This is a genomic window from Streptomyces sp. NPDC048415, from assembly GCF_040651675.1.
Lineage (GTDB): Bacteria > Actinomycetota > Actinomycetes > Streptomycetales > Streptomycetaceae > Streptomyces.
The window spans coordinates 57502-115172 of the sequence record NZ_JBEZKJ010000009.1 but is presented as its reverse complement, the minus strand read 5'-3'; the positions used below and the strand labels follow the sequence as shown (position 1 = coordinate 115172).

The window sequence follows — 57671 nt, the reverse complement described above, 5'->3', positions numbered from 1 at the left end:
CGGAGGGCACCGCCCCGCGCTGGGAGATCACCGTCGCGCACACCGACGGCCGTCTGTGGCGCGTCGTCGTCGCGCGGGGCGCCTCGCTGCCGCCCCGCCAGGAGAGCTGCGGCTCGGCCTTGGGTTCGCCGGCCAGGATGGACGTGGTGGCCGTACGGGAGCTGGAGCGGACGGCAGCCGCCGTGAGCTGCTGACGACGGACACCGCCCTCAAGGCCCCATATTCGTATCCGTCCCCCACTCCTCGCACACCGACGGTCAAGAGATCCACACCACACTCCCTTCGGCGGGGCCCGCCCGTCGCCGTACCGTCATAGCCATGAGCCCCACTCCCCCCGCACGACGACGGCGCCTCGGTCTGCCGCGGCGGGTGTTCTCGCAGGTGCTGCTGATGCAGGTGGCGATCGCGGCGGGAGTCGCCGTTCTCGCCACCGGGCTGTTCCTCGCTCCCCTGAGTGCGCAACTGGACGACCAGGCGATGCGCCGCGCGCTCGCGATCGCGCAGACCACGGCGGTTCAGCCGCAGATCGCCGAGGACCTCCGCACGACGCGGCCGTCCGTGGACGGGCCCGTGCAGACGGAGGCCGAGCGGATCCGGAAGGCCAGCGGGGCCGAGTACGTGGTGGTGATGGACCTGAACTGGGTGCGGTGGTCGCACAGGGACCCGACGCAGATCGGCAAGAAGGTCTCGACCGACCCCCGCCAGGCCCTGGCCGGCGAGGATGTCATGCAGATCGACACCGGCACCCTGGGCCGTTCGGCCCGCGGCAAGGTGCCTCTGCGCGACGCCGACGGCGACATCATCGGCGCGGTCTCGGTCGGCATCAAGTACGACAGCGTGCGGGCCCGGTTGATCGATGCGATCCCGGGGCTCCTGGCGTACGCGGGCGGGGCCATGGCCGTCGGCGCGCTGGCCGCGTATGTCATCTCGCGAAGGGTCCAACGGCAAACCCGTGACCTGGCCTTCTCCGACATCTCGGGGCTGCTCGCGGAGCGCGAGGCGATGCTGCACGGCATCAGAGAGGGCGTCGTCGCGCTGGACCGCAGCGGCCGCGTACGCCTCCTGAACGACGAGGCGCAGCGTCTGCTGGGCGTCGACGCCGAAGCCATCGGACAATCGCTCGACGACGCGCTCGGCCCGGGACGTACGACCGACGTGCTCGCGGGCCGCGTCACCGGCACCGACCTGCTCACTGTCCGCGGCCAGCGCGTCCTCGTCGCCAACCGCATGCCCACCGACGACGGCGGCGCCGTCGCCACGCTGCGCGACCGCACCGAGCTGGAGCAGCTCGGCCGCGAGCTCGACTCCACCCGCGGACTGATCGACGCCCTGCGCGCCCAGGACCATGAGCACGCCAACCGCATGCACACGCTCCTGGGGCTCCTTGAACTGGAGATGTACGACGACGCCGTGGAATTCGTCGGAGAGGTGGTCGGCGACCACAGGGTCACGGCGGAACAGGTCACCGAGAAGGTCCACGACGCGCTGCTCGCCGCGCTGCTGGTCGGCAAGGCGACCGTCGCCGCCGAGCGGGGCGTCGCCCTGTGGATCTCGGACGGGACTCTGTTGCCGGATCGGTTGATCGACCCGAGGGGGCTGGTCACCGTCGTCGGGAACCTCGTCGACAACGCGCTCGACGCCGTCGCGGGCACGCCGCACGCACGCGTGGAGGTCGAATTGCGCGCCGAGGGGCGTACCGCGGTGCTTCGGGTACGGGACACCGGGCCCGGAATCCCGGAGGAGCGCCGGGAGTTGATCTTCACTGACGGGTGGACCACCAAGAAGCCCCCGGCGCACGGCAAACGCGGAATCGGCCTCTCCTTGGTGCGCAGGCACGCCGAGCGACAGGGTGGCAGCGCGGAGGTGGCCGAGGCGGACGGTGGGGGCGCCGAGTTCACCGTCGTGCTGCCGGAGGCGCTGACGGAACCGCAGGCCCGGCTCGTACCGGAGCCGCCCTCGTCCCCGGAGAACGCCGCCCTCACCGCCGCCACGGACGCCAAGGAGGAGTCGCGATGATCGAGGTCCTGGTCGTGGACGACGACACCCGGGTCGCGCGGGTCAACGCCGCCTACGTGGAGAAGGTTCCCGGCTTCCACGTCGCCGGCGAGGCACACAGCGCGGCCGAGGCGCTGCGCCGGATGGAGGCGCTGCCGCACCTGGACCTGGTCCTCCTGGACCACTATCTGCCGGACGAGACGGGCCTCGCGGTCGTCCAGGAGATGCGCCGGCGCGGCCACCAGACCGACGTGATCATGGTGACCGCGGCCCGTGACATCTCGACCGTGCAGGCGGCGATGCGACAGGGCGCACTCCAGTACCTGGTCAAGCCGTTCGCGTTCGCGGGCCTGCGCGCCAAGCTGGAGGCGTACGCGGATCTGCGCCGCACCCTCGACAGCGGCGGCGAGGCCGAACAGTCCGAGGTGGACCGGATCTTCGGAGCCCTGTCGGCGAGCGCTGAGCCGGATCTGCCCAAGGGCCACTCCCCGCCGACCGCGGAGCTGGTGCGGCGCGCCCTGGTGAACGCCGAGGGCCCGCTGTCGGCCCAGGAGGTCGCCGAGGAGACCGGACTGAGCCGGCAGACCGCACAGCGCTATCTGAAGCTCCTGGAGCGCACGGGGAGGGCCAGGCTGACCCTCAAATATGGCGACGCGGGCCGCCCGGAGCATCGCTACGTCTGGGCGACCCGCGTTTGAGGGCACGGCCGAGGAGGCGGTGCCCTCGTACGGCTGTCAGGGGAGTACAGCCGTACGAGGTTGCCGGCTCAGCCGGTGGCGGCCTTCTTCACGAACTCCGTGGTGTACGTCTTGCTCAGATCCACATCGGCGTTCTTGATGTTGGGGTTGAACGCCTTGAGGACCTTCTCGACGGTCTCGGGACCGTCCTGGGGCATCACGCCGTCCTTGGTGAACATCGGCAGCGTGCTGCGGACGGCCGCGGCGTAGAGCGTCTTGTTGCCCTGGGAGTAGTCGGCGGGCATCTTGGCGGCGATGTCGGACGCGGTGTGCGTGGACATCCACTTGAGGGTCTTCACGAAGGCGTTGGCCAGCTTCTGGACCGTCTCCTTGTGGCTGTTCACCCAGTCCGTCTGCATGTAGAGGCTGGAGGAGGGATACGGTCCGCCGAGCGCCTCCTGCGACCCCTTCGGCGTACGCATGTCGATGAGCACCTTGCCGAGGTTCTTCTCCATGACCGTGGCCACGGTGGGGTCCGTCGTCATGCCGCCGTCGATGGCCCCCTTCTGGAGGGCGGAAATGAACGTCGGTCCGGCGCCGACGGCGACCGGCGTGAACTCGCTGACCTTCACACCGTTCTTGACCGCGAGGTACTTCGTGAGGAAGTCGGTCGAGGAGCCGAGTCCGGTGATACCGAGCTTCTTGCCCTTGAAGTCCTTGGGTGAGGTGATGTCGTCCGCTCGCGTCTTGGCGACGATCTCCACCTCGCCGGGCGCCTGTGAGAACTGCACGACGGACTCCACGGACTTGCCCTTGGTCTGCAGGTCGAGCGTGTGGTCGTAGAAACCGACGGCTCCTTGCACCTGCCCGGAGACGAGGGCGGTCTCGGCCTGGACACCGGCCGGCTCGCTCAGGAGTTGGACATCCAAACCCTCCTCCTTGAAGTAGCCGAGCCGCTGGGTGAGCATCGCGGGGAGGTAGATGACCTTGTCCAGGCCACCGACCATGATCTTGACGTGTTCGCCCGCGCCGCCGCCCCCGTTACTGCCGGAGTCGGCCGTCGTGCCGGCCGCGTCATTGGCGCAGGCGGTGAGCGAGGTGAGGGCGAGCAGACCGGCGGCTGCCAGCGCGGAGTATCTGGCGGTCTTGCGCATGGTGGTTCACGTCCTTGTGAGTGAGGAAAGTGCGTGCGTACGGCGGGGTCAGCGGTCGGAGTCCGACGGCTTCCACCGGAAGATGCGGTGCTCGACGAAGGTCAGCAGTCCCTCGGCCAGCAGGGCGACGACCGCCAGGATGACCATCGCGGCGTACACACCGGCCGCGTTGAAGGTGCCCTGCGACTGCGCGACGAGCAGGCCGATGCCCTTGGTGGCGCCGATGTACTCGCCGACGATGGCGCCGATGAGTGCGAAGCCGAAGCTGACGTGGAGGCTGGTGAAGATCCACGAAGTGGCGGACGGGACGACGACCTGGAGGGTCACCCGCCGGTCGCTCGCGCCGAGAATGCGGGCGTTCGCCACCAGGTTGCGGTCGACCTCGCGGGCGCCCTGGAAGGCGTTGAAGAAGACCGGGAAGAAGACGAGGACCACGGCCGACGCGACCTTGGAGGCCGGTCCGAGTCCGAACCAGATCACGAAGATAGGTGCAAGGACAATCCTCGGTATGGAGTTGAGCACCTTGATGTATGGACCAAGGACATCGGCGAGAAAGGCGATCCGCCCCAGCGCGATGCCGAAGACCACTCCCGCGACCACCCCGATGACCCAGCCGAGCAGCGCCTCATGGAGCGTGTACCAGATCTGTTCGCCTAGGGAGCCGAGCGCGGTCCCATGGGTCACCCACGTGTAGATCTGGTCCCAGATCTTCGACGGCATCGAGAAGTTGAACGGATCGATGACCTTGGCCCGCGACAGCCCCTCCCACAGGCCGAGAACGGCGACCAGGAGCAGCGCGCGGGCGGCGGCCACCACGACCTTGCGTCTGCGCGCGGCACGAGCGCGGGAGTGCGCGCGGCCCGGGGCCTTGACCGTGTCGACGACCGGCGTGCTGAGAACCTCAGGCGACATTGGCCGCACCTCTCTCACGGGTGATGCGGACCTCTTCGCCGAGGGATTCCCAGATCTCGCGGTAGATCTCGATGAACCGCGGCTCGAGACGCACCGATTCGACCTTGCGCGGCCGCGGCAGATCGATGTCGAAGACCTGCTTCACGGTGGCGGGGCCCGCGGTCATCACGACGACCTTGTCGGCGAGCGCGATGGACTCCTCCAGGTCGTGGGTGACGAAGACGACCGAGGATCCCGTGCCTTCCCACAGTTCGAGCAGCTCGTCCGACATCAGGGCCCTGGTCTGCACGTCGAGCGCCGAGAAGGGCTCGTCCATCAGCAGGATCTCGGGGTCGTTGACGAAGGTCGCGGCGAGGGCGACGCGCTTGCGCTGGCCGCCGGAGAGCTGGTGCGGATAGCGGTCCTCGAAGGCCGCGAGCCCGACCCGGGCCAGCCATTCGCGGGCCCGCCGCTTCGCCTCCGCCTTCGGTACGCCTCGGAAGCGGGGCCCGGCCATCACATTGGACAGGACGGTACGCCAGGGGAACGTGGCGTCCTGCTGGAAGACGAAACCGACCTTGTCGCCGACGCCGGCGACGGGCTCACCGGCGACCAGGACCTCGCCCTCGGTGGGCTCCTCGAGACCGCTGACCAGCGTCAGCGTGGTCGACTTCCCGCACCCGGTCGGACCGACGACGGCCACGAACTCGCCGCGTCCGATGGTCAGGTCCAGCTCCCTGACCGCCGTGTGCAAACCCCCCGACGGTGTCTTGAAGATCTTGCTCGCGCCCCGCAGCTCGATGGCGGGGCTGGTGTCTGCGCTCATGGCCCGGACCGTAGATGTGGCGCGGGCCACAACATCAGTCTTCTGGGCGCAAGCCCTACTTCTGCTTGCAAGAGTCTGTTGTGCTCGTTTTGCTCGCGCTACAACAGCGGAGCCGAAACACGGGCTTAACGCTCGCCAGGCCTTGAGCGAAAGAGGCCCGATGATTGACGTCCTGGTCGTGGACGACGACTTCCGCGTCGCCGAGATCAACGCCAAGTACGTGGGAAAGGTTCCCGGTTTCCGGGTGGCCGCCCGCGCACACAGTGCTGCCCAGGCCCTGGCCGCCGTCGAGCGCGCGCCCATCGACCTGGTCCTGCTCGACCACTATCTGCCCGACCAGACGGGCCTCGAACTGGTCCACCGGATGCGCGAACACGGCCATGGCACCGACGTCATCATGATCACCGCGGCCAGCGATGTGGTCACCGTGCGGGCGGCGATGCGCCTGGGCGCCCTGCACTATCTGGTCAAGCCGTTCACCTTCACCGCCCTGCGCACCCGCCTCGACTCGTACGCAGCCCTGCGCCGCACCGTCGACCGGGTCGGCGGTCGCGGCGTGGCGGGCCAGGAGCAGGTCGACCGGATCTTCGGCGCCCTGCGCACCGCGCCCGCGCCCTCGTCACCGGGACTCCCCAGCGGTCACTCGGAGCCGACCACCGACCTCATCTGCGACGTACTGCACCGCGCGCACCACCCGCTGTCGGCCCACGAAGTGGCCGCCGAGACCGGCCTCAGCCGCTCCACCGCTCAGCGCTATCTGCGCCACCTCGAACAGGCCGGACGCCTGCGGCTCTCGCTCAAGTACGGAGACACGGGCCGACCGGAGCACCGCTACACGTGGGTGGCGCCCTAAGCGCCATGGCGCACGCCCGCGGCGTACGTCCGTGGCGTACGTCCATGACGGCTTCCCCGTTCGCCGTGTACGCCCCCGCGCGGGCCCTCAGACGGCCCCGGCTCCGGTGAGCGCGCGCACCTCGAGCTCGGCGTGCTTGGCCTCGTCCGGCGGCTCCGCCGAGGTGACCGTGCCGAGCCAGCCGGCGAGGAAGCCCAGGGGAATCGAGACGAGTCCAGGGTTCTGCAGCGGGAAGTACTGGAAGTCCACGCCCGGGAACAACGACTCGGGGCTCCCGGACACCACCGGCGACAGCAGCACGAGCACCAGCGCGGGCGCCAGGCCGCCGTATACGGCCCACACCGCGCCGCGTGTGGTGAAGGACCGCCAGAACAACGAGTACAGCAGCACCGGAAGGTTCGCGGACGCGGCGACCGCGAAGGCGAGACCCACCAGGAAGGCCACGTTGAGATCGCGGGCGAGCAGCCCAAGGGCGATCGCCACGACGCCGATTCCGACGGCCGCCGCCCGCGCCACGGCCACCTCGCTGTGCGGCTTGGCGTGCCGACGGCGCAACGACGCGTACAGGTCGTGCGCCACGGACGCGGAGGACGCGAGGGTGATTCCGGCGACGACGGCCAGGATGGTGGCGAAGGCGATGGCGGCGACGACCGCGAAGAGAACCGTTCCTCCCGTTGAATTCGCCCCGCCGCCCAGATCGAGCGCGAGGAGCGGAACCGCGGTGTTCCCCGCCGCGTTCGACCCGCGCACCGCCTCAGGGCCGACGATCGCGGCCGCCCCGAAACCCAGCACGATCGTCATCAGGTAGAAGCCGCCGATGAGCCCGATCGACCAGACCACCGAGCGCCGCGCGGCCCGGGCCGTCGGAACGGTGTAGAACCGCGACAGGATGTGCGGCAACCCCGCCGTGCCGAGCACCAGCGCGAGACCCAGGCTCATGAAGTCGAAGCGCGCCGTCCAGTCCCCGCCGTACTTGAGTCCGGGCGCGAGAAACGCCCTGCCGTGCCCGCTGCGCTGCGCCGCCGAACGCAGCAGCTCATTGATGTCCCCATGGAAGCGCACCAGGACGAGCGCGGTCAGAGTCATGGCCCCGCCGAGCAACAGGACCGCCTTGACGATCTGAATCCAGGTGGTGGCCCGCATCCCTCCCAGCGACACATAGATCACCATCAGCGCGCCGACGCCGATCACCGTCCAGTTCCGCGCCGCCTCGCTCGTGCCTCCCAGCAGCAGCGCGACCAGACTGCCCGCTCCCACCATCTGCGCCACCAGATACAGAACGGACACGGTCACCGAGGAAGTTCCCGCCGCGATCCGCACGGGCCGCTCACTCATCCGGGCCGCGACAACATCGGCGAGGGTGAACCGCCCGCAGTTGCGCACCAGTTCGGCGGCCAGGAACAGGACAACCAGCCAAGCGACGAGAAACCCCACGACGTACAACAACCCGTCGTATCCGTAGAGCGAGATGAGCCCCGTGACCCCAAGGAAGGACGCCGCCGACATGTAGTCGCCGGAGATGGCAAAACCATTCTCCAGCGGTGAGAACAGCCGCCCGCCGGCATAGAACTCCTCCGCCGAACCATGCCGGTTACGGCTCACCCACGTCGTGATCGCCAGCGTCACCGCCACGAACACGCTGAACAGCAGCAGCGCCAGCGTCTGATGGTTGCCGCTCATCGCTCACCACCTCTGACGTTCCGCGTCAGCTCCTGGGTGTCCCAGCGCAGATCCAGCGCGGCCCGGTCCCTGCGCAACCGCGCATGCCGCGCGTACGCCCAGGTGAACAGGAACGTCGTGAGGAACTGCCCGAGTCCCGCGAGCAGCGCCACGTTCACCTCACCGGCGACGGGCCGCGCCATGAAACCCGGCGCCGTCGTCGCGGTCACCACATAGCTCACGTACCAGGTGAAGAACATCGCGACACCCGGGATTACGAACCTCCGGTACCGGCTGCGCACCTCCTGGAAGGCAGCACTGCGCTGCACCTCCAGATAGACGTCGGCCGCCCCGCCTGTCCGTGCTTCGTGGTCCGGGCGTGCGGGCGGCACAGCGGGAGCGGGGGCACCCGTGCCGTCCACCTCACCCCAGCCGGAGGCGAGCGCGTCGTACCAGGGGTCGTCGAACCGGACCTTCCCGCTGTCGCCACCGTCGTGTTTCTCCACCGAACTCTCCTTGTCCGCGGCCCGTTTCGGCCGCGTGCCCAAGGATGGGCAGATCGGGAAGATCCCGGACTCTTCTCTCCGCGCTCTTCACCCCATCAGGTGACTCAGCCGGCCGGCGGCCGTACGAGACCCTTCCCATAGGCGTAACGCACTGCTTGAGCACGGTCCTTGAGCCCGGTCTTGGCGAAGAGGTTGTTGATGTGGGTCTTCACGGTGGCCGTGGAGACATGCAGTTTGCGGGCGATCTCCTGGTTGCTGAGGCCCTCGGCGATCAGCAGGAGCACCTCGGTCTCGCGCGCGGTGAGCCCGTCCGGTGCCTCCGCAGGCGGAGCCTGTTGCGGTGCCGGCTCCGACAGCCGCTCCAGCAGCCGTCGTTGGATGCTCGGCGAGAGCCCCACGTCCCCGGACAGCACACTCTCCACCGCCCGTACGATCTCGTCGCCTCCCGCGTCCTTGGTCAGATAACCGCGGGCCCCCGCTCTGAGCGCGGGAAACAACGACTCGTCGTCCGCGTACGTCGTCAGCACGACGACCTGTGTCCCGGGGTGCTCGGCGCGGATGCGCCGGGTCGCCTCGACACCGTCACAGCGGGGCATGCGCAGGTCCATCAGCACGACGTCCGGAGCGAGTTCGGCGACCAGCTCCACCGCCTCGTCCCCGTCCCCGGCCGCTCCGACGACCTCGATCCCGGGCAGCAGTCCCAGCAGCATCACAATGCCCTCGCGCACCACGGTCTGGTCGTCCGCCACCACAACCCGCGCCGGCTTCCTTGCCGCCTCCTCGCTCTGTGTCATACGGGCACCTTCAGCGTCACCACGAACCCCTCCTTGTCCGGTCCGGCCTCCAGCGAACCGCCCAGCAACTCGGCACGCTCCCGCATGCCCAGCAGACCGTACCCGGCTCCGGAGCCGCTGAGCTCGCCCGGTGGGCCGCCCGAGTCCCGTACGTCCAGCGTCACTTCGTGCTCGCCGTAGTCGAGCCGTACATGAACCTTGGCGCCCGGAGCGTGCTTGCGCACGTTCGTCAGAGCCTCCTGAGCGACTCTGCGCACCGCTTGCGAGGCTTCGGCGGGCAGCGCGTGCCGTTCGCCGGTCACGGTGACGTCGGCACCGTCGGCCGCGGCGACGAGTTCGCCGAGGAAGTCCTCCAGCGGGGTGATCTCGCCCCGCAGCGCGGAGAGCGCCTGCCGGGTCTCCGCCAGCCCCTCGCGGGCCATCCCCCGTGCCGCTACGACCCGTTCGAGGATGGTCTCGCGGTCCGCGCCCCGCTCAATGAGCAGCCGGGCCGCCTCCAGGTGCACGAGTTGCGCCGAGAGGCTGTGGGCCAGCACGTCGTGGATCTCCCGCGCGATCCTCGCCCGCTCCGCGAGCGCCGCCGATTCCGCTTCGGCCGTACGTGCCGCACGCTCCTGCGCCAGCAGTCGCTGTGCGCTCCCCCGCGCCTCCGCGTCCAGACGCAGCACATATCCGGCCAGCGCGAGCCCCGCTGTGGTGGCCGCGGTGGTCAGCCAGACATCGTTGTTGACGACGGCGTACGCGCTCAGTGCCACGGAGGTGGCCGGCAGAGCTGCCGCGAGAGGCAGCCGCTCGATGGCGCTGACTGCGCACCCGCACCACAGGACGAGCGCCGGCGTCCGGAAGCCCACGCCCTGCCCCACCGTGGCGATCGCGAGCAGCAGAGTGAGCAGCCCCAGGGACGGCAGCAGGCGGTGTTCGAGCGTGGTCCGCCAGAACGCCCAGGCGAGGAGCGCGCAGAGCACGATTCCCGCGAGGGCCGCCGCGACGCCCCAGCCGGGCAGGTCCCTGTTCGTGAAGGTCGTCGCGATGAGTGTGCCCAGGGCGAGGGCCCGCACGGTCCAGGCGAGTGCCCGCCGCGCCTTGGGCGATCCCTCTCGGGAGAGGGCCTCGCGGGAGGGCCAGTGCTTCCACGCGTTCTCCGTCACACGTGCTCCTTCCACGAGGCCTGAGAAACGCCGTCACCGTACGCCCGGCCCACTTCGTCCGCGGGGCGCAGCGATTGCGTCCGCCAGACCACGAGCCCGGAGCGGACCAGCAGCGTCGCCGCGAGCCCGAGCAGCAGAGCGGAAGAGTTCTGGTGCACGCCGAGCAGGGCACCGATGCCGAACAGACCCAGACGCAGCCCTACGCCCACGATCCAGACGGCCAGGCTGGCCTTGGTGCTCTTGCTCCACACCGAGCCGTCCGGCTCAGTCCATATCCGCGTCGTCCATGCCCAGCCGGCCCCCATGGCCAGGCCTATGAGCAGTTCCACACCGAGCAGAAGGATCGCCCCGGTTTGATGGTGCGGATCGATCACTCCGGGCTCTCGCAGAGCGAGGAAGGCCACAACGGAGGGCACGATCCACCAGCGCCGGTCCGTCGTGATCCTGCGGGTGCGGAACTGGCGCGCGATCACCAGGACAACGACGGCGCAGGTCAGCAAAGCGTGGACGAGCCCGGACATCATGGCCTCCGTTGGCGGGGAAGAGCGGGTATCGGCAGCGGGAGCTGTCGACGCCTTCGACGCTACGGAAATCGGCTGGTCAGCAGATCGGAGCCGGGGTGGATCGTGGGTGGATCCCCGACCACCTCGCATCTCCACCTACGGGTGGAGCTTCCCCGCTGGGCGCTGCTGCAGGGTGGCCGTGCTCTTGGATTCCGCCCCCTCCGCCCCTACCCGTCACGTACTCCGGGCTCCGCCCCCAGACCCCCCGTTCGGCTTGAACGGCCTCGTCCTCAAACGCCGGACGGGCTGGTTCATGCCCACCGGGCTGGATGATGCACCGGCCGAGGGGCCGTGCCGGTACATCCCCTGCCTACATCCCATGCCCGTCGCTTACGTTCGCGACCAGAGACGGCTCCCCACGGACCAACGTCTGATCCGTCGGCGCGACGGGCAGGGATGTACCGGCACGGCCCCGACCAACCGACCCTGCAGAAGGCGCCCCGCCCGCCTACGCGTCGATCCGTGAGCGATCCAACGTCGCCGCCGAGCTGGAGATGAACTCCTTGCGCGGAGCCACATCGTTCCCCATCAGCAGATCAAACACCTGCTCGGACGCCTCCAGATCGGAGATGTTGATCCGACGCAGCGTCCGGTGCCGCGGATCCATCGTCGTCTCGGCCAACTGGTCGGCGTCCATCTCGCCGAGTCCCTTGTAGCGCTGAATCGAGTCCTTGTACCGCACGTTCTTGCGCTGCAGCTCAAGCAGCGTCTCGCGCAGCTCCCGATCCGAGTACGTGTAGATGTACTTGTCCTGGCCCTTTTTGGGCTGACTGAGCTCGATGCGGTGCAGCGGCGGCACCGCGGCGAACACCCGCCCCGCCTCCACCATCGGCCGCATGTAGCGCTGGAACAGCGTCAGCAGCAGGATGCGGATGTGCGCGCCGTCGACATCGGCGTCGACGAGAAGAATGATCTTCCCGTAGCGCGCCGCGTCGATGTCGAAGGTCCGGCCGGACCCCGCTCCTATGACCTGGATGATCGCACCGCACTCGGCGTTCTTCAGCATGTCCGTGACGGACGCCTTCTGAACGTTGAGAATCTTGCCTCGAATCGGCAGCAGCGCCTGGAACTCGGAGTTCCGGGCCAGCTTGGCCGTACCGAGTGCCGAGTCACCCTCGACGATGAACAGCTCGCTGCGCTCCACGTCGTCACTGCGGCAGTCCGCGAGCTTGGCGGGCAGCGAAGAGGACTCCAGGGCCGTCTTCCGGCGCTGCGCGTCCTTGTGCTGGCGGGCGGCGATCCGCGTACGGGCGGCGGCGACTGCCTTCTCGAGAACGACCCGAGCCTGCGCGGCGGCGTCCCGCTTCGTGGAGGTCAGGAACGCCTTGAGCTCCTTGGAGACCACATTCGTCACGATGCGGCGGGCAGCCGACGTGCCGAGGACCTCCTTGGTCTGCCCCTCGAACTGTGGCTCGGCGAGGCGCACGGTGACGACGGCGGTCAGGCCCTCCAGCGCGTCGTCCTTGACGATGTCGTCCTCGGCGACACGCAGCAGCTTCTTGGCGCGCAGCACCTCGAGCATCGTCTTGGTGACAGCCTGCTCGAAGCCCGCGACGTGGGTACCGCCCTTGGGGGTGGCGATGATGTTCACGAACGACTTCAGGGTCGTGTCGTAACCGGTTCCCCAGCGCAGCGCGACGTCGACACCGAGTTCACGTGTGACCTCGGTCGGCGTCATCTGCCCATGGTCGTCGAGGACCGGGACCGTCTCCTTGAAGATGCCCTGACCGGAGAACCGGAGGATGTCACAGACGGGCTTGTCGGTGGCCAGGTACTCACAGAACTCGCTGATGCCGCCGTCGAAGCGGAAGGACTCCTCGCCCTTGCTGCCGCCCTCACCGAGTCCGTACTCGTCGCGGACGACGATGGTCAGGCCGGGCACCAGGAAGGCGGTCTGGCGGGCGCGCTGGTGCAGGTGCTCCAGGGAGAGCTTGGCGTCCTTGAGGAAGATCTGGCGGTCCGCCCAGTAACGCACGCGCGTGCCGGTTCGGGCCTTGGGGATCCGCTTGAGCTTGCGCAGGCCGCCCGTGGCGTCGAAGGCGGCGTCCGGACCGTCCGCCTTGAACGCTCCTGGCGTACCGCGACGGAAGCTCACCGCGTGGGTGTGGCCGCTCCGGTCGACCTCCACGTCCAGGCGGGCGGAGAGCGCGTTCACCACGGAGGCGCCCACGCCGTGCAGACCGCCGGAGGCCGCGTACGAGCCGCCGCCGAACTTGCCGCCGGCGTGCAGCTTGGTCATCACGACCTCGACACCGGACATGCCCGTCTTGGGCTCCACGTCGACCGGGATGCCGCGGCCGTTGTCCCGCACCTCCACCGAGGCGTCGTCGTGCAGGATCACCTCGATGTGGTCGCAGTAGCCCCCGAGAGCCTCGTCGACGGAGTTGTCGATGATCTCCCAGAGGCAGTGCATCAGGCCGCGACTGTCGGTCGACCCGATGTACATGCCCGGGCGCTTGCGTACGGCCTCGAGCCCCTCGAGGACGAGCAGGTGCCGCGCGGTGTAGTTGGAACCGTCCCGGTCTGCTCCGGTCAGCAGCGCTGTGGACGGCACGGACGTCTCGGCGGTCACGCGGTTCGCTCCTCGCTGAATTTCAGATGGGACCCTTTTGGGTAAGGGCCCGGCTTCGGTCGCCGCTCAGAGGGTACCGAGGCCTGGTAGAGCCGTTGTAACGCCACCCTCGCACGAATCCCAGACTAGTCCAGGGTCGTATAGGTGTTCGATCCCTCGATTGAGTGAAGTACATATCACGTTCCCTTCCAGGCATGAACCATTTAGGCTCCGGGCACGTCCTCATGAACAACCGGCAAGCCAGCCGGGAGGACAGACCCCCTGACCACCAGCGCGAACCCGTACAGACACGAAGACACGCAATACGGCTCATTCGCCGCCAACCGGCAGCAGACAGCCGGCCCGGAAGAAATTTTTCGAGGAAAAGCCGCGAGCGGGAACGTTTTCGGCCTGGTTGGATGTTGACCCTGGTACGACAGCTCGTCGAGCTAGAGAAGAGGCGACGTGACTACTGTTCTGACCCCCGCGAGCCCGCTGACGGCCGCTGACCGCTGCGACCGTTGCGGCGCCCAGGCTTATCTGCGCGTCGTCCTCCTGAGCGGCGGAGAACTGCTCTTCTGCGCCCACCACGGTCGCAAGTTCGAGCCGGAACTCAAGAAGATCGCCGCTGAGATACAGGACGAGACGGAGCGGCTGACGTCCGTTCCCGAAAGCGTCAACGACGAAGAACGCTGACACTTCGCATCAACGACGAGCGAGTGCCGGCAACAGGCCGGTGAGCGGGCGGCCACCCCCTGGACACAGGGAGTGGCCGCCCGTACTCATACCGCTTCGCCGGTCGCGCTCAGCGGCTCCCGCCGAGCGCCGAGGCGACGGCCGAGACCCGCGTGTAGACACCTGGGCTGCCAGCCCGTCCGCAGCCGACCCCCCATGACACAAGGCCGATGAGCCGCCCCTGGGCGACCAGCGGCCCCCCGCTGTCGCCCTGACAGGCGTCCCGCCCGCCCTCGGGTTCACCGGCGCACAGCATGGACGCTGCTCGGTATGTGCCGACAGCGCTCCCCGGATAGGCTTCTTTGCACGAGGCGTCCGGGAGCACGTGCACGGGCGCGGCCCGCAGCGTGCGCGCGTAGTCGCCACCGCCCGACGCGTCACCCCAGCCGTAGACCACGGCGGCCGTCCCCGGTTCGTACGCGGCGTCGCCGGAGGATGCCATGCGCATGACCGAACTCGCGGGAAGTGGCGTGGCGAGTGTGAGCACGCCGAAGTCCCCAGCGTTCGTGTGGCTGTCATAGGCCGGGTTGATCCGGATAGCGCTTACCGGGATCTCCTTGCCTTTGGCCGACAGCAGATCCCCGCGCTCCGCGATGACCTTCAGGTCCCGCACCTGCTGTGGCGGCGCCCCGAGTACGTCCGCGCCCAGACAGTGGGCCGCGGTCAGCACCGTGGACGGGCCGATTACCACTCCCCCGCAGAACTGCCCTGCGCGCGTACCCCCGAACCGGTCACGACTGGACAGCGCCACCGTCCACGGACTCTTGGAGATATCGACTGGATAGCCACCGATGACAACGCTGTCGCCCGCTGCCGGGGCGGGGGACGCAAGCGGTATCGCGGCTGCGGCGGCCGCGAGGGCCAGGACGGGTGCAAAGAGACGGCGCATGCGCGCTCCTCACTCTGGGATGGTCATGGAACACCCAGAGTGATCCAACAAGCGCGGGTACGCACTCCGCGCATACGCCGAGGGCCCGGCTCCCCGCGGGAGTCGGGCCCTCAGTGACGTACGGCCGAGGCCTAGTCGAGGTAGTCGCGCAGCACCTGGGAGCGCGACGGGTGACGCAGCTTCGACATCGTCTTGGACTCGATCTGGCGGATCCGCTCACGCGTCACGCCGTACACCTTGCCGATCTCGTCGAGGGTCTTCGGCTGACCGTCGGTGAGACCGAAGCGCATCGAGACGACACCCGCCTCGCGCTCGGAAAGGGTGTCGAGAACGGAGTGAAGCTGCTCCTGGAGGAGCGTGAAGCTGACCGCGTCGGCCGGAACGACGGCCTCGGAGTCCTCGATGAGGTCACCGAACTCGCTGTCACCGTCCTCACCCAACGGGGTGTGCAGCGAGATGGGCTCGCGACCGTATTTCTGGACCTCGATGACCTTCTCAGGGGTCATGTCGAGCTCCTTGGCCAGCTCCTCCGGGGTGGGCTCACGGCCCAGGTCCTGGAGCATCTGGCGCTGCACGCGCGCGAGCTTGTTGATGACCTCGACCATGTGCACCGGGATCCGGATGGTGCGTGCCTGGTCGGCCATGGCGCGGGTGATCGCCTGACGGATCCACCAGGTGGCGTACGTGGAGAACTTGTAGCCCTTGGTGTAGTCGAACTTCTCGACCGCGCGGATCAGACCGAGGTTGCCCTCCTGGATGAGGTCCAGGAAGAGCATGCCGCGGCCGGTGTAGCGCTTGGCCAGGGAGACCACCAGACGGAGGTTGGCCTCCAGGAGGTGGTTCTTGGCGCGGCGGCCGTCCTCGGCGATGATCTCCAGCTCACGCTTGAGCTTGGGGGCGAGCTTGTCGGCGTTGGCCAGCTTGTCCTCGGCGAACAGACCGGCCTCGATGCGCTTGGCGAGCTCCACCTCCTGCTCGGCGTTGAGCAGCGGGACCTTACCGATCTGCTTGAGGTAGTCCTTGACCGGGTCGGCGGTGGCGCCGGCGGCGGCGACCTGCTGCGCGGGCGCGTCGTCCTCGTCCTCGTCGGACAGCACGAAGCCCTGCGCGCCGTCCTCGGCGGGCTCTTCGGCGCCGGGCTTGCCCGGGGTCTCCTCGACTGCCTCGTCGTCGCCGAGCTCGGCGTCGTCCTTCTTGGCGGTCGTCTTCTTGGCCGCCGTCTTCTTGGCGACCGTCTTCTTCGCGACGGCCTTCTTGGCCGTCGTCTTCTTGGCGGGGGCCTGGTTGGCGGACGCGTCCTCAGCCGGGTCGTCGGCGGCGGGCACTGCCGAAGCGGCGGTGGCGGTGGCCTTCTTCGCGGTCACCGTCTTGGCCGCCACGGTCTTGGTGGCGGTGCGCTTGGCCGGACTCTTCGCTGCGACGCTCTTTCGGGTGCGCTTGGGCTCCGCGGCACTGACCATCAGCGTCACACCCTCTTCCTCGAGGATCTGGTTGAGGCTGCGCAGTACGTTCTTCCACTGAGTGGCCGGAATCTGGTCAGCTTCGAAGGCCCGACGCACGTCATCGCCGGCGATCTGCCCCTCAGCCTTTCCCCGCTCAATGAGCGCCATGACAGAGACGGACTCGGCGATCTCCGGCGGGAGCGTACGGGATGTGCTGGCCGACACGAACAACCTCTCGGAACGTTGGAAAACGGCTTCCGGCCCCATCCATTGTGGACGGGAGCCGACGACCGACGACTTGGGGATGGGTCGACGGCGCGGGCGTGGGCCGGGAAGATGGACAGCGCCGCAAACGGCGTCTGTATTCCCTCCTCGGCTGTCACCTCTTAGGTCATCGCGCTGCCCGGAAGAGCGTTACGCCCAATCTGCGTGGCCCGAGTCACACCCCGTAAGCGCTCAAAAGCGTCCAGATACGGTCAGAGGGGGTCAGCTCATGGCCATAACCCCCTCGCGCCGAACCCCGCCAGGTCCGAAAGGATCCGACGGGGTGCCGACACGAGATGGTTCGCCGGCCAAGCGATGCCATGAGAGGGCACACGCCCCCGACCACGCCGCCCTCGGTGCTCGATCAGTGCTCGCGCGGCGCGGGTACCACGCGCTCCACCTCGGGGTGGACGGTGAGAAGTTGACGCATGGCCGCCTCGGCCGCCGTACCGTCGGCCGCGGCGAGCGCGTCGACGATGCGCCCGTGGTGCGCCAGGGAGGCCTCATTGGGCCGGTCACAGCCGGTGACCGGGTTTCCGGAGACCTGGAGCGCGGCCGACACGATTCCGGAGAGATGCTCCAGCATCCGGTTGCCGGCGAGCTGGATGAGCAACGAGTGGAACTCGGCGTCGGCCCGCGAGAAGGTGAGCGAGTCACCCTGCGCCATGGCATGGCCCATGATCTCGACCATGTCGCCGAGCCGCTGCTGGACGTCCTCGCGCCCGTGGCCGGCGGCGAGACGCGCGGCGAGTGGCTCGATGGTCCAGCGCAGCTCACTCAGCTCGCGCCGCTGGTCGTCGCGCTGCGGTCCGAAGGCCCGCCATTCGATAATGTCCGGGTCGAGGAGGTTCCAGTCACTGACGGGCCGCACGCGCGTGCCGACGTTCGGACGGGCGCTGACCAGCCCCTTCGCCTCCAGGACGCGGAGGGATTCGCGGACGACGGTGCGGGAGACCTCGAACCGCTGGCCGATCTCCTCGGGAACGAGCGGGCGGTCCGCGCCCAGGTCGCCGGAGACGATCATCTGGCCCAGTTGCTGGACGAGTTGGCCGTGCAGGCCGCGTCCGCGGCTGCCCGCGGCCCGCCGGCCCACACGGCCCAGCTCGGTGTCCGCGCTCTCCCACGCGGGGGCTCCCATGCGGTCGGCACCAGGGGCCTCGGCATAGGGATAGCGGTCGAGGTCGCCCGGGCCGGTCAGGCCGGAGTCTGCGGAGCGGGCGGCGGTCATCATGGTCTGCGCAAGGGTACTCACGGATCCTTTGTCGGCGCTGGCTCCAACTCCCTTGAGGTCTTTGGTGAAAAGCACACGAAAGGGTGATCGCTCACCCCGTCGCAATTGACGCCTTATCGGAAAGAAATGGGCGCACTTCGGGGAGTTGTGCGCACACCGGGAGCGGAAGGGTGCGGACAGCCGTCATCGGACTCTGCTACGCAGGGTCGTGAGCAGATATGCGCAGAGCAGGGCGGTCAGCGACAACGTCAGCGCGCCGCCGACCGGTTGGGCGACCATGCGCGCCCCAGCAGCCAGATAGCGCTCGCCTCCGAACGGCCACTGCATCAGCACCACCTCCCTCAGTCGCACGGAAAATCCGGCCGCGGTCCGCACAGACGGCCCCTCCAAGGCCTTCTGTACGAGCGGTACGACGAGGATCGGCACGGCGAGCACCGCCGCGAGCCCCGCGCTCGTGGACCGGAAGATGCCCGCGGCCAGCACACCCGCCCAGGCGCAGCCCATCACGAGCCCGAGCCAACTCGTACTGAGCGACAACCAGTCCGCGGGAACTTCGGTGAGCTCCCGTCCGTAGACGACGTAAAGCACCTCGAGGTCGCATCCCACGGCGAGGAAGGCCAGCGTCAGCGCCGTGGCCGAGGCGACGAGGAGTTTGGCGGCGAGCAGTCCCAGGCGGCGGGGGACGGTGCCGCGATCCGCGGCCAGGGCGGGGTGGCGGAACTCATCACCGAAGGCGATGGCACCGAGCAGTCCGGCGCCGAGCGCTGTGGGCGGCAGGGGGAGTTCCCGCGGCCACGCGGCCAGGAGGCGGGGCTGGGGGGTATGACCGATTCGGGCCAGTAGAACGGACAGAAGGGCCGAGGTGACGAGAACGGCGGCCGTGGTGAGGTAGCCAGTGCCCACTCCGGTGGCGCGGCGCAGTTCGTAGCGCAGGGGACGCAGCGGGCTGGGGGCCTGGCGTACGGCGATGGGGGGCGGGAGGGGGGCCAGGTCATTCGCGGCCGGCGTCTCGGCCGCACGCGGCTCGTCGGCCTGCTGGGCGGCCCCTTCGGTGCACGGCGCGGGGACGGGACCCATGTCCCCGATCTCGTCGGCGAGTTGGTGTACGAGGATGCCGTGCCGGAAGGCGGTCTCGCCGACGTCGGCGCAGGTGCTGCCGTACACCGAGAGCCGGTTGCCGTCCTCACGTACGACCTCCAGGGAGCGCTGTGCGGTGCGGGCCTCCTTGGTCAGCAGGGCGCTGAGCCGGGCGGCGTGTGGGCTGCGCACGGCGACGCGCGGGCGGAGCCGGGTGCGGGCGAAGTCCGCGGCCTCCTGGTCGGCGACGAGTCGGCCCTCCTCCAGCGTGACGACCCGGTCGGCCGTTCGCGCGGCCTCCTTCGGGTCGTCCGTGGTGAACAGCACCGTGCCTCCCTGGACGGCGTGTGCGCGCAGAATGCCGTGCAGCCATCGGCCTTCACCGGCGGAGAGTCCGTCGGCCGGTTCGTCGAGGAGGAGGGTGTGCGGATCGGACAGGAGCGCGCACGCCAGGCCGAGGCGGCGGTCCATGCCGCGCGAGAGCGTGCCCAGGCGTTCGTCGCGCAGGCCGGCGAGCCCGACCACTTCGAGAACTTCGTCCGCGCGTCGCACGGGCACGCCGGCTGCGGCGCACAGCATGCGGAGTTGGCCGCGGACCGTGCGCGCCGGATGGCCGGGCACTTCCCCCAGGAGCACGCCGACTTCGCGCGACGGATGGGCGATCCGGTGGAGAGGGCGGCCTCTGAAGTAGGTGATACCGCGGCCCTGTTGGAGTTCGAGCATGAGCCTCAGCGCCGTCGTCTTGCCCGCGCCCGGCGCTCCGAGGACCGCCGTGACGCGGCCCGCGTGTGCCTCGAAGGACACGTCGTCGAGGGCGGGCGGAAGCTCCTTGTGGGGGTTGCTGGTCAGTCCGATGGCCTGGATCACTCGAAGCAAGATAGCGCGACATTTCCGGTTTTTCGGGCACCTCGAGGCTCGTCGCGGCAGGCTTCCCACTCACGCGATCGCAGCCGGGCACAGAACCCTGAACTGTTCCCTGCGCGCACCCCGAGCCCAGAAGCCGGACATTTCCCCCTGAGTGCCCTCCCCCCGGCCGGGAGTCCGGACCCGTTCTTCCGCGCCTCGTCAGACCTCGGGGCGCAGCATCGGAGGGTTGAGCAGTGTGGCGCCGCCGGCACGGAAGAGCTGGGCGGGCCGGCCGCCCTGGCGCGTGGTCGTCCCGCCCGTGGGCACCAGGAAGCCCGGCGTGCCGGTCACCTTGCGGTGGAAGTTGCGCGGGTCGAGCGCCACCCCCCACACGGCCTCGTACACGCGGCGCAGCTCGCCGACGGTGAACTCGGTCGGACAGAAGGCGGTCGCCAGCGACGAGTACTCGATCTTGGATCGGGCGCGCTCCACACCGTCCGAGAGGATCTGTGCGTGGTCGAAGGCGAGGGGCGCCGCCTGCTCTCCGTCGCGGCCGTAGCCGCCCTGCTGCAGGAGCTCCTCGACCGGTGCCCAGCGCGCGCTGTTGGCGTCGCCGCCGGCCCGGGGCGCGGGCAGATCGGGGGCCAGCGCTAGATGGGCCACGCTGACCACCCGCATGCGAGGGTCACGTTTGGGGTCTCCATATGTCGCGAGCTGCTCCAGGTGTGCGCCGTTGTCCTGCGCGGGCGTGAACGGGTCGTGGGCACACAGCCCGGTTTCCTCGACGAGTTCGCGCGCCGCGGCCTGGGCCAGATCCTCGTCGGGCCGTACGAAGCCGCCGGGGAGCGCCCACCGTCCCTGGAACGGCTGCTCGCCCCTCCGTACCGCCAAGGCGCACAGGGCATGGCGGCGCACTGTCAGCACGACCAGGTCCACGGTCACGGCGAAGGGCGGAAAGGCCGACGGGTCGTAGGGCATGCCGCGATCATAGTCGTCTGCCTGACGATAAACACCTCCTTCGTCAGCCGCGTCCGCGGTTGATCCACTTCCAACAGGTACGGCGGCCACGGGCGCCCTCGGTCTCCGTGAGCGGCTCTGTCCCGCGAGGTCACATCCCCAACTGCAGTCCGTCGGCCGCTTCCTCGACCATGGCGAGGCCGAGCCTGCTGACGCGTACGGAGAAGGGGGCACCCGAGATCCGCAGTCCCGTCAGCCCGATCTCCCCCAGCGGCGCGCCACGGAAGGGGCGCAGGGTCACCGTCCCGGCAGGTGCATCGGGGCGGATCCCGACCAGGCAGGCGAGCAGCAGCACCCCGGCGCCGGCGGCCGTGGCCGCCGGTCGGGAGGCCGCGGGATGTGGCAGCGGGGCGCGCCCCTCCGTGCGCTGCTCTCCCCCGTACATCTCGGGCAGCCGGTGGCCGAAGTGCTCTGCGGCCGCCAGCACGCCCCGCAGCAGCGAGCTCGCCTCCTTCTCGTAGCCGGCGGCGGCCAGTCCCGCAACGGCGACCGCCGTCTCCTGAACGCGCACCGCGCCCCCGCGATGGCCGAACGGGTTGTACGCCACCTCCTTCGCCCCCAGGCCGCGCAGGCCCCAGCCCGAGTCCATGGCCGGGCCGCCGAGCAGCCGAGCGAGTTGTTCGGTCTGCACCTTGTCGAGCAGACCGGGTGCCAGCTCTCCGCAGCCGAGCAGACCGGTGTCGAGGAGGTGGGCGGTGCTCGAACCGAGGTGTGGCACGAGGCGACCGTCCGGGGCGCGGGCCGCCGCCGGTCTGCCACCTCCTCGGTCCTCGACCCAGAATTCGTCGCGAAACGCCCGCCTCAGCTCTTGGGCCCACTCCCGCAGCGCGGGTCCACCTGACCGGCCGTATGCGTCGAGCAGGTCGGCGCCCAGCAGCGCCGCCCGATGGGCATGTGCCTGTGTCTCGCACCGGAGCGGTCCCCCGGGATGCGGATCGGGCAGGTAGATGCCGTCGCCGACGCTGGTCCGCAGCCATTCGAGGCATCGCTCGGCCGTGGGCAGCAGTTCCTCCACCTCCTGCTGCGCCAACCCCCAGCGCCGGGCCTCCGCAAGGAGCACGGGAAAGAGCAAGGTCGCCTCGGTCGCCGTGCAGCCCGGCGGCAGGTACGGCCCGCCGTCCCGGCGCGGTCCCGGAATCAGACCGGTCCGCGGCCCCGGGCCGGCGAGTTGAGTGCGGGCCAGAGTCCGCAGGGTGCCTGCGGCGAGGCGGGTGCCGAGTGGCAACGTCATCCGGGCCGCGACAAGCGCCTCGGCCGGTGCGAGGCCGCACCGCCAGGGCGCCCCCGCCGCGAGGTGTACGTCGGACGGATGCCCGGGGTCTCGCAGCAGCAGGGCCTGGAGATCCTCGACGCAGGTGCGCAGGAGTGCCCCGACTCTGGGGTCGTCGCCCGCCGCCCGGGCCGGGGCGAACGGGCTCGCCGCGCCATGTCCCACCGCCCTGATGGGCCCAACCCAGTCCGAGCGTACGCGCAGCTCCACGCTGCGGGTGCCGCCCGGCGGCAGTTCGAACTCCCAGCGCAGGAGTCCGGCTGAGGCCAGGGCGTCGGTGGGCGGCGGGTCGGCGGTGACGGCCGAGTGCCCCGTGGCGCAGGACCAGCGCAGGCCGGAGTCGTGGACGCTGGCGGGCAGTTCGGGGCCGGCTCGGCCCGAGGCCACCGAGCCCAGTTCCGCCAGATCCGTGCCGAGGGCGATCTCGACGGGCAGGCGCAGGGTACGAGGGGCCGCGCTCTGGAGGGTGATCCGCTCGGTGCCGTCCGCGTCCCGCGTCCGTTCGACGACCACGTCCGGATCCGGGCCGACGTCGGAGGATGCCCGGAGCGTCCCCACGAAGCGGGCTCGGTCGGCCGCGACCATCCGGGCCTGGACGGCGAGCGGCTCTCGGCCTGCGACCCGTACCTCACAGCGGGACAGCATGCGTCGTCCAGCTCGGTAGAACCCCTCCAGCCCCCGGCCGGTCAACTGCCCTTGCTCGGTGGAGATCACCAGTCCTGGCAGGGCGACACAGATCAGAGCGGTGTGGGCCGGGGGCAGGTCCGCGGTCCGGCGTGGGATGGACAACGACGTCTGGGCCGTCGTGGGACCGCCCGCAGCTCGGGAGGAGGGCAAGGTGCTGTCCGTTCCCGCGACCGGGGCCGACGGGCCGCCCCGACGCGTGACAGGATGCGCGGTCGTGCGCGTGGGCGGACGGCCGCCGTCGGGGGCCGAGGACGGGAGGGGCAAGGGCATGGCGCAGCTTCCTCCGCGCTCGGCGCGCCTTGAGCGCGCTCGGCGCCGGGTGGGGGGCTCCGTAGGATCGGGGCGTTGTGGCGGCGCGGTCCGGCCACGGGTTCCGCCACTCAGGTGAACGGAGCGGCCCTGCCTGGGGTCACGCCCTCGACCTGGGAAGCCGACCGAATGGCGGTGAGTCGGCGGGCAGGCCACGCTGTCGCCCGGCGGACGGGAGGCGCGCGCACGGGGGCTGACGGTGCGCGAAGGCACCGGCCCACCGTCGGCACCGGGGGTCGCGCTCAGCCTCAGCGAGGCCGGAGCAGGGTTCCACCCGGCGCCACGGGGGTGACACCGTGAAACGACGTTGTCCCTGGAGCGGCCCCTCATCCAGCGCGCCCGCCCACGCGCCCACGCGGCCACCAAGCCGCGTACCGGGTTGAGGCTCCCGTTCACCGAGCCCGATCCGTTCCGCCCCATGACGGTTCCGGTACTCATGTGTCCTCCCCCGCCGGATGCCGGCCGGCCTCGCGGTGCGCCCAGGGCCGACCACTCGCACCCTCGGTCGCGCGTCCCGGTCCGTCCCCGGCTGGCGAAGCGTCGTCGGCAGGGCGACGTCGGGAGGCGCGTGCGGTCCCAGGGGTGTGTCGGCTTGGACCAGCTCCTCCGTTCGCGGCCGGGCGTGTCCGGCGTCGACGCCGCGTGGTGGGCGCCGCCGGATGAGCCTCGGCGCCCGGCAGCCGGGGAGCCGTCGGTTGGGTTGATACCGGCGGCGCACCGAGATCGGTGGGTTGGTCTGCTTTCTCCGCGGCGCGGCCGGTGTGCTCCGCGCGCAGGCAGCGGCGGATCGACTCCGGGTCCAGGCCCTCGTTGCACGCCTGGTGCAGGAGGCGGGCGAAGAGGTAGTCGGGATCGGCGCCCAGCGCCATGGCGAAGGCCTCTCGGGCCTCCAGTTCGTCGCCGGTGGACCAGGCGACCCATCCGGCGAGCGTGAGGGGTGCCGCGGCGTGCTCGCGGTAGGGGCCGACGCAGCGGCGAGCCAGCGCGCGCCACAGGCGCAGGGCGGGGCGGGCCTCGGCGCCCTCCATCCACTCAGCGGCGCGGTCGCGGGTCCTGCGGTCCTGGATGCCGAGAATCACGGTGGCGGCCTCGTCGTGCCCCAGGAGTCCGTCGTCGCGCAGGTCAGCCGGACGAGTTCCGGGGACGGGCGGAGCGTCGGCGAGCCGGCTCATGATCCGCCGAGCCAGTTCGAGGGCTTCCTCGGCCACATCGGCGCGGCTCTCGCTGTCCAAAATCCTCGGAACGAGCGCCATGCTCGCCGTGTCGAGCGCAACCTCCTGTTCCAGCGCCGCCGTCGTCTCCCAGGGAAGGAGCCTCGCCGTGAGTTCCCTGAGCGATCCGCGGACTTGGAGGCCCGCATACGTCGCGGCAGCGGCGAGAACGGACGTCCCGGGCAGCCCCATCGACTGTCCCTCTGGCGGACAGCATCCCTGGCCCGGGCAGGTGTACGACCAGAAGCGGCCGTCGGAGATGCAGAGCGCCTCGACCACCGGGACGTCGAGGCGACCGCACGCCGTACGCAACAACTGCGCGAGCGGGCGCAGACGCTCCATGACCTGCCGTCCTGATTCGCCGCTCCCCGGTTCCTGGCAGAGGTAGGCGACCATGCTCTCGGGCCGCGCGCCTCTGCGCTCGCTTCCCTTCACCAGTCCCTGCGCCAGTTGCTCGGCCACGGACGGCCAGTCGTCCGCGTGGGCGGGGATGCCGAGACGGGCACGGCCGCCGAAACGGCCACGTCGCTCACGGTCGTGCAGAGCGACCAGCACGATGCTGTCCTCGGGGCGGTACCCGAGCAAGTAGGGCAGGGCGTCCGCCAGCTCCGCCGGGGTGCGCAAGGTCACCTGATGCTCGCTGCCGGGGACACCTGGGCCGCCGGGGAGATCGTGTTCCACGTGCTGCCCGGACCGGTCGTGGCCCGCGGGACCGCCGGAGCCGCTGATGTCCTCGGCGCCGGACCTGCCGGCCGCTTCGTCGTGATTCGTCATGCCGGGACCATCTCGCGGATCATGGGATTCCGCTTTGACCTGTGGATAACCATGGCCATGCCCACGACAGGAATTGTCCACAGCTCGACGGGCTCGTTCGCGCGATGTCCGACCCATCGGGTTGCATGGGGTCATGACCAACGAGGACCCGCGACCCACAGCCACCCATCACTCGCGACCGACAGCCACGCATGACTCGCGTGGCGCGGTCGGCCAAGACCTGCGCAGCGCGGCCGATGCGGTGCTGGCCCGCCTCGTCGGGGCCCAAGCGGGCGAGGCGCGGCTGCGCGAGGACCAGTGGCGCGCCATCGAAGCGCTGGTGGCCGACAAGCGCAGAGCCCTGGTCGTGCAACGCACCGGCTGGGGCAAGTCCGCGGTGTACTTCGTGGCGACCGCGCTGCTGCGCGAGCGGGGCGCCGGACCCACGGTCATCGTCTCGCCGCTCCTCGCGCTCATGCGCAACCAGGTGGAGGCGGCCGCCCGCGCCGGAATCCACGCGCGGACGATCAACTCCTCCAACACTGAGGAGTGGGAGACGATCCAGGCCGAGGTCGCGGCGAGCGAGGTCGACGTTCTCCTGGTCAGCCCGGAGCGACTCAACAATCCGGACTTCCGCGACCAGGTGCTGCCCAAGCTGGCCGCGGCCACCGGCCTCCTCGTGGTCGACGAGGCACACTGCATCTCCGACTGGGGCCACGACTTCCGGCCGGACTACCGCCGCCTGCGCACCATGCTCGCCGACCTTCCGCCCGGCGTCCCTGTCCTTGCCACCACCGCGACTGCCAACGCGCGCGTGACGGCCGACGTGGCCGAGCAACTGGGCACGGGAGCGAGCACCGACGCGCTCGTCCTGCGCGGGCCGCTGGACCGGGAGAGCCTGAGCCTCGGCGTGTTGCGGCTGCCCGACGCCGCCCACCGGATGGCATGGCTCGCCGAGCATCTGAACGACCTGCCGGGGTCGGGCATCATCTACACGCTCACGGTGGCCGCCGCCGAGGAGGTCACCGCCTTCCTGCGCCAGAGCGGGCACACGGTGGCGTCGTACACCGGCAAGACGGAGAACGCGGATCGCCAGCAGGCCGAGGAGGACCTGCTCGCCAACCGCGTCAAGGCCCTGGTCGCCACGTCCGCGCTGGGCATGGGCTTCGACAAGCCCGACCTGGGATTCGTCGTGCACCTGGGCTCGCCCTCCTCCCCCATCGCGTACTACCAGCAGGTGGGGCGCGCGGGCCGCGGGGTGAAGCACGCGGAGGTGCTGCTCCTGCCGGGCAAGGAGGACCAGGCGATCTGGGAGTACTTCGCGTCGATCGCCTTCCCACCGGAGGAGCAGGTGCGCCGCACGCTGGACGTCCTGGCGCGGGCCGAGCGGCCTCTCTCGCTGCCCGCCCTCGAGCCACTGGTGGAGCTGCGCAGGTCTCGTCTTGAGACCATGCTCAAGGTGCTCGACGTGGACGGGGCGGTCCGCCGGGTCCAGGGCGGCTGGATCTCCACGGGCACCCCGTGGACGTACGAGACCGAGCGCTACGCCTGGGTCGCCAAGCAGCGGGCGGCCGAGCAGCAGGCGATGCGCGACTACGTCACGACGACCGGCTGTCGGATGGAGTTCCTGCGTCGGCAGCTGGACGACGAGGGCGCGAAGCCGTGCGGGCGCTGCGACAACTGCGCCGGAGGCCGGTTCGAGGCCTCCGTGACCCCCTCGGCGCTGGACGCGGCCAATGGCGAGCTCGGCCGCGCGGGCGTCGAGGTCGAACCGCGGAAGATGTGGCCGACGGGTCTGCCCGCCGTCGGTGTCGAGCTGAAGGGACGTATCCCGGCCGGCGAACTGGCGGCCACGGGGCGCGCTCTGGGACGGCTCTCGGACATCGGCTGGGGCAACCGGCTGCGGCCGCTGCTCGCACCGCAGGCCCCCGACGGTCCCGTACCGGACGATGTCGCCAAGGCCGTGGTCGGCGTGCTGAGCGACTGGGCCAAGGGACCCGGCGGCTGGGCCTCGGGACAGCCCGATGCGCAGCCGCGCCCGGTCGGCGTGGTGACCGTGGCTTCGCGTAGCCGGCCGCGGTTGATCCAGTCCCTGGGCGCGCGGATCGCGGAGGTCGGCCGACTGCCGCTATTGGGATCAGTGGAAAACGTGGGTGAGGCGCCACGGATGTCCCGGAGCAACAGCGCCCAGCGACTCAAGGCGCTGAGCGGGGCACTGACCGTGCCGCCCGAGCTGGCCGCCGCCCTGAAGGAAGCGGGCGGTCCGGTCCTGCTCGTGGATGACGCCACGGAGACCGGCTGGACGCTCGCCGTGGCCGCACGCATGCTCCGCCGGGCCGGTGCCCACGGGGTGTTGCCGCTGGTCCTCGCCGTACAGGCGTGACCCACGCATCGCCAACCGGAACGGTGGGCAGGGATATAGGTGGCGCAACGCACGAAAACGGTCTGTGACCCCAATTGCTCGTTGCCGCAGCCCAGTTCGACAGGAAGAATTGAAGTCCGCTCCCCGCACGGCTCGCCCGTGGTCCGGTAGGGCTCTGCTGCGGCGTGCGCTCCCCCAAGTCCGACCCCGCCCGCAGTGTGGGCGCGTAGCCGAAGGGAGGACCGTGACCTTCGGATTCGCTCCGTCCTCGGCGGCATCCATGTCGAGTTCTGCCGACCCGTCCGCCGCTTCCGCCAACCCACTGGCCCGGATGCTCGAACCCGCCGAGTGGGCCTCCGCGGGGATTCCGCTGCTGCGCAATCCCCGGGAGGTCGTCAGCGGACTGCATGCCCGGCACCGACCCAGGCCCTCGACGGCGGTCGTGGCCGTCCTCGATCCGGACGAGCGGCTGAGAGCGAGCGCCTCGTTCATCCGGCGTCAGGCTCCGGCCGACGGCTGGATGCTCCGCAACGCGCTGCTCTCCCAGCTGCGCCGGGTCATCCCGCACGACCTGCGGCGCCGCACACCAGTGCGTACGGCGGTGCTGCTCTACTGCCGTGAGGGCGACGCGCGCTGGACGGAGGAGGACGGGGCGTGGATGTGGGGACTGCGGGACGCCTGCACGCTCCACGGGCTGCGCTGCGGGGCGTACATCACCTTGACGCGTGACGGCTGGCAGGTGCTCGGCGAGGGCCGCGGCGGTCGCCGCCCCCACGCGGACTCACCACCAGAGCCCTTCGCCACGACCGAGTCACTGCCGCCGCTTCCGCGCACCGGAGGCGTCGCGTCGGAGGTACTGCGCCGGGCGGCCGCTCGCTGAGACGCCGCCCCACCCCGGACGGGGTGCGGTCTGGCCGCCCCGCGCCGGGCAGCCGAGACGGACGAGCGTGAGACGACCGGAGGGTGCTCCGGCGACCGAACGCCGCTTCGCGACACCCGGCCGGGGCAGCACTCCGGAGCGGCCCGCTGCGGGGACGTACGGCAGACGTACGATCCAGAGGGGGCCGAACGGCACGACGGCAGGCGTACGGGCACAGCGTCAGGCATAGCGAAGGGCACCCCGACGCAAAGGCACCCCACACGGGCGCCCCGCACAAGGGACGCACCGTTGGCACAGGAACGCACGACGGGCACGCCGGAACGACCGCCGTACAGGTGCCGCCGAAGCGGCACCCTCAACGTCCCCCCGAACAAATCCCGGACGACGACGTCCGGAACTCGATCAGACGCCCGCGCCCAGCACCGAGTTGATCTGCTGCGGGTCACCGCAGACGATCAGCAGGGCGCCGGCCCGGCCGAGGGCCAACGGCAGGGCGGCGGCAGCGTCGGGGCCGCCGTTGACGGCGACCACGACCACGGGACGGGTCGCCGCCCGGCCCGCGCCGGAGGCATCGGTGTAGAAGACGTCGTCGCCCGCGTCGTGCTGTGCCCAGTACGCGGTCTCGCCGAAGGAGAGTTCGTGCGCGGCCCACGGGTGCGGTTCGCCGGTGGTGATCACCAGCACCTCACCAGGGGCGCGACCCGACTCCAGCAGCAGGTCGACGGCTTCCTCGGCGGCGTCCAGCGCACCCTCGGCCGAGGCCGGGATCAGCTGGATCTGCGGGGTCGCGGCAGCGGGTGCGGCCGCCTGGGCGGACGGCCCTGGGGTGACCGGGACCGGCTCGCGCGGGGTGCGTTGGGCCGGCATCGGCCGGACAGGACCCGGGCGGCCGGGACGCGGCGGAGCCACGGGACGGGGACCGGGTACGGGACGGGGGGTCGGCGCGGTACGGCCACTGGCCGGAGTGGCGCGGGGACCCTGGGCACTCTCGTGAATCTGAGGCTCCTCGGGAAGAGGCATGAGCTGATATTTATCAAACGCCGGTGCGACTCGCGTCGGCGGGTGGCACATGAGTGCGAGCGGAATTGTCAGAAATCGAAGCCGAGCTGACCCTCGATTTCCGGAACGTTTCCGTCCGCCCAACTGCGGACCTTCTTGAGATGCCGCCACTGCGGCAGCGCATCAAGATACGCCCACGTGAGCCGGTGGTACGGGGTGGGGCCCCGCTCCTCCAGCGCGGCCTTGTGGACCGGCGACGGGTACCCGGCGTTGGCCGCAAAACCGAAGTCTGCATGGTCGATGCCCAGTTCGGCCATCATTTTGTCGCGCTGAACCTTGGCGATCACCGAAGCCGCCGCGACGGCGACGCAGGACTGGTCGCCCTTGATCACCGTACGGACCAGCCAGGGAGCGCCGAGATAGTCGTGCTTCCCGTCGAGGATGATCGCGTCGGGGCGGACCGGGAGGGCCTCCAGGGCACGTACGGCCGCCAGACGCAGCGCGGCCGTCATCCCCAGGTCGTCGATCTCCTCCGGAGAGGCATGCCCCAGGGCATACGACGTCACCCATTTCTCCAACGCCACGGCGAGCACGGTGCGCCGCTTGACCGTCAGGAGTTTGGAGTCGGTGAGCCCCTCGGGCGGGCGGCGCAGTCCCGTGACGGCGGCGCAGACGGTGACAGGGCCTGCCCACGCACCACGCCCCACCTCGTCGACACCGGCAATGATCTTCGCTCCGGTCGTGGCGCGGAGGGAGCGCTCGACGGTGTGGGTGGGGGGTTCGTACGGCATGGCGCCCTTAGCCTACGCCGCCCGGAGCACCTCGCGACACCCAGGTTTCCCCGAGCAACCAGGGTGTCGCCGACGGAGTCGATCAGACGGCCCGCCGCCGCAGCAGCGGGACCATCAACTGGTCGATCATCTCCTCCAGGTCCCGCTCACTCCATTCGCTCGCGCACACCTTGGAGCGATACATCAGCATGGCCGGGATGGCATCGAAGACGTAAGAGTTGGCGGCGTCGGAACGCGCCTCTCCCCGCTCGATGCCGCGGTTGATGACCTCTCGCAGCAGGCGCATGGTCGGCTCGATGACCCCACCCAGGATGACGCGTTGAAAGCGTTCGGCCTGGGCTGCGTCGCATTCGTAAAGCACTGAGCGCAGTGCGAATCCCGGCTGCGAGAACATCGCCTCACGCACTCGCCGGCACAGCTCCAGCAGGTCCTCCCGGACGCTTCCCAGGTCGGGCGCCTCCGCCAGGCTGGGCAGTCCGGACTGCAGCGCGTCCGCGACGAGGTCTTCCTTGGACGGCCAGCGGCGATAGACCGCTGCCTTGCCGGTCTGGGCGCGCGCCGCGACGCCCTCCATCGTGAGGCCGTTCCAGCCGACCGTGCCGAGTTGTTCCAGCGCGGCTTCCAGGATCGCGCGTTCGAGTACGGCACCGCGTCGGCGCGAGGAGGCCGTCTGAGCGGGGGCGGCCGTCCAACGCGAAGTAACCATCTGAGTGTCTCCGTTGTGCGGGGGGAGCGGGTTTTCCGGGGAGGGTCGAGCGAACGAGTTGACGCCATGCGGCAGCGACTTCAGTGAACGCTTGCGTTCACTGTCGGGGACTCACTACCGTTGACGCGACAGTGAACGCGAGCGTTCACTAACGCACTTGTGGGGGACCCATAGTGACAACCTCTCAGTTGATTCAGGACACCAAGCCAGGAGCGGCCCGCCGGGAGGGGCACCCCGGCATCGCGCTCACCGTCATCGCGGCCTGCCAACTCATGGTCGTACTCGACGCGACGATTGTGAACATCGCGCTCCCGCACATTCAAGACGCGCTCAAGTTCAGTACGACCGACCTGACATGGGTGGTCAGCGCGTACACCCTCACCTTCGGCGGCCTGCTGCTTCTCGGCGCGCGGGCCGGTGACATCCTCGGCCGGCGCCGGGTCTTCATGACCGGCATCCTGCTGTTCACCTTCGCCTCGCTGCTCGGCGGACTCGCCCAGGAACCGTGGCAGTTGCTGGCCGCGCGTGCCCTGCAGGGCGTCGGTGGCGCGATCGCGTCGCCCACCTCGCTGGCGCTCATCACCACGACGTTCCCCGAAGGTCCGGAGCGGAACCGGGCGTTCGCCGTGTTCGCCACGGTATCGGCCGGCGGTGGCGCCATCGGCCTGCTCGCGGGCGGCATGCTCACCGAGTGGCTCGACTGGCGGTGGGTCCTCTTCGTCAACGTACCCATCGGTGTCCTGATCGCCGTGCTGACGCCGATGTACATCAACGAGTCCGAACGCCATCCCGGGCGCTTCGACATCGCGGGTGCGCTCACCTCGACGGCCGGTATGGCGTCCCTGGTGTACGGATTCATCCGCGCCGCGGAGGAGGGCTGGCGGGACAGCCTCACGATCGGGTCGTTCGGCGCGGCCGTGGTGCTGCTGCTTGCCTTCGCGGTCATCGAGACGCGGGCCAAGGAGCCCATTACTCCGCTGAGGATGTTCACCGACCGCAACCGCTCGGGCACGTACGTGATCATGCTGAGCCTGGCCGCGGCGATGTTCGGCATGTTCTTCTACATCGTGCTCTTCGTGCAGAACGTGCTGGGGTACAGCCCGATCTCGGCCGGTGTGGCCTTCCTCCCGGTGACGGTCGCGATCGCGGTCGGCGCGGGTCTGTCGCAACGGTTCCTGCCGGTCCTCGGCCCCAAGCCGTTCATGCTGGTCGGCTCGACGCTCGTCACGCTCGGGCTCGCCTGGCAGACGTTCATCAGCCCCGACAGCTCGTACGTCGGCGGAGTGCTCGGCCCGATGCTGCTGTTCGGCTTCGGCATGGGCCTGAACTTCGTGACGCTGACGGTCACGTCGGTCGCGGGTGTCGCTCCGCACGAGGCGGGCGCGGCTTCGGGTCTGCTCAATGTCACGCAGCAGGTGGGCGGTTCGCTGGGCCTTTCCATCCTCACCACGGTCTTCGGCTCGGCCAGCCGTGACGAGGCGGAGAAGCAGCTGCCAAAGTTCCTGACGGACGGCTCGGCGCAGCAGAAGGCCGAGTTCGCCAAGAGCCACCAGCTGCCCGCGCCCTGGGGTCACGAGGTGCTCGCCCATGGCATTTCGACCGCCTTCATACCGGCGGCCGCGATGGCCCTGCTGGCTCTGATCACGGCCGCGCTGGTGATCCGGGTTCGCAAGAGCGACCTGGACGCCCTCGCCGGCACGGCAGGACCCGCCGCGGGCTGACGAGGGAGCTGTGGAGGCCGGGCCGACTGTCCGGGGGATCGACGGCGAGGACGCCGGTCCGGCCATCCGCAGGACGACGGGAGAGCGACAGACCTCCTCGCTCCCGGCCGCACCGCAATCGGCCTCAGCGGTACACCGGCTCCTCGGCCGCGTCATTCCATAAGCCTCCACGTGCATGCCCCATACGTCGCACCGCCCATGCCACGACAACGAGCGCCAGTCCGCGAAGAGTTCCCAGCGCACAGCGCACCACGGTCCGATCGCGCGCGTCGTCGCGAGGTGCCCAGCGCAGCGCTCCGGTTCCACTGGACAGGCGCGGACGTGTGGCCCGCCGCCAGCGCTCCGAGCAGGCCGGGCGCCAGAAGCGCGAGGCGCCACGGGCGACCGGAGAGGGTGGCATCAGGCACGAGGTCCCCGAGCAGCTTCGCGAAGGCGGAGTCGGCCCCCACGAGCCGCGCCCCGAAGCCGTACAGCAGGACCGCGATCACGGCGAGCGCGCGCACACTCCGCGGCGAGCGCCGCCGCCTCTACGCGCCGCTCGCCGTGCGTCCGTACGCAGGGCCCGCTACCCAGTCCGGCAGCCCCTCCGTACGCTCCGTCCAGGCGCCCGGGGGTGCTCCCGCCTTCCCGGAGGCGACCACGCCGCCCACGATGGCGCAGGTCGTGTCCACGTCGCCGCCGGCCTGGGCGGTGACCCAGAAGGCCTCTTCGTAGTCGCCGAGGGCGCGGGCCGCCGACCAGAGCGCGAAGGGCACGGTGTCGTGCGCCGACGTACGCCGTCCGCAGCCGAGGACCGCGGCGACGGTCGCGGGGTCCCCGTAGTCGAGCATGTCCCGGGCGCGTCGCAGCCCGGCGCCGACGGCGCTGCGCGGGACGAGTGCGACGACGCCGTCGAGCAGCGCCTCTGCGCTCGGCGGACCCGCCGGGTCGGCCGCCAGCGCGGCGGCGGCGGCGACGGCCATGGCGCCGACCACGGCCTCGCGGTGCTGGTGCGTGGGGTACGCCGAGATCTCCGCCTGGTGCGTCGCCTGCTCCGGATCGTCCGCGTACCAGGCCCCCAGGGGGGCGATCCGCATCGCCGCCCCGTTGCCCCACGAGCCCTGCCCCTTGAAGAGGGCGGACGCCAGCTCGCGCCAGTCGCCGCCTTCCCGGATCTGCCGCAGCAGCCGGTTGACCGCGGGCCCGTAGCCCCGGTCGAAGTCGTGGTGCTCGGCGAAGGAGCGGGCCAGTTCGTCCTGGTCGATGCGGTGGTGTTCGGCCAAAACGGCCACTACGGAGCAGGCCATTTCGGTGTCGTCGGTCCACTGCCAGGGGCGGGGCGGCAGCTCGCGTCGCTTGAGTAGCGGGTAGTTCGCGGGCACGAAGAACTGCGAGCCCAGCGCGTCCCCCACCGCGAGTCCGCGCAGGCTGGCCACGGCGCGGTCCAGGCGCCTGGCGGGAGAGGAGTCAGCGGTCATCGCTCTGCCACTCTATCCGGTGACTCCGTACGGCTCGGGGATCACGCCATCGTTCGAAGGGCCGGTCAAGTGTGTACTTGCCGTCCTCCCCCAGAACGAGCATCCGTGTCTCCCCGTTCCCCGGATTCGACAGCGATTCGAAGTCCGCGACCGTCCAGTGGAACCAGCGCATGCAGAACAGCCGCATGGCCAGGCCATGGGTCACCAGGAGCACGTTCGGCGGGTGGTCGGGGGCCTCGAAGCTCCGGTACAGGCTCTCCAGGAAGCCGCCGACCCGGTCGTACACGTCGGCACCGGACTCGCCCTGCGCGAAGCGGTAGAAGAAGTGCCCGTACGCGTCCCGATAGGCCTTCTGGAGGCGTACGTCGTCGCGGTCCTGCCAGTTGCCCCAGTCCTGCTCGCGCAGCCGGGGCTCCTCGCGCACCCGTACGAGCTCGGGGTCGAGATGGAAGGCACGGAACGTCTCGTGCGTACGCCGGTATGGCGACACGTAAACGCTTACGCGCTCCTGCCCGAAAAGATCCCTCAAGTGTTTGCCCGTCTCCTCCGCCTGCTGCCACCCCTTCTCGGTGAGCGCCAGAGCGTGGTCGGGCTCGCGTTCGTACACGGAGTCATCGGCATTGCCCACCGACTCTCCGTGCCGGACAAGGACGATGCGCCGTGGTCGTGCCATGCCAAGACCCTAGATCGTGTCACGGTCGATCGAGCACTCGTACGGTCTCCATACAGCGTAGGTCACACAGTTCCCGCACGCGGGAACCGCGACGCAAGGCGCCGTCAGACCGTCCAGCCGGGCTCCAGTTGCACGATGTCGCCCGCGAGGGCCGCGACATCGGCCTCGATCTGGGCACGCAGCGCCAGCCTCTCCACCCGCTCGGCGCGATACTTTCCGTGCTCGGCGGCGGACTGCCACATGGACAGGACCAGGAACTCATTGCCGGACGCCTCGCCGAACAGGCCCCGCACCATGCCGGGCGAGCCCGCCATCGCGGGATTCCAGACCTTCTCCTGCATCAGCGCGAAGTGCTCGGCCCGCTCCTCGTGGACACGGCAGTGCGCCACCCGCACCAGGTCGGCGTCCGTGAAGCGCGGCTCGAAGCCGGTCTTCACGTCGAAACGGTGATCGAACAGCTTGACCTGGGAGTCTTTGAAGGTGCCCGACTGCGCCGCGGCGAGCCGGTCATGGGAACGGGCCATGAAGGAGTCGTAGAACGCCCGGCTCTCCCAGAAGGCGAAGATGTGTGCGACGCCGGACCGCCCCACGCTCCATCCCCCGCCCTGTCCCCGGAAACCCGGCTCCCCCAGAAGCCCCGCCCACTTTCGCTGCCCGCGCTCGAAACCGCGGCGGTCCACCACGGTGCAGCGAATCCACTTGACCAGCACCGCGCCATCGTAAGGCCACGGAGCGTGGCGCCGGTCACGCTCCGGCGGAGTACATCCGCGCGAGCGCCCCGGCGCGCGTGGCACGATGGACAACCGGCCCTGTCTGCAGAGCAGTTGGGCCAGGAAGCAGACAGGGAACGGGGAGGGGAGATCTGTGCACGGTCTCAACAAGGGCATCCGCAAGGTCGAGCTGGCGGTGAAGTGGGATCCGAGTCCAGTCGGTGAACCCGCGACCGACCTCGACATCATCGCGGCGACCTATCTGGCGACCGCACCGTACGACGAACCGTCCTACGTAGTGCACTTCGACAGCCGCTCGCCGGACGGCACCATTTATCTGAACCGGGACAGCAAGGACGGCAAGGGCTTCGGCTGGGACGAGGTCATGACCCTGGAGCTCGACCGCCTGGACGCCCGCTACGCGCGCGTGGTGGTCGGCGTCCTCATCCAACAGCGGGCCGCGCACAGGACCTTCGTCGGTGTGCTCAATCCCGCCTTCCGCCTGCGTGAGGGCTACACCGTCCTGGCCCAGGACGACTTCGGCGCCGTCCTGGGCTCGACGGCCGCGACGGTCGGGGAGTTCGTACGCGACGACTCCGGGGAGTGGACCTTCCACCCGGGCATCCACGGCTACGCCACGGACCCGGCGACCTTCGCCAGAGTCATGGGAAGCCCACAGGACTCCTGAAACTGCCTCCCCGGGGCCGCGATCGAGAAATCCGGCCTCTCCGTGGGACACGAAAAACGCCGAAGGGCGGCACGGCCGATGGCCGTGCCGCCCTTCAGGGCTTCGGATCAGCTGCAGCCGCTGGTCGAGCCGCAGCCCTCGCAGATGTAGCAGGAACCGGCCCGCTGCATCTTCGTGCCGCAGGAGAAGCACAGGGGGGCGTCCGCCTGGATGCCCAGCTGCATCTCCACCAGTTCGGCACTGGTGTGCGCCTGCTGCGGAACGGGCTTGGCCGCCTCGACCTCGGCCTTCGGGGTGACGACGGCCTTCAGCTCCTGCGCACGGGGGGCGGACTGGGCCAGCCCCTCGACGTCGACCTCGTCGTAGGCGGGCTCGTACGAGCCCGTCTCCAGGTGACGCTGACGCTCCTCGGCGGAGTGGATGCCGAGCGCGGAGCGGGTCTCGAAGGGCAGGAAGTCCAGCGCCAGGCGGCGGAAGATGTAGTCGACGATCGACTGCGCCATCCGCACGTCCGGGTCGTCCGTCATACCGGCCGGCTCGAAGCGCATGTTCGTGAACTTCGAGACGTACGTCTCCAGGGGGACGCCGTACTGCAGACCGACCGAGACGGCGATCGAGAAGGCGTCCATCATGCCCGCGAGCGTGGAGCCCTGCTTCGACATCTTCAGGAAGACCTCGCCGAGACCGTCGTCCGGGTAGGAGTTGGCGGTCATGTAGCCCTCGGCGCCGCCCACCGTGAAGGAGGTGGTGATGCCGGGACGGCCCTTGGGGAGGCGCTTGCGGACCGGGCGGTACTCGACGACCTTCTCGACCGCGGCACGAATGGTCTCCTCGGCCTTGGCCGTGACTGCGGCCTTTTCGGACGTCCCCTTCCCCTTGGTCTTCGCGGAGAGGGGCTGGCCGACCTTGCAGTTGTCGCGGTAGATCGCGAGCGCCTTGACGCCCATCTTCCACGCCTCGAAGTAGACCTCTTCGACGTCCTCGACGGTCGCCGTCTCCGGCAGGTTGACCGTCTTGGAGAGCGCGCCGGAGATCCAGGGCTGGATCGCGGCCATCATGCGGACGTGGCCCATTGCGGAGATGGAGCGCTCGCCCATGGCGCAGTCGAAGACCTCGTAGTGCTCGTGCTTGAGGCCCGGAGCGTCGATCACATTGCCGTTCTCGGCGATGTGGGCGACGATCGCCTCGATCTGCTCCTCCTGGTAGCCCAGGCGGCGCAGGGCCTGCGGAACGGTGCCGTTGACGATCTGCATCGACCCGCCACCGACCAGCTTCTTGAACTTGACCAGCGCGAGGTCGGGCTCAAGACCGGTGGTGTCGCAGGACATCGCGAGACCGATGGTGCCGGTCGGGGCGATGACCGAGGCCTGCGCGTTGCGGAAGCCGTTCTTCTCGCCGAGGCGGATCACGTCCTGCCAGGCCTCCGTGGCGGCGGCCCAGATCGGCGTGTCCAGGTCGTCCATGCGGATGGCCGTGCCGTTGGCGTCGGCGTGCTGCTTCATGACGCGCTGGTGCGGCTGCGCGTTGCGGGCGTAACCGTCGTACGGACCGACGACCGCGGCGAGCTCGGCGGACCGCTTGTACGACGTGCCGGTCATCAGGGAGGTGATGGCCCCGGCGAGGGCGCGACCGCCGTCGGAGTCGTACGCGTGGCCGGTCGCCATCAGCAGGGCGCCGAGGTTGGCGTAGCCGATGCCGAGCTGGCGGAACGCGCGCGTGTTCTCGCCGATCTTCTGGGTCGGGAAGTCCGCGAAGCAGATGGAGATGTCCATCGCGGTGATGACCAGCTCGACGACCTTCGCGAAGCGCTCGACGTCGAAGGACTGGCGGCCCTTGTTGTCGTCCTTCAGGAACTTCATCAGGTTCAGCGAGGCGAGGTTGCAGGACGTGTTGTCCAGGTGCATGTACTCGCTGCACGGGTTCGAGCCGTTGATACGGCCGGACTCCGGGCACGTGTGCCAGCGGTTGATCGTGTCGTCGTACTGGATGCCCGGGTCGGCGCAGGCCCAGGCTGCCTCGGCCATCTTGCGGAAGAGCTGCTTGGCGTCGACCTCCTCGATGACCTCGCCGGTCATGCGGGACGTCAGGCCGAACTTGCCGTCCGACTCGACGGCCTTCATGAACGTGTCGTTCACGCGGACCGAGTTGTTGGCGTTCTGGTACTGGACGGACGTGATGTCGTCGCCGCCCAGATCCATGTCGAAGCCCGCGTCACGCAGGGCGCGGATCTTCTCCTCCTCCTTGACCTTGGTCTCGATGAAGTCCTCGATGTCGGGGTGGTCGACGTCGAGGATGACCATCTTGGCCGCGCGGCGCGTGGCGCCACCCGACTTGATCGTTCCTGCGGAGGCGTCGGCACCGCGCATGAAGGAGACGGGACCCGAGGCGTTGCCGCCAGAGGAGAGGAGCTCCTTGGAGGAGCGGATACGAGAGAGGTTCAGGCCGGCGCCGGAACCGCCCTTGAAGATCATGCCCTCTTCCTTGTACCAGTCGAGGATCGACTCCATGGAGTCGTCGACGGACAGGATGAAGCAGGCGGAGACCTGCTGGGGCTGCGGCGTTCCGACGTTGAACCAGACCGGGCTGTTGAAGCTGAAGATCTGGTGCAGGAGGGCGTACGCCAGCTCGTGCTCGAAGATCTCGGCGTCGGCGGGCGAGGCGAAGTACTTGTAGTCCTCGCCGGCCTTCCGGTACGTCTTCACGATGCGGTCGATGAGCTGCCTGAGGCTCACCTCGCGCTGCGGGGTGCCGACAGCACCGCGGAAGTACTTGCTGGTGACGATGTTGACCGCGTTCACCGACCAGAAGCCGGGGAACTCGACGCCACGCTGCTCGAAATTGACCGAGCCGTCGCGCCAGTTGGTCATGACGACGTCACGGCGCTCCCACTCCACCTCGTCGTACGGGTGCACGCCGGGGGTGGTGTGGATGCGCTCGATGCGCAGTCCCTTGCTGGCCTTGGCTCCGCCCTTGGCGCGGGAACCTCGTGCCGGACCGCTCGCCGTCTCTGTCATGCCGCCTCCCTGTATCGGGCTAAAACGCCCTGAAGTGCCTCGTTCTTCCCGTGGCACGGTGTGTGTCTGGTGCTGCGCGCGCCGCATACACGGCCGCACGCAACAGGTCTGTGGTCGCCGCCGATGAGCCGACCCGGGGTCGGCCCCTGCGTCAGTCGGCGGCGCTGGCGGGCACGGGGACCTGGACAGTCCCTCCGGACCCGCGGTCGCTTTCCGGGCGCTCCTCGTCCGCGACTTCGTCGTCCGCGGCGGGGCGCTGCCTCGTCTCTTCCCTGAGTTCCGCGATGGCGGCCTCGAAGTCCTCGAGCGAGTCGAACGCCCGGTACACGGACGCGAACCGCAGATAGGCGACGAGGTCGAGTTCCTGCAACGGGCCGAGTATGGCCAGCCCCACGTCATGGGTGGTCAGTTCGGCGCTTCCGGTGGCCCGCACCGCCTCCTCGACCCGCTGACCGAGCTGGGCGAGTGCGTCCTCGGTGACAGGCCGCCCCTGGCAGGCCTTGCGCACGCCGTTGATGACCTTGGTACGACTGAAGGGCTCGGTCACGCCGGAGCGCTTGACCACCATCAGCGAGCACGTCTCCACGGTCGTGAATCGACGGGAGCAGTCGGGGCACTGGCGGCGCCTGCGGATCGACGTGCCGTCATCGGTCGTACGACTGTCGACGACGCGGCTGTCAGGGTGCCTGCAGAAGGGGCAGTGCATGGCTCCAACCCTCCTTCGCAGCACGACTCATAGACCTCGCGAGACCTCTTGAGCCCCTCGAAGCAGCCCCAAGCATAGGCGATGCCCGAGGGCCGGGAGACCCGGGGGACCACAACTTCTGGGCCGCCGTTTCAATCCAACCACTAGATGTGGGACTCGGCCCTAAATTCGCCCACGACACGCGTGTCGCACACGTCATGGCATGTGCCGCATGGGCATACCCATCCCGGACACGCAGGGATAGCGTGGGCGGCGCACGGAAGGGGGGCCGGTTCCCGGTTCACCGGGCGCCTGATGGCAGACTGGGCAGTGGCCCACATCGGCTGGCGCGATCGTCGCCCCCGGCGGTGAAGAGTACAGCAATGGGGCCTTTTGTCCGCCAGGTGCGGCGCGAGCCATACACCCAGACACATGATCACGTCAGGCAACCCGCAGTTTTTCACTCGAACGTGTGTTTGGCGCAACCTTTCGAAAGCAACTACCGTTGTCCAGCAGGGAGACCATCGAGAGGGGCCGACGTGACCACCACCGCAGACAGTGCCACCATCACTGCCCAGGACCGCTCCCAGGGCCGACTCGAGCCGGTGCATGCGATGAACGAAGCCGCGAATCATGAGGGGCCCAAGCGCTCCCTGCCTGGGCGACCTCCAGGCATCCGGGCGGACAGCTCGGGACTCACCGACCGGCAGCGCCGAGTGATCGAGGTCATCAGGGACTCCGTGCAGCGGCGCGGCTACCCGCCGTCGATGCGGGAGATCGGACAGGCTGTCGGCCTCTCCAGCACCTCCTCCGTCGCACATCAGCTGATGGCGCTGGAGCGCAAGGGCTTCCTGCGCCGTGACCCGCACCGCCCGCGGGCGTATGAGGTCCGCGGCTCCGACCAGTCGTCGGTGCAGCCCACGGACACGGCGGGCAAGCCGGCCGCGTCGTATGTGCCGCTCGTCGGCCGTATCGCCGCCGGTGGCCCGATCCTCGCCGAGGAGTCGGTCGAGGACGTCTTCCCTCTCCCGCGCCAGCTGGTCGGTGACGGCGAACTGTTCGTTCTGAAGGTCGTCGGTGACTCGATGATCGAGGCCGCCATCTGTGACGGGGACTGGGTGACGGTCCGCCGCCAGCCGGTCGCCGAGAACGGCGACATCGTGGCCGCGATGCTGGAAGGCGAAGCCACGGTGAAGCGCTTCAAGCGCGAGGACGGGCATGTGTGGCTGCTGCCGCACAACTCCGCGTACCAGCCGATCCCCGGCGACGAGGCAACCATCCTCGGCAAGGTCGTGGCAGTACTGCGGCGGGTGTAACACCCGCGTCGGGCGGGCCGCACCGCCCCGCCCCTGACCGGGCCCCGGGACCAACTGCGCCGGTTCCGGGGCCCTGTGCGTTTTTCTGGCCGAGGGCCTTGGCGGGGGCGGTTCAGTCCCGGAGGGGACGGTTGGTTCAGTCCCGGGCGGGGCGTTCGGTGCCCAGGCAGGTGGCCTGGGAGCGCAGGGTCCTGCCCGTGCTCGGTGGGCTGTGAGCTGTGGTTCGTTCCCCGTTTCCCTCCCCCGGCGGAGTGGACCTGCGGTGCACTGCCGGCCTGGGTGTCTGCGTGATGTGCGCGCTTGCTTGCGAGGCCCGCGGTTCGCTCCCCCCGGACGGGGAACGTGCGATGTGCTCCCCAGGCGGCGACTCCGGCGCACAATCTCAGCCCTACGGGGGCGCACGGTTTCACCTCTCCGCCGACGGCCGCCTGCATACGCTTCGCTTCCCGGCCAGCAGGCCGAGGCTGCAGGTTGGCCTGCTCGCGGCGCGACTTTCGTGCAGCGGGGGGGTGGGCCGGTGGACCTGCTCTCGGGGACGTCTGTGCGGTGGAGCAGTGGGCTGCTCGCGGGGACGTCCGAGCGGTGGAGCAGTGGGCTGCTCGCGGGGACGTCGAGCGGTGGGCCGGGTGGACCTGCTCTCGGGAACGTCCGAGCGGTGGAGCAGTGGGCTGCTCTCGGGAACGTCCGTTGTGGCGGTCCGTCTCGCTCCGCGCACCTCGTGGGCGGCGGGCCGACCCGTGGCGTCGGCGAGCTCATCACCGCTGCCGCCGCCCGAGGCGCTACGCGGTTTCCGCCTTCCGGGCCGTCTCGTCGATCGCGGCGAGTGATCTGCGGACCTGGTTGCGATCCGTCGTGTACCAGAAGTCGGGGAGGGACGCCTTCAGGTAGCTGCCGTAGCGGGCCGTGGCCAGGCGCTGGTCCAGTACGGCGACGACTCCCCGGTCACCGGACGCTCGTACGAGACGGCCTGCGCCCTGGGCCATCAGGAGCGCGGCGTGGGTGGCGGCCACGGCCATGAAGCCATTGCCGCCGTTGTCCTCTACCGCCTTCTGGCGGGCGCTCATCAGCGGATCATCGGGGCGTGGGAAGGGAATCTTGTCCATGACGACCAGCTGACAGCTGGGACCCGGGACATCCACGCCCTGCCAGAGCGAGAGCGTGCCGAAGAGGCAGGTCTTCGAGTCGGCGGCGAAGTTCTTGATCAGCTCGCCGAGTGTCTCCTCGCCCTGCAGCAGGATGGGGTACTCGGGGATACGCGTCCGTAGCTCCTCGGCCGCGAGCTGGGCGGCCCGCATCGAGGAGAACAGACCGAGCGTACGACCGCCGGCGGCCCGGATCAGCTCCGTCAGCTCGTCCAGCATGTCTGTGCGGTCGCCGTCCCGCGCGGGGCGCGACAGGTGCTTGGCGACATAGAGGATGCCCTGCTTGGGATAGTCGAAGGGCGAGCCGACATCGACGCCCTTCCACTGCGGAAGATCCTCGCCCTCGGTCCCCTCCGGTGCCAGCCCCAGTGAGGCTCCCACTCCGTTGAAGTCGCCGCCGAGCTTCAGCGTCGCGGAGGTCAGGACGACGGAGCGGTCGGCGAAGAGCTTCTCCCTGAGCAGCCCCGACACGTTCATGGGAGCGACACGCAGCGACGCACCGAAGCGGTCGTGGCGCTCGTACCAGACGACGTCCCATTCGGAGCCGTTGGTGATGCGCTCCGCCACGTCGTGCACGCTCTCCACGGCGGCCAGGGCCTGCTTACGCACCGCGTCCTCGTCCTGGACGGACTTGTCGCGGGTGGAGCCGATCGCCGAGATCACCGTGCGGGCGGCGTCGCGCAGCGCCATCAGCGCGTACCCGAGGTCCTCCGGGATCTCCTCCAGGCGTCCCGGCAACGCCAGCTCCATGACTCGCTCGAACCCTTCGGCTGCGGTCTGGAGCTGGTCGGCGGCCTTCTCGTTGACGAGCTTCGCGGCTCGGCGGACGGCTCGGTTGACCTGTCCGGGACTGAGCTCGCCGGTCGCGACGCCGGTGACTCGGGAGACCAGCTCATGGGCCTCGTCGACGATCAGCACCTCGTGCTGTGGGAGGACCGGCGCGCCCTCGATGGCGTCGATCGCGAGCAGCGCGTGGTTGGTGACCACGACCTCGGCGAGCTTGGCGCGCTCCCGTGCCATCTCCGCGAAGCACTCGGCTCCGTAGGCGCACTTGGTGGCGCCCAGGCACTCCCGGGACGACACGGACACCTGCGCCCAGGCGCGATCGGACACACCGGGGGTGAGGGCGTCGCGGTCGCCGGTTTCGGTCTCGTCCGACCAGTCCCGCAGCCGCAGCAGGTCCTGGCCCAGCTTGCTGGTGGGTGCGGCCGCCTCGAACTGGTCGAAGAGGCCCTCTTCCTCGTCCTGCGGCACGCCCTCGTGCAGGCGGTGCAGGCACAAATAGTTCGACCGGCCCTTGAGCATCGCGAACTCGGGGCGGCGGCGCAGCAACGGGTGCAGCGCGTCGACGGTGCGCGGCAGGTCCCGCTCCACGAGCTGCCGCTGGAGCGCCAGCGTGGCGGTCGCCACGACCACCCGCTCTCCGTGCGCCAGCGCGGGGACCAGATAGCCGAGCGACTTGCCGGTGCCGGTGCCCGCCTGGACCAGCAGGTGGGAGCTGTCGTCGATGGCGCCCGCGACGGCTTCGGCCATGGTCACCTGGCCAGGGCGCTCCGTGCCGCCGACGGCAGTGACGGCAGCATGCAGGAGTTCGGGGAGTGAGGGCTGTGTCATAGCGTTGCCAGCCTACGGGGCCCCACTGACAATCGGGCGATCAAGGCGGGGCCGAGGGACGTGATCAAGACGGGTGCGGGCGGCGTGATCAAGGCTGGTGAAGGGGGTTCGGGACGGTGCCGTGAACGGCGGCGTGCGGGCGCTCGGGGCGGTCACGGTAGCCGTCGAGGTGTAGTCGGTTGCGGTTCAGGCACAGGCGCTCGATACGGGGGGTGAGCAGGTCGAACATCTCGTAACGCTCCTTGAGCTCGGGAAAGCGCGTCTGGTAGCGGATGATCTCCGCTCGTACGAGGGACCAGAACTCGTCCTCCGGGACGCCCAGTTGCTCTTCGCAGAGCGGTGCCAGATAGCGGAACACTCCTACGAAGAGCCCGGAATGGATGAACTGGATCAGGAACGCGGGTGGCTCCGTGAGCAGCACCCGCCGTACGTCGTCCGGCATGGAGGCGTGCTCGGGGAGGGGATCCGCGCTCACGTTGACGTCGTCCACGAAGTCCTTCATCGCGATCCGGATCGGTACGTCATGGTCGTCGAAGACAACGATCGTGTTCTCTCCGTGTGGGCTGAACACAGTGCCGTACCGATAGAGGCAGTGCAGCAGCGGCGGCAGCAGGGCGGCGAAGAGCCGGCGCAACCAGACGTCAGAGGCCACCCCTGAGCGGTCCACCAGCTGCGCTGTGAAGGCACGCCCCTGCGGGTCGGTGTGCAGAAGGGCGGCCAGGGTGCGGGCACGTTCACCGGCGGCCAGATGGCGGGACACCGGCTCGCGCCAGATCGCTCCCAGCAGCTCCTTGTACTGATAGGGCACTTCGGGGAGGCCGTCGTACACGGGATGTCCGACGGTCACCGAGGCGACCTCACCGAGCAGGATCACCCCGCAGGTGTCGCGCAGAAACGGATCGGCGTCGCGCAGGCCGTGGATCCAGGCGGTGACTGCGGGCGCCGCCAGTGTCCGTTCCGTGGGCAGGCCGCGCCACACCAGGGTGTTGAGGACGGACAGCGGGAGTTTCACGGTGTGCCGGTCGGGGCGCGAGACGTTGAGGAACGTACGGATCGACTGCTGGGGCAGGCGCAGATCACCGTCCGAGTGCAGCGGCACGATCACGTCCTCGGCGACGTGGCCTGCGAAGAGGGGCAGCACGACGTCGTCCCACTGCCAGGGGTGCACAGGCAGATAGAGGTACGACTCCGGTGCGAGCCCGCGCGCGCGGAGCACCGCGTCGAAGGACCCCCTTGTTGCGGGGGTGATTTCGCGCGCGTAGAGGTCTTCCGCGGTGTCGAGCCCCGTTACGCCTCTGTAGGTGGCGAGCGTGGTGTGCACCGCGATCCAAGGAAGGGCCGTCGCGCGTCGGGCCTCCGGCGCCCAGCCTGCGGCGTCTCGCGCGGAGAGGCCGAGGCGGCCCTTGTTCAGCACGATCCAGGGGTGCCCGGTCTGGTGGCCTTCCAGTTCCGCGTATCCCAGATCGGCCAGCTCGGCCGCGGCGAGGGCGTCGTCGGCAAGGCGCACGTCCGCGGCGAGCGTGGTGCTCAGCTCGCGAATGGCATGGCCGAGCGTCGCTCCGTCGAGTCCCAGCGTGCCGCGGGCCCGGGTGAGGAAGCCGACCGGGTCGGTGAAGGGCCGAGGCTCCGCCCCGCCCTCCGTGAGGCGGAGCGATTCGGGTTCCACACGCCAACTGTCGTACGCGGTGCGGCGAGCGCGGAACGACAGCATTCCGCCGGCGTCGAGGCGGAGGGCGTACGGGGTGCTGCGGCCGCCGGTGGAGATCGGTTGCCCTGTCCGGTTCGGGACGGGGGCAGGGGGCGGGACTGGGTCCGGGGACGAGGCAGGGGACGAGGCAGGGGATGGGACTGGGTCCGGGGACGAGGCCGGGGATGGGGCCGGGGATGGGACCGGGTTCGGGACCGAGGCCGGGGAGAGGACCGCGTTCGAGCCCGAGGCCGGGGAGGGGACGGGGTCCGAGGACGAGGCCGCGTGCTCCGGTTCGATGATCCCCTCGTACGCGAACTCGGCGATCATCTTGGCGAGCAGGCGGCGGCCGGCCTGCTCCCAGAGGTCTTTGCGCAGTTCAGGGGGGTCGTACAAGGCGGGGGTCTCTGCGGAGGCCGGGGCGGCGGACCAATTCAGCACGGGAACTCCTCGACGGGGAACTGGATCGGGACGAGTGGAGTTACCAAGAGTGACGGCGCTACAACAGATCGCGCAGGGCCCGGTCTCGGACCATGAGGGCTGCCCGCTTGTCGGGCAGATCGACCTCGGCGGAGAACCGGAAGCCGGCGCTCAGGAAAGCGGAGACGGAGGGGGTGTTGCGAAGGTCGGGTTCGGCGACGACGCGAGCGCAGGAGGGGCGCTTGTCCAGTACGTGGTCGGCGACAGCTCTGAGGAGGGCCGAGCCGAGCCCTCGCCCACGGTTGGCGACACCGCCGATGAGGAGGTGGACACCGGTGTCGTGCGGTCGGGCGGGGTAGTGGCGGGCCAGGAGGTCGAGATCCGCGCGGTAGATCTCCCAGTAGCTCATCGGGGTGCCGTCCAGCACTCCGAGGCAGGGGACACTTCGTCCGTCGCCGTCGAGCTGCAGGCGCAGATGCTCCTCTGCCACGGACTCGGGTCCCGCCAGTTCCCAGAACGCCGCGACGGCAGGGTCGTTCATCCAACGGGTGATCAGTGGGAGGTCCCGCTCGAGACACACGGGGACGAGGTGGAAGACGCCCACGGGCGTGGCGGTCGACCCCCAGCTGCCGACACGGTCCAGCAGATCGTCACCGGCTGACGCGACGGGCGCGACTGGTGCGGCGACCTCCGCCATGCCCCGGTACTCCCCCGTGGCCTCTCCGGGAGCATCGCCTCGCGCCTCACCCGCGGCTTTCCCCGTGCTCCCGCGCTGAGCCTCGGCCTCCCCGGCGAAGAGTGCGATGAAGTCGTCGGGGAGACGCAGGTCAAGGGTGTCCTCGCTGTCCGTGCTCGCAACCGCGGCCGGGCGGGGGCCGGTGTCGGGGCCGAGTTCGGCGGCGGGGGCGATTGCGGCGTCGGCGCTCGCATCGGTGGGAGGCACGGCGACGCTCCTCTCAGGAGACGGGGTGGGTCATGTTCCTCAGGAATGGAGGGGGTTGGAGATGGTGACGTAGACGGATTGGGTGTCGACGGGGCCGACGAGTTCGTCGAGGCCGTGCAGCCGGGTCAGCAGGTTGGCCTTGCAGCGCAGGACGGGTGAGTCGAGCAGATGGGCGGGCAAGGGCGTACGCAGCCAGTCCGGGCCGGTGGCCACGTCGGCGAGGAAGCGGCGGAAGGCGGCGAGCAACAGCTGTTCGTCGGCGAGTCGTTGGGAGCCGAACGCGCCGACGAGACCGAGCACGTTGTTGATGGCGAGGTAGTAGGCGAAGCGTTCGTCGGTGACGTCGTCGGAGACGAAGGTGTCGCTGTGTGCGCCGATCCCGGGCAGCCGGGCGTCGAGTTCCGCGCGCCGTGACTCGCGGAAGTAGTAACCCTGGTTGTCGCGGTAGCGGGCGCCCTTGGGCCAGCCGTCGGGGTCCAGCAGAAGCAGGGTGTTCTGCTGGTGAGCCTCCAGAGCGATGCCCGCCTCGCTGTCCAGCCAGAGCACAGGGCGTACGACCTGCTCCAGATAGCGCAGGAACCACTCGGTGGCGACGGCGCCGCGCGGGCGGCCGGTGCGGCCGGCGAGACCCGTGACGATCTCGGTGAGCCGGGACCGCATCAGGGGTCGCCCGTGGGCAGGGTCCCCTGCTCCCGTTCGGGCGTGCGGCCGGGGCGAGACGAGTCCCGCGACGCAGCAAGCGTCGTCCGTCGGGCTGAACGGGTTGTGGCGGATCACCACGTCAAGCCCGGGCAGCGGGCTGCCGTCCGAGCCGTTGACGGCCAGCCAGGCCGGGTCGCGGACGATGTCGAAGCCCGGGTGGGCGGCCTGCCACTGCTTGAACAGGCCGCTTCGCAGCAGGCGGTGGACCTCCACGCCGCGGTGGAGTTCCTTACGGAGGTTCTCGCGACGGGAGTTGGTGATGCGCAGGCCCAGCGACAGCTTCAGCATCGCGGCGGCGCCGGAGCGGTAGACGGTACGGACCGAGGAGGTGGGCTGCCACGGGGAGCCTTGCGGACCGAGGTCCTGCAGCAGCCCGGAATCCAGCAGGGCCGCGGTCTCTGGACGGTGCCGGACCTCGCGCATCTGCCAGGGGTGCAGCGGCAGTGCGGCGGCGTAGCCGTCGGGCAGGGACAGTCCCGGGCCGGCCAGCCGCGCGGTCAGCTGCTCCGCGAAGACGGGGCGGCCGCGCTCCGTCCACGCCGAGTCGGCCGCCAGCGCCGAGGGGGCGACCGCCATCCAGTGCAGGGGGAAGGATCCGCGCAACTCCGGGGAGTAGACCTGAGCTTCCGCCTCGGAGAGTCCTTCGCGGCCCTTCGGTGTGGGGTGCAGCGGATGGCCGAGCAGAAGCGCTTGCTCAGCGGCGAGAAAGAGGTCGGGTTCGTCGGCTGGGCGTTGTCTGCGGTCACTGATGAACAGGGCGGTGCGCCGAACGGAGTCGGCGACGCGAGCGACGAGGTCGGCACCGTCACCGGTCGGGCTGTGCGGGGCGTGGGTGTCGGGGCCGGTTGCGACAGCCTCGGCTCCCGCTCGGGCCCCGCCCGCGGATGCGGCTGCCGGTTCGACGGCGGCCGCTGAGTCCGCTGGGTCAACGATGATCGCTGCCGATGTGCCTGTCGCCGCTTGGCGTGCGAACAGTGCCGCCACCGTGACCGCGTCCGCGGGCGGTGCCTCCTCGGGAGCGTCGGCGAGGTACGGGAGGCCGAAGCGGTGCCAGCCAGTGGCGGACCAGTAGTGGACCGGTGCGAGGAGTGTGGTGCCGCTGGCCGGTAGGGGGATGCGGAGGGTGCCGTCATCTGGGGCGGGCAGGTTGTTCTCCCGCACCCAGCAGCGCAGCAGGTTCTCGACCGCCGCGGCCTGGGCCGCGGTCTGGGAGTCGGGGTGCTCCAGCAGATCGGCGGTGGCGCCGCGCAGCCGTTCGAACTCGCGGGCCCTTTCCTTCTGCCGGGGGACCGATTCGGCCACTGGCAGGTGCGGGGTTCCTGTCCCACGGGCCGTTCGCTCGTGGTCGTGGGGACGTCCGTCGGGTGCGGGGGTGGCGTTCACGAGAGTTCCTAGGGGGTCGATCCGGTTCATGTGGTGATGAACCGGGCGGTACTGGCGCGTGTCGGGCCACCCGCGATTCGTTTCTCTGTGCGAGCAGGGCGGAGTTTCTGAGCGGTACTGGGCCTGACCTGCCGTCGGCCGCCGGGGTGAACAGCCGACCCCCGCCGGCCGACGACCGGCGCCCGACGGCCGGCCTCCGGTGTCCGGTGTCCGGTACGGAGCATGTCGACGCCCACGAGCGGTCCCCGGCACTAATGCGCCCGCCACCGCCCCAAGTCCCCACGCGCCACCGCCCCCACCGCGTCCGCGAGCCGGTCGAGGACCGCGGTCGTCTGTTCGTCGCTGATGGTCAGAGGGGGGAGGAGACGCACCACGCTCGAACGGCGGCCGCCGAGTTCCACGATCAGGCCTCGGCGGAGGCACTCTCGTTGGACGGCGGAGGCGAGTTCGGGAGCGGGAGCGGCGGGCCGGGGGCCGTCGGCGGCGGGATTCGGGGCCGCTTCGGGGTCCACGAGTTCGACGCCGATCATCAGTCCCCGGCCGCGCACGTCGCCGATACAGGGGAACTCCTCGGCGAGCTTGTGGAGTTGGGTCAGCATGCGGGCTCCCACGGTCCCGGCACGCTCGGCGAGACCGTTCTCGCGGACGTACGCGAGGGTCGCGGTGCCCGCGGCCATGGCGAGCTGGTTGCCGCGGAACGTGCCCGCGTGGGCGCCGGGCTGCCAGACGTCGAGGTCGTCGCGGTAGACGACGACGGCGAGGGGCAGGCTGCCGCCGATGGCCTTGGACAGGACCATCACGTCGGGTGTGATCCCGCTGTGTTCCACCGCCCAGAAGGTGCCGGTCCGGCCCACGCCGGTCTGGACCTCGTCGGCGATCAGCGGGATGGACCGTGCCGCGGTGATCTCGCGCATCCGGCGCATCCAGTCGTCGGGCGCGGGGATCACCCCGCCCTCGCCCTGCACGGGTTCGAGGATCATCCCGGCGGGGCGCGGTACGCCTGACTTGGTGTCGTCGAGGACGGACTCGGTCCAGCGCGCGGCGAGTTCGGCACCGCGCGCACCCCCGATGCCGAACGGGCAGCGGTAGTCCTGCGGATAGGGCAGGCGCGCGACGCGTACCTCGCTCGCGCCCCCGGATGCCTCGAGCGCCCCCGCGGTCATGCCGTGGTACGCACCGGTGAACGCGAGCATCCCGGTGCGCCCCGTCGCCGCGCGCACCAGTTTGAAGGCGGCCTCGACCGCGTCCGTTCCGGCCGGTCCGCAGAACTGAACCCGCGCCCGATCGGCGAACTCCGGCGGAAGCGTGCGGAACAGCTCCGTCGTGAAGGCGTCCTTCACCGGCGTGGCGAGGTCGAGGACGTGCAGCGGCGCCCCCGAGTCGAGGACCTTTCTGATCGCTTCGAGGACCACTGGATGGTTGTGACCGAGGGCCAAGGTCCCGGCGCCCGACAGGCAGTCGAGATAGCGGCGCCCGTCGGCACCCTCGATCGTCAGCCCGCGCGCCCGCACGGGGACGATCGGAAGGGCGCGCGCATAGGTGCGCGCCGCCGACTCGCGCGCCGACTGGCGCCGCAAGATCCCCTCGTGCGCCGCGCGCGCCGCCCCCTCAGACACTCCGGGAACAGCCTCCCGCGCCCCCTCGGACACCCCGGGCGCCCCCGTCGGTACCTCTGGCACCACCGCAGACTCGGTCACGGCCACGACTACCTGTCCTCCCGCTGTCCAAAGGCGAGTTGGCAGGGGGCTCTGAACGCAGATGGCAGGTCCCCCGTACGTACCAACGACGCCGCCCGCGTGGGGAAGCGGGTGAGTCGAAGATCCTTGCCGTGACGGAACCGTTGCCGTTCCGTCGGATGTCCCCCACAGCAACCGCATAGTCTGTGGTGCCGTTCGGCGATACCGAATGATCACCGAAGGCCGCTCCCGCACCGAGCGGCTGAGGCAGCGCACAGATCTCTGACGTCCAGGGGGAGTTACACCATGCGATCCATACGCCCGCCCTTCGCCGCTCGTCGAGGGAGGAGCGCGCGCCACGGAACCTCCCCCGTGCTGGCCGCCGTCGGCCTCACGGCCGCACTGGCGCTGACCGCCACCGCCTGCAACTCGGGCGACGACAAGGCGGTCGGCGCACCCACCGCGTCGGCGACCCGGAGCGGCGACGACAAGATCAAGATCCCGGACGACATCAAGAACAAGCTCAAGCAGCACGGGATCGACATCGACAAGTGGAAGAACGGCGCCTGGAAGAACTGGAACAAGGACGACTGGCTGCGCGAGGCCGACGACTTCGTCAACCCGATCATCAAGGGGCTGTGGGACCCGGACCGGATGCGCGGCGCCGACGACCCGGACAAGGACAAGGGCGTCGACGACAACGACCTCTCCGGTGACCAGGGCGTCACCGATCCGCAACCGGCTCCCGTGACCGCGCAGGCGGTGAAGACGGCGTACCACCGCAACGTCCCCGAGGCGGGCAAGGTGTTCTTCGACTCGCCCGAGGGCACCATGGTCTGCTCGGCGACGGTGGTCGAGGACCCGGCTCACCCCGGCAAGTCCAACCTCGTGTGGACCGCCGGCCACTGCGTGCACGCCGGCAAGAAGGGCGGCTGGTACCGCAACATCGCCTTCGTGCCCTCCTACAACGACTCCGGAAAGACGGCCGCCCAGCTACAGAAGGCCACACGGCAGGAGGTCGCTCCCTACGGCGTCTGGTGGAGCGACTGGGCGCAGACTTCCGACCAGTGGATCGAGCAGGGCGGTTCGACCGGCGGCCAGGGAGCCTCGTACGACTTCGCCGTGCTTCATGTGACGCCGGAGAAGGGCAGCGACGGCAAGTCGCTCGAGGAGACGGTCGGTTCAGCGCTTCCGGTGAACTTCAACGCCCCGGCCGTGCCGAAGGTGTCGAGCATCACGGCGACCGGCTACCCGGCGGCGGCACCGTTCGACGGTCAGAAGCTGTACCAGTGCACGGACAAGCCGGGACGGCTGTCGGTCACGAAGTCCGACCCGACGATGTATCGCATCGGGTGCACCATGACGGGTGGTTCGTCGGGCGGCGGCTGGGTGGCCACGGGGTCGGACGGCAAGCCCGCACTGGTGTCCAACACCTCGATCGGCCCGGTCAAGTTCGGCTGGCTGGCGGGCCCGCGCCTGGGCACTGTGGCCAAGGGTGTGTACGCCTCGGTGAGCGAGAAGTTCGCCGGGCAGTGACGCGAAGGGCATAACAGGGTTCGGACAGACGGCGGTGGGCCTGCTCACAGGAACCTTCACCGGCCCACCGCCGTTCGTCCCCAACTGCGCGGGCATAGTGGGGTGTCGCGTCCGGCGGTTCCCCCGGGGAGCCGCCGCGCATCTGACAAGGACATGCCAGAACAGTTCCAACGGGGGTCACAGCACCATGCGTTCCTCTCACCGGCGAAGGCGCCTGCTCACCGCCACCGGCCTAGCCGCGGCTCTGGCGCTCACCGCCACCGCCTGCAACTCCGGTGACGACAAGGCGAGCGGAGGTTCCTCCACCGCCTCCGCGTCCCAGAGCGGCGACGACAAGATCAAGATTCCGGACGACATCAAGAACAAGCTCAAAGAGCACGGCATCGATGTCGACCAGTGGAAGAACGGCGCCTGGAAGAACTGGGACAAGGACAAATGGCTCAGTGAGGCCAAGGACTTCGTCAACCCGGTGATCGAAGGGCTGTGGAAGCCCGAGCGGATGAAGTCCGCCAAGGACCCCGACAAGACGATCTCGGCGAAGGACGCGGCGGCCGACCAGGGCGTCAGCGACCCGGACCCCGCGCCGGTCGAGGCCACGGCCGAGAAGACCCCGTACCACCGGTACGCCGCCCCGGTCGGCAAGGTCTTCTTCGACTCCCCCGAGGGCTCGATGGTCTGCTCCGGCACGGTCATCAAGGACGTCAACCACCCGGGCAAGTCCAACCTCGTGTGGACCGCGGGCCACTGCGTGCACGCCGGCGGCAGCGGCGGCTGGTACCGCAATATCGCCTTCGTGCCCTCCTACAACGACCAGGGCAAGTCCGAGGCCGAGTTGGGCAACGCCACGGCGTCGGAGATCGCGCCGTACGGCCAGTGGTGGGCGGACTGGGCCTCGACGTCCAACGAGTGGATCTCCAGTGGCGACGAAACGGGGGGCGCGGGTGCCCCGTACGACTACGCCGTGCTGCATGTGAAGCCGGAGCAGGGCACCAAGTCCCTCGAGGAGACGGTCGGCAACGCGCTGGACGTGGACTTCTCCGCGCCGCCCGCCCAGAACGTCAGCGCCATGGGCGCCTGGGGCTACCCGGCCGCCCCGCCGTACAACGGCCTGAACATGTTCAAGTGCGTCGACCAGCCCGGCCGTCTCTCGCTGGATCCTGCCCTGCCGACGATGTACCGCATCGGGTGCACCATGACGGGCGGTTCCTCCGGCGGCGGCTGGTTCCGCGTCGTCGACGGCCGGACGAAGCTCGTCTCGAACACCTCGATCGGCCCGTCCGACAACACCTGGCTGGCGGGACCGCAGCTTGGAGCGGGCGCCAAGGCGCTCTACGAGAACATGAGCGAGGAGTACGGCGGTCGGTAGGCGGCCCCGTACGCGCGCGTACGGCGACGGCCCGCCCCCTTATGTCAGGGGGCGGGCCGTCGTGCGTGCGGACTAGAGCGCCGGCGCCGGAACGTACGGCGCGAGGTCCGCCGCCAGTTCCTCGTGCACCCGCCCCTTGAGCAGCGTGCCCTCCGGGGTGTGCTCCTCGGAGATCACCTCGCCCTCGTTGTGCGCGCGTGCGACGAGCTTGCCGTGCGTGTACGGCACGAGCGCCTCGATCTCGACCGAGGGGCGTGGCAGCTCGTTGTCGATGAGCGCGAGCAGCTCGGCGATGCCCTGGCCCGTACGGGCCGAGACCGCGATGGAACGCTTCTCGATCCGCATCAGACGCTGGAGCACCAGCGGGTCGGCCGCGTCCGCCTTGTTGATCACCACGATCTCGGGCACCTTCGTCGCGCCGACATCGCGGACGACCTCGCGCACGGCGGCCAGCTGCTCCTCCGGCGCCGGGTGCGAGCCGTCCACCACGTGCAGGATCAGGTCACAGGCGCTGACCTCCTCCATGGTGGAGCGGAACGCCTCGACCAGGTGGTGCGGCAGGTGCCGTACAAAACCGACCGTGTCGGCCAGCGTGTACAGCCGCCCGCTCGGGGTCTCGGCCCGGCGCACGGTCGGGTCGAGGGTCGCGAACAGCGCGTTCTCGACGAGCACGCCCGCGCCGGTGAGGCGGTTGAGCAGGGAGGACTTGCCCGCGTTGGTGTATCCGGCGATGGCGACCGAGGGCACCTTGTTGCGGCGGCGCTCCTGGCGCTTGATCTCGCGGCCCGTCTTCATGTCCGCGATCTCCCGGCGCATCTTCGCCATCTTCTCGCGGATACGACGCCGGTCCGTCTCGATCTTGGTCTCACCGGGACCACGGGTGGCGAGGCCGCCGCCCTTGCCGCCGCCCATCTGGCGGGACAGCGACTGACCCCAGCCTCGCAGCCTCGGCAGCATGTACTGCATCTGCGCGAGCGCGACCTGAGCCTTGCCCTCTCGGGACTTGGCGTGCTGGGCGAAGATGTCGAGGATCAGGGCCGTACGGTCGATGACCTTGACCTTGACGACGTCTTCGAGGTGGATGAGCTGGCCCGGGCTCAGCTCACCGTCGCAGATCACGGTGTCCGCGCCGGTCTCCAGGACGATGTCCCGCAGCTCATTGGCCTTGCCGGAACCGATGTAGGTGGCCGCGTCGGGCTTGTCGCGGCGCTGGACGACGCCGTCGAGCACGAGCGCTCCCGCGGTCTCCGCGAGGGCCGCCAGCTCGGCGAGCGAGTTGTCCGCGTCCTGAATGGTTCCCGAGGTCCAGACACCGACGAGCACCACGCGCTCCAGGCGGAGCTGTCGGTACTCGACCTCGGTGACGTCCTCGAGCTCGGTGGAGAGGCCCGCCACGCGGCGCAGGGCCGCGCGCTCGGAGCGGTCGAACTGGTCGCCGTCCCGGTCTCCGTCGATCTCGTGGCTCCAGGCGACGTCCTCTTCCATCAGGGCATCGGCCCGAAGACCTTCGGGGTAGTTCTGCGCGAAGCTCTGCGCGTCCTGGGAAGGGGAAGAAGAGGAGGTCATTGGATCCTTACGTCGATGGAGAGAGCGATGCGGCGACGGACGCCGCTCGTCAGTGGTAACAACGCCCGAGGCCTCCGGGAGATTCCCGGTTTCCGCCGGGCCAACCCTTCGAGGGGCCGGGCCGCCGACTGGAGGATGGTCGCACGGCTCGGCCCGCCTCGTCATCCGACTTATCAGGCGCCCTTACGCGCCTGTGGGGCTTCGCTCTTCCAGTCCGGATGCCCTGGCATCGGCGGCGTCTTCTCGTCGTACAGCCAGGCCTTGAAGAACCCGCTCAGGTCGCGAGCCGCGACGGCGGACGCGAGGTGCACGAAGTCGGCCGTCGAGGCATCGCCGTCACGGTGGACGCTCACCCACGTCCGCTCCAGGCGTTCGAACGCGGGGCGCCCGATCTCCTGGCGCAGCGCGTACAGGGCCAGCGCCGCGCCGTCGTAGACGTTCGGCCGGAAGATGCTGATCTTCTGGCCGGGCTTGGGAGTCCTGGGCGCCGCGGGCGGCCCTCCGGCGGCCCGCCAGGAGTCGGACGCCTTGTAGGCCGCCTTCATCCGCGCCTCCATGGGCTTGTGCGCCTTCTCCTCGGCGTACAGGGCCTCGTACCAGGTGGCGTGCCCCTCGTTCAGCCACAGGTCGGACCAGGTGCGCGGGCTGACGCTGTCACCGAACCACTGGTGCGACAGCTCATGCACCATGATCGACTCGATGTACCACTTCGGGTACGTGGACTCGGTGAAGAGCTTTCTCTCGAAGAGAGAAAGTGTCTGTGTCTCCAGTTCGAAGCCGGTCTGCGCCTCGGCCATGAGCAGTCCGTACGTCTCAAAGGGGTACGGGCCGACCTTCCCCTCCATCCAGGCGATCTGGTCGGGCGTCTTCTTGAGCCACGGTTCGAGCGTTTGGCGGTCCTTGCTGGGCACGACATCGCGTACGGGCAGACCGTGCGGCCCGGCCCGGTGCAGGACGGCGGAGCGGCCGATGGACACCTGGGCCAGCTCGGTGGCCATGGGGTGCCGCGTCCGGTACGTCCACGTGGTGGACCGGCGGGTACGTTCCGCTCCCTCGGGCAGACCGTTGGCCACGGCCGTGTACCCGTTGGGAGCGGTGACGTGGATGGTGAACATCGCCTTGTCGGAGGGGTGGTCATTGCACGGGAAGACCAGATGCGCGGCGTCGGCCTGGTTGGCCATCGCCAGCCCGTCCTTGGTCCGCACCCAGCCGCCGTCCTGGTTCGCCGCGGTCACCGGGTCGCTGGTGTGGTGCACGACGATCCGCAGCCAGCTGCCCGCGGGCACCGGTTCCGCGGGCGTCACCACCAGGTCCTCTCCGGCGCTGGTGAACGCTGCACGCGCCCCGTTGACCTCGACCGATGCCACTGTTCCGTGCGCGTAGTCGAGGTTGATGCGGTCGAGCGGGGCGGACGTGATGGCCTTGATCGTGGTGACGGCCGCGAGCGGCTTGTCGTTGGTGCCGGGGTAGCTGAAGGCGAGGTCGTACGACTCGACGTCGTATCCGGGGTTGCCCAGATGGGGGAAGAGACGGTCGCCGACGCCGAGAGGCGTGGCCGGGGACGGGGCGCTCGCGGCGATCAGGCAGACGGAGACGGCCGAGGCGAGCAGGGCGGCCTTGATACGGCGGGTCCGGGAGCGTGGGGGCCTGGGGCGGAGGTAGGGCAGCATGGACCACCGCTACCAGCGCGCGCCCGCTCCACAGCGGCGACTCGCGCCTCGCCCACCCGAACGGGTCGTCGGGATGTGGGCTTGTTGCGCGGGCGGGTGCCTGATTGCGGCGGCTGAGTGGGCGGCGCCGCCTGGTCGCTGGTCTCATGACGCGGCCGAAGCCGTGATTGCGGAGGCTGAGCACGTGGCCCCTCGCTTGGTCACCGAGGGTCACTACGCGGCCAACGCCTGGGCGGAGGCTGATCACGCGGTCGGCGTGTGACTACGGACGCTCACTGCGCACCGACGCGTGACTACAGAGGATCACTGCGCCGCCGACACGTGACTACAGAGGATCACTGCGCCGCCCGACACGTGACTACAGAGGATCACTGCGCCGCCATCTGGTTACGGATGCTCATTGCGCGGACGCCGCCTGATGCTGGGCCCGAGTCACGTCGTACACCCCCGGTACGTTGCGCATCGCGCGCATCAGGCCAGGAAGGTGTGCCGCATCCGGGAGTTGGAGCGTGTATGTGTGCCGAACGCGCTGCTGGCTGGGGGGCTCCACCGTCGCCGAGACGATCGCGACTCCCTCCAGGGCGATGGCTTCGGTGAGGTCGGCGAGCAGATGCGG

43 protein-coding genes and 1 pseudogene (2 of these 44 only partly in view) are annotated in these 57671 nt (G+C 69.9%); 12 read left to right on the top strand and 32 right to left on the bottom strand.

Going from position 1 to position 57671, the window contains the following annotated elements:
• The 3 genes from AB0D27_RS09720 to AB0D27_RS09710 form a co-directional block, all read left to right on the top strand.
• Nucleotides 1–194, top strand: partial view of a sucrase ferredoxin gene (locus AB0D27_RS09720; RefSeq protein ID WP_362504593.1) — the final stretch only. 751 nt of this gene lie to the left of the window's left edge; 194 of the gene's 945 nt are visible here — the last part of the coding sequence; its start codon lies off the left edge, out of view; its stop codon occupies nucleotides 192–194.
• A gap of 124 nt (nucleotides 195–318) precedes the next feature.
• Nucleotides 319–2016 carry a sensor histidine kinase gene (locus AB0D27_RS09715; RefSeq protein WP_362504590.1) on the top strand — a complete coding sequence of 566 codons (1698 nt, stop codon included), beginning with the start codon at nucleotides 319–321 and terminating at the stop codon, nucleotides 2014–2016.
• The gene (locus AB0D27_RS09710; RefSeq protein ID WP_362504587.1) at nucleotides 2013–2693 is read left to right on the top strand and encodes a response regulator; all 681 of its coding nucleotides are present in this window, start codon (nucleotides 2013–2015) and stop codon (nucleotides 2691–2693) included. The genes AB0D27_RS09715 and AB0D27_RS09710 overlap by 4 nt, the downstream gene beginning before the upstream one ends.
• A gap of 68 nt (nucleotides 2694–2761) precedes the next feature.
• Here the strand turns inward: AB0D27_RS09710 and AB0D27_RS09705 are convergent, their stop codons facing one another.
• The 3 genes from AB0D27_RS09705 to AB0D27_RS09695 are packed head-to-tail and all read right to left on the bottom strand — an operon-like array spanning nucleotide 2762 to nucleotide 5543.
• Complete coding sequence (locus AB0D27_RS09705) at nucleotides 2762–3826, bottom strand: ABC transporter substrate-binding protein (RefSeq protein ID WP_362504584.1); 1065 nt, start codon at nucleotides 3824–3826, stop codon at nucleotides 2762–2764.
• A gap of 48 nt (nucleotides 3827–3874) precedes the next feature.
• The gene (locus AB0D27_RS09700) at nucleotides 3875–4738 is read right to left on the bottom strand and encodes an ABC transporter permease (RefSeq protein ID WP_362504581.1); all 864 of its coding nucleotides are present in this window, start codon (nucleotides 4736–4738) and stop codon (nucleotides 3875–3877) included.
• Entirely contained in the window at nucleotides 4728–5543 is an 816-nt protein-coding gene (locus AB0D27_RS09695) for an ABC transporter ATP-binding protein (protein ID WP_362504578.1), read from the bottom strand. The genes AB0D27_RS09700 and AB0D27_RS09695 overlap by 11 nt, the downstream gene beginning before the upstream one ends.
• Before the next feature lie 160 nt (nucleotides 5544–5703).
• On the opposite strand from AB0D27_RS09695, the gene AB0D27_RS09690 reads away from it, so the two are divergent.
• A complete protein-coding gene (locus tag AB0D27_RS09690) occupies nucleotides 5704–6396 on the top strand; it encodes a response regulator (protein WP_362504575.1) in 693 nt (230 codons plus the stop codon).
• A gap of 87 nt (nucleotides 6397–6483) precedes the next feature.
• On the opposite strand, the gene AB0D27_RS09685 is transcribed toward AB0D27_RS09690, so the two are convergent.
• From AB0D27_RS09685 to AB0D27_RS09660, 6 genes are all read right to left on the bottom strand, one after another.
• A complete protein-coding gene (locus AB0D27_RS09685) occupies nucleotides 6484–8076 on the bottom strand; it encodes a cation acetate symporter (RefSeq protein WP_362504572.1) in 1593 nt (530 codons plus the stop codon).
• Nucleotides 8073–8561, bottom strand: a complete 489-nt coding sequence (locus AB0D27_RS09680) for a DUF485 domain-containing protein (RefSeq protein ID WP_362504569.1) — start codon at nucleotides 8559–8561, stop codon at nucleotides 8073–8075. Before AB0D27_RS09680 ends, AB0D27_RS09685 begins: the two co-directional genes overlap by 4 nt.
• A 104-nt stretch (nucleotides 8562–8665) precedes the next feature.
• Entirely contained in the window at nucleotides 8666–9355 is a 690-nt protein-coding gene (locus AB0D27_RS09675) for a response regulator transcription factor (protein WP_362504566.1), read from the bottom strand.
• Nucleotides 9352–10503 carry a histidine kinase gene (locus tag AB0D27_RS09670; protein WP_362504563.1) on the bottom strand — a complete coding sequence of 384 codons (1152 nt, stop codon included), beginning with the start codon at nucleotides 10501–10503 and terminating at the stop codon, nucleotides 9352–9354. The genes AB0D27_RS09675 and AB0D27_RS09670 overlap by 4 nt, the downstream gene beginning before the upstream one ends.
• Entirely contained in the window at nucleotides 10500–11024 is a 525-nt protein-coding gene (locus AB0D27_RS09665) for a DUF1453 domain-containing protein (RefSeq protein WP_362504702.1), read from the bottom strand. Before AB0D27_RS09665 ends, AB0D27_RS09670 begins: the two co-directional genes overlap by 4 nt.
• 490 nt (nucleotides 11025–11514) lie before the next feature.
• Nucleotides 11515–13638 (bottom strand): DNA topoisomerase IV subunit B, encoded by a 2124-nt coding sequence (locus tag AB0D27_RS09660; RefSeq protein ID WP_362504560.1) that lies wholly within the window; start codon nucleotides 13636–13638, stop codon nucleotides 11515–11517.
• A 444-nt stretch (nucleotides 13639–14082) separates the two neighbouring features.
• On the opposite strand from AB0D27_RS09660, the gene AB0D27_RS09655 reads away from it, so the two are divergent.
• On the top strand, nucleotides 14083–14313 hold the full coding sequence (locus AB0D27_RS09655; RefSeq protein ID WP_121406526.1) for a hypothetical protein: 231 nt from the start codon (nucleotides 14083–14085) through the stop codon (nucleotides 14311–14313).
• Between the two features lie 109 nt (nucleotides 14314–14422).
• On the opposite strand, the gene AB0D27_RS09650 is transcribed toward AB0D27_RS09655, so the two are convergent.
• From AB0D27_RS09650 to AB0D27_RS09620, 7 genes are all read right to left on the bottom strand, one after another.
• A complete protein-coding gene (locus tag AB0D27_RS09650; RefSeq protein WP_362504557.1) occupies nucleotides 14423–15241 on the bottom strand; it encodes a serine protease in 819 nt (272 codons plus the stop codon).
• Between the two features lie 131 nt (nucleotides 15242–15372).
• On the bottom strand, nucleotides 15373–16908 hold the full coding sequence (locus tag AB0D27_RS09645) for an RNA polymerase sigma factor (RefSeq protein WP_362504554.1): 1536 nt from the start codon (nucleotides 16906–16908) through the stop codon (nucleotides 15373–15375).
• A gap of 403 nt (nucleotides 16909–17311) precedes the next feature.
• Nucleotides 17312–18199 carry an FCD domain-containing protein gene (locus AB0D27_RS09640; RefSeq protein WP_362504551.1) on the bottom strand — a complete coding sequence of 296 codons (888 nt, stop codon included), beginning with the start codon at nucleotides 18197–18199 and terminating at the stop codon, nucleotides 17312–17314.
• A 162-nt stretch (nucleotides 18200–18361) separates the two neighbouring features.
• Nucleotides 18362–20122: an ABC transporter ATP-binding protein gene (locus AB0D27_RS09635; RefSeq protein WP_362504548.1), complete on the bottom strand. Its 1761-nt coding sequence runs from the start codon at nucleotides 20120–20122 to the stop codon at nucleotides 18362–18364.
• A gap of 198 nt (nucleotides 20123–20320) precedes the next feature.
• On the bottom strand, nucleotides 20321–21079 hold the full coding sequence (locus AB0D27_RS09630) for an NUDIX hydrolase (protein WP_362504545.1): 759 nt from the start codon (nucleotides 21077–21079) through the stop codon (nucleotides 20321–20323).
• A gap of 130 nt (nucleotides 21080–21209) precedes the next feature.
• Nucleotides 21210–23150 carry a glycogen debranching N-terminal domain-containing protein gene (locus AB0D27_RS09625; RefSeq protein ID WP_362504699.1) on the bottom strand — a complete coding sequence of 647 codons (1941 nt, stop codon included), beginning with the start codon at nucleotides 23148–23150 and terminating at the stop codon, nucleotides 21210–21212.
• Nucleotides 23151–23818: 668 nt separating this feature from the next.
• Complete coding sequence (locus AB0D27_RS09620) at nucleotides 23819–25369, bottom strand: DUF4192 domain-containing protein (protein WP_362504542.1); 1551 nt, start codon at nucleotides 25367–25369, stop codon at nucleotides 23819–23821.
• A gap of 133 nt (nucleotides 25370–25502) precedes the next feature.
• Between AB0D27_RS09620 and AB0D27_RS09615 the strand changes: the two genes are divergently transcribed.
• Entirely contained in the window at nucleotides 25503–27731 is a 2229-nt protein-coding gene (locus AB0D27_RS09615) for a RecQ family ATP-dependent DNA helicase (RefSeq protein ID WP_362504539.1), read from the top strand.
• 223 nt (nucleotides 27732–27954) lie between these two features.
• On the top strand, nucleotides 27955–28590 hold the full coding sequence (locus tag AB0D27_RS09610) for a hypothetical protein (protein WP_362504536.1): 636 nt from the start codon (nucleotides 27955–27957) through the stop codon (nucleotides 28588–28590).
• A 402-nt stretch (nucleotides 28591–28992) separates the two neighbouring features.
• On the opposite strand, the gene AB0D27_RS09605 is transcribed toward AB0D27_RS09610, so the two are convergent.
• The 3 genes from AB0D27_RS09605 to AB0D27_RS09595 all read right to left on the bottom strand — a co-directional run bounded on the left by AB0D27_RS09605 (nucleotide 28993) and on the right by AB0D27_RS09595 (nucleotide 31086).
• Nucleotides 28993–29610, bottom strand: a complete 618-nt coding sequence (locus AB0D27_RS09605) for a hypothetical protein (RefSeq protein WP_362504533.1) — start codon at nucleotides 29608–29610, stop codon at nucleotides 28993–28995.
• A gap of 68 nt (nucleotides 29611–29678) precedes the next feature.
• Nucleotides 29679–30380, bottom strand: coding sequence for a ribonuclease HII (locus AB0D27_RS09600; protein ID WP_362504530.1), 702 nt, complete (start codon nucleotides 30378–30380; stop codon nucleotides 29679–29681).
• 82 nt (nucleotides 30381–30462) lie between these two features.
• Complete coding sequence (locus tag AB0D27_RS09595) at nucleotides 30463–31086, bottom strand: TetR/AcrR family transcriptional regulator (protein WP_362504527.1); 624 nt, start codon at nucleotides 31084–31086, stop codon at nucleotides 30463–30465.
• A gap of 173 nt (nucleotides 31087–31259) precedes the next feature.
• Between AB0D27_RS09595 and AB0D27_RS09590 the strand changes: the two genes are divergently transcribed.
• A complete protein-coding gene (locus AB0D27_RS09590; RefSeq protein ID WP_362504523.1) occupies nucleotides 31260–32807 on the top strand; it encodes an MFS transporter in 1548 nt (515 codons plus the stop codon).
• A gap of 527 nt (nucleotides 32808–33334) precedes the next feature.
• Here the strand turns inward: AB0D27_RS09590 and AB0D27_RS09585 are convergent.
• The 3 genes and pseudogenes from AB0D27_RS09585 to AB0D27_RS09575 all read right to left on the bottom strand — a co-directional run bounded on the left by AB0D27_RS09585 (nucleotide 33335) and on the right by AB0D27_RS09575 (nucleotide 35647).
• Nucleotides 33335–34264, bottom strand: coding sequence for an ADP-ribosylglycohydrolase family protein (locus AB0D27_RS09585; protein ID WP_362504520.1), 930 nt, complete (start codon nucleotides 34262–34264; stop codon nucleotides 33335–33337).
• Between the two features lie 12 nt (nucleotides 34265–34276).
• Nucleotides 34277–34937: pseudogene (locus AB0D27_RS09580) on the bottom strand (histidine phosphatase family protein).
• Between the two features lie 104 nt (nucleotides 34938–35041).
• On the bottom strand, nucleotides 35042–35647 hold the full coding sequence (locus AB0D27_RS09575) for a YdbC family protein (protein ID WP_362504518.1): 606 nt from the start codon (nucleotides 35645–35647) through the stop codon (nucleotides 35042–35044).
• A gap of 154 nt (nucleotides 35648–35801) precedes the next feature.
• Here AB0D27_RS09575 and AB0D27_RS09570 point away from each other — a divergent pair, with 154 nt between their 5' ends.
• The gene (locus AB0D27_RS09570; RefSeq protein ID WP_362504515.1) at nucleotides 35802–36335 is read left to right on the top strand and encodes a TerD family protein; all 534 of its coding nucleotides are present in this window, start codon (nucleotides 35802–35804) and stop codon (nucleotides 36333–36335) included.
• 107 nt (nucleotides 36336–36442) lie between these two features.
• On the opposite strand, the gene AB0D27_RS09565 is transcribed toward AB0D27_RS09570, so the two are convergent.
• Both AB0D27_RS09565 and nrdR read right to left on the bottom strand, forming a co-directional pair.
• Nucleotides 36443–39349, bottom strand: coding sequence for a vitamin B12-dependent ribonucleotide reductase (locus AB0D27_RS09565; protein WP_362504512.1), 2907 nt, complete (start codon nucleotides 39347–39349; stop codon nucleotides 36443–36445).
• Nucleotides 39350–39500: 151 nt separating this feature from the next.
• Complete coding sequence (gene nrdR / locus AB0D27_RS09560; RefSeq protein ID WP_362504509.1) at nucleotides 39501–40055, bottom strand: transcriptional regulator NrdR; 555 nt, start codon at nucleotides 40053–40055, stop codon at nucleotides 39501–39503.
• A gap of 518 nt (nucleotides 40056–40573) precedes the next feature.
• On the opposite strand from nrdR, the gene lexA reads away from it, so the two are divergent.
• Complete coding sequence (gene lexA / locus AB0D27_RS09555; protein ID WP_362504506.1) at nucleotides 40574–41350, top strand: transcriptional repressor LexA; 777 nt, start codon at nucleotides 40574–40576, stop codon at nucleotides 41348–41350.
• Nucleotides 41351–42129: 779 nt separating this feature from the next.
• Here the strand turns inward: lexA and AB0D27_RS09550 are convergent.
• The 5 genes from AB0D27_RS09550 to AB0D27_RS09530 form a co-directional block, all read right to left on the bottom strand.
• Complete coding sequence (locus tag AB0D27_RS09550; RefSeq protein WP_362504503.1) at nucleotides 42130–44106, bottom strand: ATP-dependent DNA helicase; 1977 nt, start codon at nucleotides 44104–44106, stop codon at nucleotides 42130–42132.
• A gap of 88 nt (nucleotides 44107–44194) precedes the next feature.
• Nucleotides 44195–46234, bottom strand: coding sequence for an IucA/IucC family protein (locus AB0D27_RS09545; protein WP_362504500.1), 2040 nt, complete (start codon nucleotides 46232–46234; stop codon nucleotides 44195–44197).
• Between the two features lie 58 nt (nucleotides 46235–46292).
• A complete protein-coding gene (locus tag AB0D27_RS09540; RefSeq protein ID WP_362504497.1) occupies nucleotides 46293–47156 on the bottom strand; it encodes a GNAT family N-acetyltransferase in 864 nt (287 codons plus the stop codon).
• A 39-nt stretch (nucleotides 47157–47195) separates the two neighbouring features.
• The gene (locus AB0D27_RS09535) at nucleotides 47196–49271 is read right to left on the bottom strand and encodes an IucA/IucC family protein (protein WP_362504494.1); all 2076 of its coding nucleotides are present in this window, start codon (nucleotides 49269–49271) and stop codon (nucleotides 47196–47198) included.
• A 221-nt stretch (nucleotides 49272–49492) separates the two neighbouring features.
• Nucleotides 49493–50890 (bottom strand): diaminobutyrate--2-oxoglutarate transaminase family protein, encoded by a 1398-nt coding sequence (locus AB0D27_RS09530; RefSeq protein ID WP_362504696.1) that lies wholly within the window; start codon nucleotides 50888–50890, stop codon nucleotides 49493–49495.
• 333 nt (nucleotides 50891–51223) lie between these two features.
• Between AB0D27_RS09530 and AB0D27_RS09525 the strand changes: the two genes are divergently transcribed.
• Both AB0D27_RS09525 and AB0D27_RS09520 read left to right on the top strand, forming a co-directional pair.
• Nucleotides 51224–52453 (top strand): hypothetical protein, encoded by a 1230-nt coding sequence (locus AB0D27_RS09525; RefSeq protein WP_362504491.1) that lies wholly within the window; start codon nucleotides 51224–51226, stop codon nucleotides 52451–52453.
• Nucleotides 52454–52640: 187 nt separating this feature from the next.
• Nucleotides 52641–53819, top strand: coding sequence for a hypothetical protein (locus tag AB0D27_RS09520; protein WP_362504488.1), 1179 nt, complete (start codon nucleotides 52641–52643; stop codon nucleotides 53817–53819).
• 72 nt (nucleotides 53820–53891) lie between these two features.
• Here AB0D27_RS09520 and hflX read toward each other — a convergent pair whose 3' ends face one another.
• The 3 genes from hflX to AB0D27_RS09505 form a co-directional block, all read right to left on the bottom strand.
• Nucleotides 53892–55385, bottom strand: a complete 1494-nt coding sequence (hflX, locus tag AB0D27_RS09515; protein WP_362504485.1) for a GTPase HflX — start codon at nucleotides 55383–55385, stop codon at nucleotides 53892–53894.
• 173 nt (nucleotides 55386–55558) lie between these two features.
• Nucleotides 55559–57055, bottom strand: coding sequence for a M1 family metallopeptidase (locus AB0D27_RS09510; protein ID WP_362504482.1), 1497 nt, complete (start codon nucleotides 57053–57055; stop codon nucleotides 55559–55561).
• 397 nt (nucleotides 57056–57452) lie between these two features.
• A protein-coding gene (locus AB0D27_RS09505) for an HD domain-containing protein (protein WP_362504479.1) crosses the window boundary here: on the bottom strand, nucleotides 57453–57671 show its 3' end. Its footprint extends 1914 nt past the window's final position; the window shows 219 of its 2133 coding nt (coding positions 1915–2133); its start codon lies beyond the right edge, outside the window — the gene reads right to left on this strand; its stop codon occupies nucleotides 57453–57455.

Coding starts and splice junctions, on each gene's coding strand:
- AB0D27_RS09665 (WP_362504702.1), bottom strand. CDS start 11,024: ATGTCCGGGCTCGTCCACGCTTTGCTGACCTGCGCCGTCGTTGTCCTG.
- AB0D27_RS09550 (WP_362504503.1), bottom strand. CDS start 44,106: ATGACACAGCCCTCACTCCCCGAACTCCTGCATGCTGCCGTCACTGCC.
- AB0D27_RS09525 (WP_362504491.1), top strand. CDS start 51,224: ATGCGATCCATACGCCCGCCCTTCGCCGCTCGTCGAGGGAGGAGCGCG.
- nrdR (WP_362504509.1), bottom strand. CDS start 40,055: ATGCACTGCCCCTTCTGCAGGCACCCTGACAGCCGCGTCGTCGACAGT.
- AB0D27_RS09675 (WP_362504566.1), bottom strand. CDS start 9,355: ATGACACAGAGCGAGGAGGCGGCAAGGAAGCCGGCGCGGGTTGTGGTG.
- AB0D27_RS09510 (WP_362504482.1), bottom strand. CDS start 57,055: ATGCTGCCCTACCTCCGCCCCAGGCCCCCACGCTCCCGGACCCGCCGT.
- hflX (WP_362504485.1), bottom strand. CDS start 55,385: ATGACCTCCTCTTCTTCCCCTTCCCAGGACGCGCAGAGCTTCGCGCAG.
- AB0D27_RS09565 (WP_362504512.1), bottom strand. CDS start 39,349: ATGACAGAGACGGCGAGCGGTCCGGCACGAGGTTCCCGCGCCAAGGGC.
- AB0D27_RS09605 (WP_362504533.1), bottom strand. CDS start 29,610: ATGCCTCTTCCCGAGGAGCCTCAGATTCACGAGAGTGCCCAGGGTCCC.
- AB0D27_RS09685 (WP_362504572.1), bottom strand. CDS start 8,076: ATGAGCGGCAACCATCAGACGCTGGCGCTGCTGCTGTTCAGCGTGTTC.
- AB0D27_RS09600 (WP_362504530.1), bottom strand. CDS start 30,380: ATGCCGTACGAACCCCCCACCCACACCGTCGAGCGCTCCCTCCGCGCC.
- AB0D27_RS09700 (WP_362504581.1), bottom strand. CDS start 4,738: ATGTCGCCTGAGGTTCTCAGCACGCCGGTCGTCGACACGGTCAAGGCC.
- AB0D27_RS09630 (WP_362504545.1), bottom strand. CDS start 21,079: ATGCCCTACGACCCGTCGGCCTTTCCGCCCTTCGCCGTGACCGTGGAC.
- AB0D27_RS09620 (WP_362504542.1), bottom strand. CDS start 25,369: ATGACGAATCACGACGAAGCGGCCGGCAGGTCCGGCGCCGAGGACATC.
- AB0D27_RS09695 (WP_362504578.1), bottom strand. CDS start 5,543: ATGAGCGCAGACACCAGCCCCGCCATCGAGCTGCGGGGCGCGAGCAAG.
- AB0D27_RS09615 (WP_362504539.1), top strand. CDS start 25,503: ATGACCAACGAGGACCCGCGACCCACAGCCACCCATCACTCGCGACCG.
- AB0D27_RS09585 (WP_362504520.1), bottom strand. CDS start 34,264: ATGACCGCTGACTCCTCTCCCGCCAGGCGCCTGGACCGCGCCGTGGCC.
- AB0D27_RS09650 (WP_362504557.1), bottom strand. CDS start 15,241: ATGCGCCGTCTCTTTGCACCCGTCCTGGCCCTCGCGGCCGCCGCAGCC.
- AB0D27_RS09705 (WP_362504584.1), bottom strand. CDS start 3,826: ATGCGCAAGACCGCCAGATACTCCGCGCTGGCAGCCGCCGGTCTGCTC.
- AB0D27_RS09715 (WP_362504590.1), top strand. CDS start 319: ATGAGCCCCACTCCCCCCGCACGACGACGGCGCCTCGGTCTGCCGCGG.
- AB0D27_RS09535 (WP_362504494.1), bottom strand. CDS start 49,271: ATGAACCGGATCGACCCCCTAGGAACTCTCGTGAACGCCACCCCCGCA.
- AB0D27_RS09520 (WP_362504488.1), top strand. CDS start 52,641: ATGCGTTCCTCTCACCGGCGAAGGCGCCTGCTCACCGCCACCGGCCTA.
- AB0D27_RS09710 (WP_362504587.1), top strand. CDS start 2,013: ATGATCGAGGTCCTGGTCGTGGACGACGACACCCGGGTCGCGCGGGTC.
- AB0D27_RS09595 (WP_362504527.1), bottom strand. CDS start 31,086: ATGGTTACTTCGCGTTGGACGGCCGCCCCCGCTCAGACGGCCTCCTCG.
- AB0D27_RS09690 (WP_362504575.1), top strand. CDS start 5,704: ATGATTGACGTCCTGGTCGTGGACGACGACTTCCGCGTCGCCGAGATC.